This is a genomic window from Bradyrhizobium campsiandrae, from assembly GCF_014529705.1.
Lineage (GTDB): Bacteria > Pseudomonadota > Alphaproteobacteria > Rhizobiales > Xanthobacteraceae > Bradyrhizobium > Bradyrhizobium campsiandrae.
Window position 1 is genome coordinate 57,672 of record NZ_JAANIH010000030.1, and the last position, 40,905, is coordinate 98,576.

The 40,905-nt window shown below is 65.0% G+C and carries 41 protein-coding genes and 1 other RNA gene (1 of these 42 cut by a window edge); 26 read left to right on the forward strand and 16 right to left on the reverse strand.

Features of this window, described 5'->3' with window-relative positions; all coding sequences use genetic code 11:
- From yidC to dapE, 9 genes are all read left to right on the forward strand, one after another.
- Positions 1–527: the end of a membrane protein insertase YidC gene (gene yidC / locus G8O24_RS22335; protein ID WP_188103052.1), read on the forward strand. Its footprint begins 1,318 nt before the window's first position; the window shows 527 of its 1,845 coding nt (coding positions 1,319–1,845); its start codon lies off the left edge, out of view; the stop codon is at positions 525–527.
- 92 nt (positions 528–619) lie between these two features.
- Positions 620–1,273, forward strand: a complete 654-nt coding sequence (yihA, locus tag G8O24_RS22340; protein WP_188103053.1) for a ribosome biogenesis GTP-binding protein YihA/YsxC — start codon at positions 620–622, stop codon at positions 1,271–1,273.
- Entirely contained in the window at positions 1,273–1,632 is a 360-nt protein-coding gene (locus G8O24_RS22345; RefSeq protein WP_188103055.1) for a DUF423 domain-containing protein, read from the forward strand. Before yihA ends, G8O24_RS22345 begins: the two co-directional genes overlap by 1 nt.
- A gap of 109 nt (positions 1,633–1,741) precedes the next feature.
- Entirely contained in the window at positions 1,742–2,629 is an 888-nt protein-coding gene (argB, locus tag G8O24_RS22350; protein ID WP_188103057.1) for an acetylglutamate kinase, read from the forward strand.
- A gap of 80 nt (positions 2,630–2,709) precedes the next feature.
- Positions 2,710–3,696 (forward strand): DUF1036 domain-containing protein, encoded by a 987-nt coding sequence (locus tag G8O24_RS22355; protein WP_188103135.1) that lies wholly within the window; start codon positions 2,710–2,712, stop codon positions 3,694–3,696.
- Between the two features lie 13 nt (positions 3,697–3,709).
- A complete protein-coding gene (locus G8O24_RS22360; protein WP_188103059.1) occupies positions 3,710–4,402 on the forward strand; it encodes a pyrimidine 5'-nucleotidase in 693 nt (230 codons plus the stop codon).
- Between the two features lie 128 nt (positions 4,403–4,530).
- Positions 4,531–5,376 carry a 2,3,4,5-tetrahydropyridine-2,6-dicarboxylate N-succinyltransferase gene (gene dapD / locus G8O24_RS22365; protein WP_188103061.1) on the forward strand — a complete coding sequence of 282 codons (846 nt, stop codon included), beginning with the start codon at positions 4,531–4,533 and terminating at the stop codon, positions 5,374–5,376.
- Between the two features lie 221 nt (positions 5,377–5,597).
- Positions 5,598–6,191 carry a DUF805 domain-containing protein gene (locus G8O24_RS22370; RefSeq protein WP_188103063.1) on the forward strand — a complete coding sequence of 198 codons (594 nt, stop codon included), beginning with the start codon at positions 5,598–5,600 and terminating at the stop codon, positions 6,189–6,191.
- Positions 6,188–7,354, forward strand: coding sequence for a succinyl-diaminopimelate desuccinylase (gene dapE / locus G8O24_RS22375; RefSeq protein ID WP_188103065.1), 1,167 nt, complete (start codon positions 6,188–6,190; stop codon positions 7,352–7,354). The genes G8O24_RS22370 and dapE overlap by 4 nt, the downstream gene beginning before the upstream one ends.
- 140 nt (positions 7,355–7,494) lie before the next feature.
- Here the strand turns inward: dapE and G8O24_RS22380 are convergent, their stop codons facing one another.
- The 4 genes from G8O24_RS22380 to def form a co-directional block, all read right to left on the reverse strand.
- A complete protein-coding gene (locus tag G8O24_RS22380) occupies positions 7,495–7,785 on the reverse strand; it encodes a GIY-YIG nuclease family protein (RefSeq protein ID WP_188103066.1) in 291 nt (96 codons plus the stop codon).
- Between the two features lie 67 nt (positions 7,786–7,852).
- Entirely contained in the window at positions 7,853–8,590 is a 738-nt protein-coding gene (gene truA / locus G8O24_RS22385) for a tRNA pseudouridine(38-40) synthase TruA (RefSeq protein ID WP_188103067.1), read from the reverse strand.
- 119 nt (positions 8,591–8,709) lie between these two features.
- On the reverse strand, positions 8,710–9,633 hold the full coding sequence (gene fmt, locus G8O24_RS22390; RefSeq protein ID WP_188103068.1) for a methionyl-tRNA formyltransferase: 924 nt from the start codon (positions 9,631–9,633) through the stop codon (positions 8,710–8,712).
- Between the two features lie 69 nt (positions 9,634–9,702).
- Positions 9,703–10,227: a peptide deformylase gene (def, locus tag G8O24_RS22395; RefSeq protein WP_188103069.1), complete on the reverse strand. Its 525-nt coding sequence runs from the start codon at positions 10,225–10,227 to the stop codon at positions 9,703–9,705.
- Between the two features lie 170 nt (positions 10,228–10,397).
- Here def and G8O24_RS22400 point away from each other — a divergent pair, with 170 nt between their 5' ends.
- Positions 10,398–11,597, forward strand: coding sequence for a DNA recombination protein RmuC (locus tag G8O24_RS22400; protein ID WP_188103070.1), 1,200 nt, complete (start codon positions 10,398–10,400; stop codon positions 11,595–11,597).
- A 200-nt stretch (positions 11,598–11,797) separates the two neighbouring features.
- A complete protein-coding gene (locus G8O24_RS22405) occupies positions 11,798–13,162 on the forward strand; it encodes an AmpG family muropeptide MFS transporter (protein WP_188103072.1) in 1,365 nt (454 codons plus the stop codon).
- Positions 13,163–13,275: 113 nt separating this feature from the next.
- On the opposite strand, the gene G8O24_RS22410 is transcribed toward G8O24_RS22405, so the two are convergent.
- The 5 genes from G8O24_RS22410 to ffs form a co-directional block, all read right to left on the reverse strand.
- Entirely contained in the window at positions 13,276–13,710 is a 435-nt protein-coding gene (locus G8O24_RS22410; protein ID WP_188103074.1) for a hypothetical protein, read from the reverse strand.
- Positions 13,711–13,736: 26 nt separating this feature from the next.
- Positions 13,737–14,339 carry a recombination mediator RecR gene (recR, locus tag G8O24_RS22415; RefSeq protein WP_188103076.1) on the reverse strand — a complete coding sequence of 201 codons (603 nt, stop codon included), beginning with the start codon at positions 14,337–14,339 and terminating at the stop codon, positions 13,737–13,739.
- Position 14,340: 1 nt separating this feature from the next.
- Positions 14,341–14,661, reverse strand: a complete 321-nt coding sequence (locus G8O24_RS22420) for a YbaB/EbfC family nucleoid-associated protein (RefSeq protein ID WP_188103078.1) — start codon at positions 14,659–14,661, stop codon at positions 14,341–14,343.
- Positions 14,662–14,687: 26 nt separating this feature from the next.
- On the reverse strand, positions 14,688–16,529 hold the full coding sequence (locus G8O24_RS22425; RefSeq protein ID WP_188103080.1) for a DNA polymerase III subunit gamma/tau: 1,842 nt from the start codon (positions 16,527–16,529) through the stop codon (positions 14,688–14,690).
- Positions 16,530–16,623: 94 nt separating this feature from the next.
- Positions 16,624–16,720, reverse strand: an RNA gene (gene ffs / locus G8O24_RS22430) — signal recognition particle sRNA small type.
- 183 nt (positions 16,721–16,903) lie between these two features.
- On the opposite strand from ffs, the gene G8O24_RS22435 reads away from it, so the two are divergent.
- From G8O24_RS22435 to G8O24_RS22475, 9 genes are all read left to right on the forward strand, one after another.
- On the forward strand, positions 16,904–17,770 hold the full coding sequence (locus tag G8O24_RS22435) for a transporter substrate-binding domain-containing protein (RefSeq protein WP_188103081.1): 867 nt from the start codon (positions 16,904–16,906) through the stop codon (positions 17,768–17,770).
- Positions 17,771–17,884: 114 nt separating this feature from the next.
- Positions 17,885–18,547, forward strand: coding sequence for an amino acid ABC transporter permease (locus G8O24_RS22440; RefSeq protein ID WP_188103083.1), 663 nt, complete (start codon positions 17,885–17,887; stop codon positions 18,545–18,547).
- Positions 18,544–19,338 (forward strand): amino acid ABC transporter ATP-binding protein, encoded by a 795-nt coding sequence (locus G8O24_RS22445; RefSeq protein ID WP_188103085.1) that lies wholly within the window; start codon positions 18,544–18,546, stop codon positions 19,336–19,338. Before G8O24_RS22440 ends, G8O24_RS22445 begins: the two co-directional genes overlap by 4 nt.
- Entirely contained in the window at positions 19,338–20,093 is a 756-nt protein-coding gene (locus G8O24_RS22450; RefSeq protein WP_188103087.1) for an SDR family NAD(P)-dependent oxidoreductase, read from the forward strand. The genes G8O24_RS22445 and G8O24_RS22450 overlap by 1 nt, the downstream gene beginning before the upstream one ends.
- Complete coding sequence (locus G8O24_RS22455) at positions 20,090–21,217, forward strand: muconate cycloisomerase family protein (protein ID WP_188103089.1); 1,128 nt, start codon at positions 20,090–20,092, stop codon at positions 21,215–21,217. Before G8O24_RS22450 ends, G8O24_RS22455 begins: the two co-directional genes overlap by 4 nt.
- Before the next feature lie 280 nt (positions 21,218–21,497).
- Positions 21,498–21,917 carry an HIT domain-containing protein gene (locus G8O24_RS22460; protein WP_188103091.1) on the forward strand — a complete coding sequence of 140 codons (420 nt, stop codon included), beginning with the start codon at positions 21,498–21,500 and terminating at the stop codon, positions 21,915–21,917.
- Positions 21,918–21,928: 11 nt separating this feature from the next.
- Positions 21,929–22,867 (forward strand): NAD(+) diphosphatase, encoded by a 939-nt coding sequence (gene nudC, locus G8O24_RS22465; protein ID WP_188103092.1) that lies wholly within the window; start codon positions 21,929–21,931, stop codon positions 22,865–22,867.
- Positions 22,868–22,873: 6 nt separating this feature from the next.
- Positions 22,874–23,797: a sugar kinase gene (locus G8O24_RS22470; protein WP_188103094.1), complete on the forward strand. Its 924-nt coding sequence runs from the start codon at positions 22,874–22,876 to the stop codon at positions 23,795–23,797.
- Between the two features lie 97 nt (positions 23,798–23,894).
- Positions 23,895–24,404, forward strand: coding sequence for an Lrp/AsnC family transcriptional regulator (locus G8O24_RS22475; RefSeq protein ID WP_188103096.1), 510 nt, complete (start codon positions 23,895–23,897; stop codon positions 24,402–24,404).
- A gap of 10 nt (positions 24,405–24,414) precedes the next feature.
- Here G8O24_RS22475 and G8O24_RS22480 read toward each other — a convergent pair whose 3' ends face one another.
- The 4 genes from G8O24_RS22480 to G8O24_RS22495 form a co-directional block, all read right to left on the reverse strand.
- Complete coding sequence (locus G8O24_RS22480) at positions 24,415–25,914, reverse strand: phosphomannomutase/phosphoglucomutase (RefSeq protein ID WP_188103098.1); 1,500 nt, start codon at positions 25,912–25,914, stop codon at positions 24,415–24,417.
- A gap of 185 nt (positions 25,915–26,099) precedes the next feature.
- A complete protein-coding gene (locus G8O24_RS22485) occupies positions 26,100–26,612 on the reverse strand; it encodes a TIGR02281 family clan AA aspartic protease (protein WP_188103100.1) in 513 nt (170 codons plus the stop codon).
- Positions 26,613–26,731: 119 nt separating this feature from the next.
- Positions 26,732–29,206 (reverse strand): ATP-dependent helicase HrpB, encoded by a 2,475-nt coding sequence (gene hrpB, locus G8O24_RS22490; RefSeq protein ID WP_188103101.1) that lies wholly within the window; start codon positions 29,204–29,206, stop codon positions 26,732–26,734.
- Between the two features lie 122 nt (positions 29,207–29,328).
- The gene (locus G8O24_RS22495; protein ID WP_188103106.1) at positions 29,329–30,645 is read right to left on the reverse strand and encodes a UDP-glucose dehydrogenase family protein; all 1,317 of its coding nucleotides are present in this window, start codon (positions 30,643–30,645) and stop codon (positions 29,329–29,331) included.
- A gap of 191 nt (positions 30,646–30,836) precedes the next feature.
- On the opposite strand from G8O24_RS22495, the gene G8O24_RS22500 reads away from it, so the two are divergent.
- Entirely contained in the window at positions 30,837–31,907 is a 1,071-nt protein-coding gene (locus G8O24_RS22500) for an acyltransferase family protein (RefSeq protein ID WP_188103108.1), read from the forward strand.
- Between the two features lie 6 nt (positions 31,908–31,913).
- On the opposite strand, the gene G8O24_RS22505 is transcribed toward G8O24_RS22500, so the two are convergent.
- Positions 31,914–32,885, reverse strand: a complete 972-nt coding sequence (locus tag G8O24_RS22505; RefSeq protein WP_188103109.1) for a quinone oxidoreductase family protein — start codon at positions 32,883–32,885, stop codon at positions 31,914–31,916.
- Between the two features lie 97 nt (positions 32,886–32,982).
- On the opposite strand from G8O24_RS22505, the gene G8O24_RS22510 reads away from it, so the two are divergent.
- The 3 genes from G8O24_RS22510 to G8O24_RS22520 all read left to right on the forward strand — a co-directional run bounded on the left by G8O24_RS22510 (position 32,983) and on the right by G8O24_RS22520 (position 37,715).
- Positions 32,983–33,825 (forward strand): LysR family transcriptional regulator, encoded by an 843-nt coding sequence (locus G8O24_RS22510; RefSeq protein ID WP_188103111.1) that lies wholly within the window; start codon positions 32,983–32,985, stop codon positions 33,823–33,825.
- An 81-nt stretch (positions 33,826–33,906) separates the two neighbouring features.
- Positions 33,907–36,972 (forward strand): DNA polymerase I, encoded by a 3,066-nt coding sequence (gene polA, locus G8O24_RS22515; RefSeq protein ID WP_188103113.1) that lies wholly within the window; start codon positions 33,907–33,909, stop codon positions 36,970–36,972.
- Between the two features lie 107 nt (positions 36,973–37,079).
- Positions 37,080–37,715: a LysE family translocator gene (locus G8O24_RS22520; protein WP_188103115.1), complete on the forward strand. Its 636-nt coding sequence runs from the start codon at positions 37,080–37,082 to the stop codon at positions 37,713–37,715.
- A gap of 154 nt (positions 37,716–37,869) precedes the next feature.
- Here G8O24_RS22520 and G8O24_RS22525 read toward each other — a convergent pair whose 3' ends face one another.
- Positions 37,870–38,496 carry a glutathione S-transferase family protein gene (locus G8O24_RS22525; protein WP_188103117.1) on the reverse strand — a complete coding sequence of 209 codons (627 nt, stop codon included), beginning with the start codon at positions 38,494–38,496 and terminating at the stop codon, positions 37,870–37,872.
- Positions 38,497–38,682: 186 nt separating this feature from the next.
- Here G8O24_RS22525 and pyrE point away from each other — a divergent pair, with 186 nt between their 5' ends.
- Together pyrE and G8O24_RS22535 are read left to right on the forward strand one after the other, a co-directional pair.
- Positions 38,683–39,246: an orotate phosphoribosyltransferase gene (gene pyrE / locus G8O24_RS22530; protein WP_092292810.1), complete on the forward strand. Its 564-nt coding sequence runs from the start codon at positions 38,683–38,685 to the stop codon at positions 39,244–39,246.
- Positions 39,247–39,399: 153 nt separating this feature from the next.
- The gene (locus tag G8O24_RS22535; RefSeq protein WP_188103137.1) at positions 39,400–40,173 is read left to right on the forward strand and encodes a DUF2865 domain-containing protein; all 774 of its coding nucleotides are present in this window, start codon (positions 39,400–39,402) and stop codon (positions 40,171–40,173) included.
- A gap of 59 nt (positions 40,174–40,232) precedes the next feature.
- Here G8O24_RS22535 and G8O24_RS22540 read toward each other — a convergent pair whose 3' ends face one another.
- Complete coding sequence (locus G8O24_RS22540; RefSeq protein WP_188103119.1) at positions 40,233–40,664, reverse strand: hypothetical protein; 432 nt, start codon at positions 40,662–40,664, stop codon at positions 40,233–40,235.
- Positions 40,665–40,905 lie beyond the last annotated feature (241 nt).

Below are 40,905 nucleotides of genomic sequence, written 5' to 3' on the forward strand. Positions count from 1 at the left end.
AGCAGCAGGAGATGATGGAGATCTACCGCAAGGAGAAGATCAATCCGGTCGCCGGCTGTCTTCCCGTGGTGATCCAGATCCCGGTGTTCTTCTCGCTCTACAAGGTGCTGTTCGTCACCATCGAGATGCGGCACGCACCGTTCTTCGGCTGGATCAAGGACCTCTCCGCGCCGGATCCGACCAATCTGTTCACGCTGTTCGGCCTGATCCCGTTCGACCCGACGACCATTCCGGTGTTCGGCCATTACCTCGCGCTGGGCATCTGGCCGATCATCATGGGCATCACGATGTGGTTCCAGATGAAGCTGAACCCGACGCCGCCGGATCCGACGCAGCAGATCATCTTCAACTGGATGCCGCTGATCTTCACCTTCATGCTGGCGGGCTTCCCGGCAGGCCTCGTGATCTACTGGGCCTGGAACAACACGCTCTCGGTGATCCAGCAGAGCTTCATCATGCGCCGCAACGGCGTGAAGGTGGAGCTGTTCGACAATCTCAAGGCAACGTTCGCGAAGAAGGCGACGTAATCGTCGTTGCGAGCGCTTCGCTTCCGCCTTCGCTCTTCGAGCTACGGCGGACAAGTCGCTCGCAATGACGCGGGGAAACAGCGAGCCTTCGCATGACCGACGACAAAGATGCGAAGCTGATTGAAGCCGGGCGAAAGCTGTTCGCGCGCGACTGGCGGTTCATCTGGGCCTCGCCCTCGATCCAGACGCTGCCGCCGATGGCGGCACCGGAGATCGCCTTTGCCGGCCGCTCCAATGTCGGCAAGTCGAGCCTGATCAACGCGCTGACGGGGCGGAACGCGCTGGCGCGGACCTCGCACACGCCCGGCCGCACGCAGGAGCTGATCTTCTTCGAGGTGCCCGGCAAGACGGACCTGCGCCTCGTCGACATGCCCGGCTATGGCTACGCCAAGGCACCGAAGAGCCAGGTCGCGTCCTGGACCGAGCTGATCCACACATTCCTGCTCGGACGCGCCTCGCTCGCGCGCGTCTACGTGCTGATCGATGCGCGCCATGGCCTGAAGGATGTCGACCTCGAAGTCCTGAAGACGCTCGACCGCTCCGCCGTCAGCTACCAGATCGTGCTGACCAAGGCCGACCAGGTGAAAGCCTCCGAGCTGCAATCGCGCATCACCGAGACGGAGGCCGCGCTCGCCAAGCACCCGGCCGCATTCCCCAACGTGATTGCGACCTCGTCGCGCTCATCGACCGGCATGGCCGAGCTGCGTGCCGCCATGGCAAAGCTGCTGGAAGAGCGGAGCGCGTGATGGTGCGCCTGCTGATCGCGCTTGCCGGCTTGATGGGCGCCGCCGGCGTCGCACTCGCCGCAGCCTCGGCCCACGGCGCGGATGCCAGCCGGCTTGCCTCCGCAAGCACCATGCTGCTGTTTCATGCAACTGCCATATTGGCGGTGGTAGCCTTGCTCGCCCGCGGCCTTCTGCACGGCGGAATTGGCCTGATCGCCGCATTCGGCTTCGTGATCGGCGCCGCCTTGTTCGCGGGCGATCTGACCTTGCGGCAATATGCGGGACACTCGCTGTTTCCGATGGCGGCTCCATCAGGCGGAACGCTGATGATTTTGAGCTGGCTGGCGGTGACGCTGGCGGCTGTGGTGGCGAGGAAGTGACGCTTTCCTCCTTCTCCCCTTGTGGGAGAGGGAAGAACATGACTTTGCGCCTCGCCCGCCAATCGGATAGAACGCGAACCCGCGTTAGTCCCGCCAGCGAGACCTCGACATGACCGACATCTCCCCGCTCGACCAGGCCCGCATCCTGTCCGAAGCGCTGCCGCACATGCAGCAGTACGACGAAGAAACCATCGTCATCAAATATGGCGGCCATGCCATGGGCGACGAGGAGACCGCGAAGAATTTTGCCCGCGACATCGTGCTGCTCGAGCAGACCGCGATCAATCCGGTCGTCGTGCACGGCGGCGGGCCGCAGATCGCGACCATGCTCAAGCGCCTCGGCATCGTCTCGGAATTCGCAGCTGGCCTGCGCATCACCGACGCGGCGACGATCGAGATCGTCGAGATGGTGCTGGCCGGTTCCGTCAACAAGCAGATCGTCGGCTACATCAACGAGGCCGGTGGCAAGGCCGTGGGCCTGTCCGGCAAGGACGGCAACATGGTGAAGGCGTCGAAGACGACGCGCACCATCATCGACCCGGATTCGCATATCGAAAAGGCGGTCGATCTCGGCTTCGTCGGCGATCCCGAAAAGGTCGACCTGACGCTGCTCAACCAGCTGATCGGCTACGAGCTGATCCCGGTGCTGGCGCCACTGGCGACATCCAAGGAAGGCCAGACGCTCAATGTCAACGCCGACACCTTTGCAGGTGCCGTCGCCGGCGCGCTAAAAGCAAAACGCCTCCTGCTGCTCACCGACGTGCCTGGTGTGCTCGACAAGTCGAAGAAGCTGATCCCGCAGCTCTCGGTGAAGGACGCGCGAAAGCTAATCGCCGACGGCACCATTTCCGGCGGCATGATCCCGAAGGTCGAGACCTGCATCTACGCACTCGAGCAGGGCGTCGAGGGCGTCGTCATCATCGACGGCAAGATGCAGCATGCGGTGCTGCTCGAGCTCTTCACCAACCAGGGCACGGGAACGCTGATCCACAAGTGACCGACCAGACGACAGGAGCGACGGGGATCGCCAAGCCGGGAGCGCGGCACCCCCGCCGCTCGGCTCTGACGCGTCTGCTGATGACGCTGCCGGCCGCCGCCGTGTCGTTTGTCTTCTCCTCCGCGCCCGCTTTTGCCGATCTGAAGATCTGCAACCGCATGTCCTATGTCGTGGAGGCCGCGATCGGCATCGACGACAAGGCGGCGACCGCGACGCGCGGCTGGTTCAGGATCGACCCCGCCACCTGCCGCGTGGTGGTGCAGGGCACGCTCACCGCCGACCGCATCCTGCTCAACGCCCGCGCGCTCGGCGTCTATGGCACCTCGCCGATCCCGCAGAACGGCAACGACATGCTGTGCGTGGCGCAGGAGAATTTCGTCATCGCCGCGGCGCGGCAGTGCCGCAGCGGCCAGAGCCAGGCTCCCTTCACCCAGATCACGCCGACGCAAGGCGACGACGGCAATCTCGTTGCCTATCTCGCCGAGGATTCCGAATATGACGACGAGCAGGCGCGGCTCGCCGGCATCCAACGCCTCCTGGTGATCGCGGGCTACGACATCGGCGCCATCGACGGCGTCGATGGACCGAAGACGCAAGCAGCGCTCGCTGCATTCCTGAAGAGCCGCGGACTGTCCTCCGACGTGGTCGGCTCACCGAACTTCTTCAAGACCATGGTCGAGGCGGCGCAGACGCCATCCACGAGCGGGCTGACTTGGTGCAACGACACGCCGCACAAGGTGATGGCGGCGGTCGCGACCGACGACGGCAAGTCCGTGACCAGCCGCGGCTGGTATCGCATCGATCCCAGGACCTGCCTGCATCCCGACGTATCAGGCCAGCCCAAGCAGATCTTCAGCTTCGCGGAGGCCGTCGATAGCGACAACCGGGCCATCAAGCTGAAGGACAAGCCACTGAACTGGGGCGGCGACAAGCAGCTCTGCACCCGCGAGACCAAGTTCGAGACCAACGAGCAGACCGATTGCGGCGCGCGCGGATTTACGGCGACCGGTTTTGGTGTGGTGGACATGTCGAGCGGTGGCAAGACGCTGCGCTTTGCGTTGCCGTGATTGAGAGACTGCGATGACCCAACCTCGCGCCTTCAGCCACGTCGACACCTGGGTGTTCGACCTCGACAACACGCTCTACCCGCACCACGTCAATCTGTGGCAGCAGGTCGACGCCAGGATCGGCGAGTTCGTGTGCAACTGGCTGAACGTCGGGCCGGAGCAAGCACGCAGCATCCAGAAGGACTATTACCGGCGCTTCGGCACCACCATGCGCGGCATGATGACCCTGCATGGCGTGCGCGCCGACGACTATCTCGCTTACGTCCACAGGATCGACCATTCGCCGCTGGAGCCGAACCCGGCGCTGGGCGCGGCCATCGCCAAGCTGCCGGGGCGCAAGCTGATCCTGACCAACGGCTCGGTCGACCATGTCGATGCGGTGCTGGCGCGGCTCGGCCTCGCCACGCATTTCGACGGCGTGTTCGACATCATCGCGGCCGAGTTCGAACCCAAGCCGGCGGCGCAGACCTACCGGAAATTCCTCAGCCTGCATGCGGTCGATCCGACACGGGCGGCGATGTTCGAGGACCTCGCCCGCAACCTCACCGTCCCGCACGAGCTCGGCATGACCACGGTGCTGGTGGTGCCTGACGGCACCAAGGACGTGGTGCGCGAGGATTGGGAACTGGAGGGCCGCGATGCGGCCCATGTCGATCACGTCACGGATGATCTGGCGGGATTTTTGAGCGGGCTGTCACGGCAATAGCCGCCGTCGTCCCGGGGCGCGAAGCGAGTCCGGGACGACGGTGGAGTATGCCTTGACTCTCCCGGCCCAAATCCCGAAAAAGCGCACCAATTCCCGCAAATCCTAGCCGTTCCCGAGAGGAAATCCCGATGTCCCTGTCCGCCCTGGAATCCACCATCAACAGCGCCTTCGACGCGCGCGAGACCATCTCGACCACGACCAAGGGCGAGGTCCGCGACGCTGTGAACCAGTCGCTGGAGATTCTGGACAAGGGCGAGGCGCGCGTCGCCGAGCGCGGCGCTGACGGCAAGTGGAAGGTCAATCAGTGGCTGAAGAAGGCCGTGCTGCTGTCGTTCCGCCTCAACGACATGGACGTCATTCCCGGCGGCCCGGGCCAGGCCAATTGGTGGGACAAGGTACCCTCGAAGTTCGAAGGCTGGGGCCCTAACCGCTTTCGCGACGCCGGTTTTCGCGCGGTGCCGGGCGCCGTCGTTCGCCGCTCGGCCTTCATCGCCAGGAACGTCGTGCTGATGCCGTCCTTCGTCAATCTCGGCGCTTACGTCGATGAGAGCACCATGGTCGACACCTGGGCCACCGTCGGCTCCTGCGCGCAGATCGGCAAGCGTGTGCACATCTCCGGCGGCGCCGGCATCGGCGGCGTGCTCGAGCCGCTGCAGGCCGAGCCCGTGATCATCGAGGACGATTGCTTCATCGGCGCACGGAGCGAGGTCGCCGAGGGCGTCATCGTGCGCAAGGGCGCGGTGCTGGCGATGGGCGTGTTCCTGGGCGCCTCGACCAAGATCGTCGACCGCGAGACCGGCGAGGTCTTCATGGGCGAGGTGCCTGAGTATTCTGTGGTGGTGCCCGGCGCGCTGCCCGGCAAGCCGATGAAGAACGGCCAGATCGGCCCCAGCACCGCCTGCGCCGTGATCGTCAAGCGCGTCGACGAGCGCACGCGATCGAAGACCAGCATCAACGAACTGCTGCGGGATTGATCGGGCGCACATTGCTTCGACATCGTCGTCCCGGCGGAGGCCGGGACCCACACGCCGGGTGGCATTGATGGCGTAAAGCGATCATTGCCTATCTTCGCCAAACTGAATTCGGTGGTTATGGGTTCCGGCCTTCGCCGGGACGACACCAGTACTTATCGAACCCTTCATCCCTCCATCGCGACCAATCTTCGGGCGCCTCCCCGCGCCCGGAGCGTTTTCGCATGGACTGGACCTGGTATCTCTTCCGCTTCAAGGGCCGGATCAACCGCGCCAAATATTGGCTCGCCGGGCTCATCATCGTCTGCTGGATGATCTTCCTGGCGGCAATCGTGGTGACGTTCGGCGCCCGCTCGTTCGGTTTCTCGGTCGACGACATCTTCAAGGCCGTCGATCCCGACACCTATCGCGCGCTGTCCCGCGCCGACATTCCGCTAGTCCTGGTCAAGGTGATCGGCACGCCGGTGTTCGCGTGGGTCTTCGCCGCAACGTCCATCAAGCGGCTGCATGACCGCGACAAGAGCGCCTGGTGGGCGCTACCCTTTTTCGTCCTGCCCGGCCTGATCAATCAGTTCCTGGACCGGGTCGGCAACGACTATATCAGCTTCACGCTCGCCTTGATCTCATTCGTGCTCGCGACCTGGGGCGGGATCGAGCTGCTGTTTTTCCGCGGCTCGAGAAAGACCAACCGTTTCGGCGCCGACCCGCTCCACGTCTCGCCGGCGGGCAAGCCGGGTCGAGACCAGCAGCGTGAGCTCGAAATGCCCGCGCAGAAGGCTGGCCCGCCGCCGCAATGGCGTGTTAAGCCGGAGGCATGACCGATGCCCTCTCCATTGCCCGCGACCTCATTCGCTGCCCGTCAGTAACCCCAGAAGACGCCGGCGCGCTCGGCGTGCTTGAAAAAGCACTTGATACAGCCGGTTTCACCTGTCACCGCGTGACCTTCAGCGAGGAAGGCACCGCCGACGTTGACAATCTCTATGCGCGGATCGGCACTGAAGGGCCGCACATCACCTTTGCCGGCCATACCGACGTGGTACCAGCCGGCGACGAAAGCGCCTGGAGCGTCGGCGCGTTCTCGGGCGAGGTGAAGGACGGTTTCCTGCATGGCCGCGGCGCGGTCGACATGAAGGGGGGCATTGCCTGCTCGGTCGCAGCCGTGCTCGCGCATCTCGCCGCCAACGGCGGCAAGCCGCGTGCCGATGGAAAAGGCTCGATCTCGTTCCTGATTACGGGCGACGAGGAAGACGTCTCCATCAACGGCACGATCAAGCTGTTGAAGTGGGCCGCCGAGCGCGGCGAGAGGTTCGATCACTGCGTGCTGGGCGAGCCCTCCAATGTAGAGACGCTCGGCGACACCATCAAGGTCGGCCGCCGCGGCTCGCAATCGGGCACGCTTTACGTGGACGGCGTGCAGGGCCACGTCGCCTATCCCCATCGCGCCTCCAATCCGGTGCCTGACATTTCGCGCCTGATCGTGGCGATCTCCGACGAGCCGCTCGACCATGGCAGCGCGCAGTTCCAGGCCTCCAATCTCGAATTCGTCTCGGTCGACGTCGGCAACAAGGCGTTCAACGTCATCCCCGGCGAGGCCCGCGCCAGGTTCAACATCCGCTACAATGACAATCATACGCAGGCGTCCTTGCGCGAGCTGGTGGAAACCCGCCTCGCCCAGGCCTGCGGCAACCGCATCAAGGCCCGCATCGTCTGGGAGCCGTCGAACTCCAACGTGTTCGTCACCAAGCCTGGCCCGTTCACCGATCTCGCGGTGTCGGCGATTGAGGAAGTGACGGGCCGCAAGCCGGAGCTGTCGACGAGTGGAGGCACCTCGGATGCGCGCTTCATCTCGAGCTATTGTCCGGTGATCGAGTTCGGCCTGGTCGGCCAGACCATGCACCAGGTCAACGAGCGCGTGCCGGTTGAGGATCTGGAAAAACTGACGAAGGTGTATCGCGGGATTTTGGCGCGGTATTTTGGGTAGGCCCTCATCGTCGCCAAAATCTCCGCCGTCATGCCCGGGCTTGTCCCGGGCATCCACGTTTTTTGCCGCCGCAGGCAAGAAGGTCGTGGATGGCCGGGTCAAGCCCGGCCATCACGCCTGTGCCAAGAATTCGGCCCACCTCACTGCACAATCGTGTCGTACAGATCCCTCCATTCGGGATTGTCTTTCAGGATCAGCCTCACCTTCCACGTCCGCGACCAATGCTTGATGTTGTGCTCGCGCTGGATTGCGGTCTGAATGTCTTCGTAGCGCTCAAAATAGACGAGTAGCTTGACGCCGTACTTCTTGGTGAAGCCGGGCACGAGCCCATTTCGATGCTGGTAGATTCGGCGAACAATGTCGCTGGTCACACCAACATACAGAATGCCATTTGGCGCGCTCGCCAGGATGTAGACCGAACCACCATGCATGGATACATGTTGACGCACGTGGATGGCGGGACAAGCCCGGCCATGACGCCCGAAGCGGCATCACGCTCTAATAATCCACCTTCATCAGATACAGCCCCTCCGGCGGCGCGACGATACCGCAGGCGGCACGGTTGCGCGCGGCGAGCGCTGCGGAGAGATCGTCGGCACTCCAGCGGCCTTCGCCGACCCAGACCAGCGAGCCCACCATCGAGCGCACCTGGCTGTGCAGGAACGAGCGCGCCGAGGTGACAATGATGATCTCGCGGCCGTCGCGCGAGACGTCGAGCTGGTCGAGCGTCTTCTCCGGCGATTTGGCCTGGCACTCGGTGTCGCGAAAGGTGGTGAAATCGTGCTTGCCGAGCAGGCGCTGCGCCGCCGCATGCATCGCGTCGGCATCGAGCCGGCGCGGCACGCGCCAGGCGTGGCCGACGTCGAGCGCGAGATTGGCGCGAGTATTGATGATTCGGTAGCGGTAGTGGCGCTTCACGGCCGAGAAGCGCGCTTCGAAGGCGTCAGGTACGATCTCGGCTTCCAGCACCGCGATCGGATGCGGGCGGAGATGTGCATTCAGCCCGTCGCGAAAACGGCCCGGCGGAAACTGCTTCTCGACGTCGACATGGGCGACCTGGCCGCGCGCGTGCACGCCGGCATCGGTGCGGCCGGCGCCATGCACCCGCAAATCCGCGCCGGTCATGGCCTTGACGGCTGCTTCCAGCGCGCCCTGCACCGACGGCAAAGTGTCCTGGATCTGCCAGCCGAAGAACGGTGCGCCGTCATATTCAATGGTGAGCTTGTAGCGGGGCATCTCAATCCGGGTGGTGTCATCGCCCGGCTTGACCGGGCGATCCAGTACTCCGAGACATCTCTGTTCAGCCGAGAAGCCTCGGCGTACTGGATACCCCGCCTTCGCGGGGTATGACAGCGTCAGTTGAATTTGGCTCCTGCCTTCACAGGCACGCCGCGCAAAAAGTCCGCCGCTTGCATGCGACCTTTGCCTTCGCGCTGGAGCTCGAGAATGCGGATCGCGCCCTCGCCGCAGGCGACGGTGAGCTGGTCGTCGAGCACTGCGCCCGGCTCACCCGAGCGTTTGGCTAGCTCGCAGCGCAGGATTTTGACGCGTGCATTCTCAAGCTCGGCCCAGGCGCCGGGAAACGGCGAGAGGCCGTGGATGTGGCGCAGCACCGCGTGCGCGGGCTTGTTCCAGTCGATCCGTGCTTCAGCCTTGTCGATCTTGGCGGCGTAGGTGACGCCGTCCTCGCTCTGCTTCTTGAGCTGGAGCCCGCCGCGGTCGAGCGCGGCCATGGCGCGGACCATCAGGTCGGCGCCGAGCCGCGACAGGCGATCATGCAGATCGGCCGCCGTCATGCTGTCCGTGATCGCGAGCCGCTCGGCCATGGCGACGTCGCCGGTGTCGAGGCCGACATCCATCTTCATGACCATGACGCCACTCTCGGCGTCGCCGGCCATGATCGCGCGGTTGATCGGCGCGGCGCCGCGCCAGCGCGGCAGCAGCGAAGCGTGCAGATTGTAGCAGCCGAGCTTCGGCGCATCGAGGATCGCCTGCGGCAGGATCATGCCGTAGGCGACGACGATGGCGGCATCGGCGTCGAAGGCGCGAAACTCCTCCAACGCCTCTGGCGTCTTCAACGTCTTCGGCGTCAGCACGGGCACGCCGAGTTTTCGCGCGGCCTCTTCCACCGGCGTCGGCTGCAATTGCAAACCGCGCCGCCCGCCCGGCTTCGGCGCGCGGGTATAGACGGCCGCGATCTCGTGGCCATGCGCGACCAGCTCGAGCAGCGTCGGCACGGAGAAATCGGGCGTGCCCATGAAGATCAGGCGGAGGGGCATGACAAGGACTCAGGTACGTTCCCTCCCCCACAAGGGGGAGGGAGCAGAGAGAACACGGGCAGCAGCCATTTACTCCGCGCGCTTGGCGGCTTTCTCGAACTTCTTGATGACGCGGTCGCGCTTGAGCTTGGACAGATAGTCGACGAACAGCACGCCGTTGAGATGATCGATCTCGTGCTGGATGCAGGTGGCATAGAGGCCCTCGGCATCCTCCTCGTGCAGCTTGCCGTCGAGATCGGTGAAGCGCACGCGCACTTTCGCAGGACGTTCGACCTCCTCGTAATATTCGGGGATCGAGAGGCAGCCTTCCTCGTAAACCGACAGTTCCTCGGACGAGGCGATGATCTCGGGATTGATGAAGACGCGCGGCTCCGGCTTGGTCTCGCCGTCTTGGTTGGGCTTGGCAAGGTCCATGGTGATCAGCCGCAGCGGCTGCGCGATCTGGATCGCGGCGAGGCCAATGCCGGGCGCGTCATACATGGTCTCGAACATGTCGTCGGCAAGCTTGCGGATCTCCGGCGTGACCTTTTCGATCGGCTTGGAGACCAGACGCAGCTGCTTGTCGGGCAGGATGATGATTTCTCTGAGGGCCATGGCGGGCGATTTAAGCCGCGCGCGACATGCGGTCAATGCGGCCGGGAACGCGTTAACCCTCCGCTAACCATAAAACTTAGGCTTTTGGTAACCCTAAAAATGAGGGGGCCGTTAGCCGCATCGTTCTCTCTTCGTTCGCTCCGGGTCGCGAATCGGTTAGAACGGCGGGCATGAACGAGATCATCTTCATGTTGGGCGACTGGCCGGTGCGCGGAATCGATGCGCTGATCAGCTTCGGCGCCCTCGTCCTCATCCTTCTGGTGGTGATTGCCGTCGTGATCGCCAGGTCCGGGCGGCGCGGCGCGGAACTTGCGATGGCGAGCGCGATCCGGGCCGACGAGCTCGAGGAACGGCTCGCCCAGGTGCTGCGCGCCCAAGCTGAGGCCTCCGGCCGGGTCGACGCCATGACCCAGGCGCTGGCCGGCCGCCAGGCCGAAATGGCGCGGGCCGTGAACGAGCGGCTGGATTCGGTGACCCACCGGGTCGGCCAGTCCATGGAACATTCGACCCGCAACACCATGGAGAGCCTGCGCGCGCTGCACGAGCGGCTCGGCATCATCGACAGCGCGCACAAGAATCTCACCGACCTCACCACCCAGGTGACGACCCTGCGCGACGTGCTCGCCAACAAGCAGTCGCGCGGCGCCTTCGGCCAGGCGCGGATGGAGGCGATCGTCCAGGACGGTCTGCCCAAGGGCTCCTACGAGTTCCAGTTCACGCTCTCGACCGGCAAGCGCCCGGACTGCGTCGTGTTCCTGCCCGACCAGCGCCCGCTCTGCATCGACGCGAAATTCCCGTTGGAGGCCATGACCGCGCTGCACGACGCCCGCACCGACGAGGAGAAGCGCCTCGCCACCCAGCGGCTGCGCGGCGACGTGATGAAGCATGTCAGCGACATCGCGGAAAAATACCTCGTCACCGGCGAGACCCAGGAGATGGCGCTGATGTTCGTGCCGTCGGAATCGGTCTACGCCGAAATCCATGACGGTTTCGACGACGTGATCCAGAAGGCCTATCGCGCCCGCGTCGTGCTGGTGTCGCCTTCGCTTCTGATGCTCGCGATCCAGGTGATGCAGCAGATCATGAAGGACGCGCGCATGCGCGATGCTGCCGACCAGATCCAGACCGAGGTGATCAAGCTCGGCGACGATCTCGGCCGCCTGCGCGACCGCGTGCTGAAACTGCAGAAGCATTTTGCCGACGCCAACGAGGATGTCCGCCAGATCCTGATCTCCGCCGACAAGATCGAGAAGCGGGCAGGACGGATCGAGGAACTCGATTTCAGCAAGTCCGATGCGCCGGAGGGTCCGCGGCTGGTGACGCCGGGTGCGGGCGAGCTGTTTCCGAGGAAGCTTCAGGCGGGGGAGTGAGTTCTCTTACCTCGCCCCGCTTGCGGGGAGAGGTCGGATCGCCTCGGCGATGCGAAGCATCGTCCGGTGCGATCCGGGTGAGGGGTACAGGTCTCACGGCCATCTCACGTGTGGAGAGAGGCCCCTCACCCCGCCCTCTCCCCGTAAGAACGGGGAGAGGGAGACGAGGCAGCACGCCCAGAATCTGCTAACACCCCCCCATGACCGCACCCGACGCGACCTCCTCCGCCGCGACCTCCGCCCCTGCCACCTCCTGGCGCGACAGCCTGGCTGTTTACCTGCAGCCGCGGGTGCTGATCGTGCTGTTCCTCGGCTTCTCCTCGGGGCTGCCGCTGGCGCTGTCGGGCTCGACGCTGCTGGTGTGGATGCGCGAAGCCGGCGTCGACCTCAAGACCATCGGGCTGTTTGCGCTGGTCGGCACGCCCTACACGCTGAAGTTCCTGTGGGCGCCGCTGGTGGATGCGCTGCATGTGCCGCTATTCACGCAAGCCTTCGGGCGACGCCGCGGCTGGCTGGTGTTTTCGCAGATTTTGCTGATCGTCGCGATCCTGCTGCTGGCGATGACTGATCCGGCGCGGTCACCGTTCTATGTCGCGCTCGGCGCGCTCCTGGTCGCGACGACGTCGTCGACGCAGGACATCGTGGTCGACGCCTTCCGCGTCGAGAGCCTGCCGGAGAGCGAGCAGGCCGCCGGCATGGCATCTTACGTCGCGGCCTATCGCATCGGCATGCTGGTCTCGACCGCGGGCGCGCTGTTCATCGTCTCGGGCTTCGAGAGCACCGGCATCACGCGCACCTCGGCGTGGATGTGGGGCTATGTGGTGATGGCGGCGATGGTGCTGATAGGAACGATCACGGCATTGGTCGCGACCGAGCCCGAGCAGTCGGTGCAGGCGGAAGCTGCGACGCAAACCGAGACCGCGTTCACGCGCGTGCTGCATGCGGCGATCGGCGCCTTCTCGGAATTCCTGTCGCGCAGGGATGCGCTCGCCGCGCTCGCCTTCGTCGTGCTGTTCAAGTTCACCGATGCGTTCTCCGGCACCATGACCGCGCCGTTCGTGATCGATCTCGGCTTCACCCGCAACGATTATGCGGCGATCGTGAAGGGCGTCGGCCTCGCCGCGACGCTGATCGGCGGCTTCGCCGGCGGTTTTGTCGCGCGGCGTTATTCGCTGGCGACCTCGCTGTGGATCGGCGGCGTGGTGCAGGCACTGGCCAACCTCACCTTCTCCTGGCTCGCTGTGGTCGGCACCAACCAATGGGCGCTGGCGCTGGCGATCTGCGCCGAGAATTTCACCAGCGCGATCGGCACCGTGATCTTCGTCGCGTATCTCTCGGCGCTGTGCCAGAATCCGCTGCACACGGCGACGCAATATGCGCTGCTCACCGCGCTCGCAGCGGTGGGGCGGACATATCTGTCGTCAGGCGCGGGCTTCGTTGCGAGCGCAACCGGCTGGCCGCTGTTCTTCGTGATCTGCGTGCTGGTGGCGATCCCGAGCCTGGTGCTCTTGGCCCGGCTGCAGAAGCGCGGACATTTCGAGGCGCTGGGACCTGTGAGGGTGTGACGAGTCTCGCAGGGTGGGCAAAGGCGCAACGCGCCGTGCCCACCATCTCTCTCCGTCGTCAAGTACGTGGGCACGCTTCGCTTTGCCCACCCTACGCACCTGACCTGCCGCCCCTACTTCTTCACCAAGCTCCACTTCGTCACCACGGCCTCGCTCATCTGGCCGGGATCGCTGGCGCAGGCGATCTCGTCGACCTTGACCGAGATCTCCTTGCCGACGAAGGATTTCAGCTGCGAGGCCTGCGCGTCGCTGGAGGTGACGAGCTGGAAGGTCTCAGGTCCCGTTTCGAGATCGCACAGCCCGCTCGGCGCCGGCAGGCGGCGCGGCTCGGAGGTGATCTGGTACATCGCGATCCGCTTGCCGGCGTTCTTGGTGTCGCGAATCTTCATGGCGTTCAGCTCGCCCGAGAGCACCTCGCCGGCGCTGATCGGCTTGCCGGGCTTCGAGGGCGGCGGCGCGTCGTCCTCCTGCTGCGCGGCGATGGCCGCTGTCACCAGCAGCAGCATCGTTGCGGCCAAAGCGAAGCGTGTGGCGAAAAGTTTCGTCATGTCGTCCGTTCCGTGGATCTGGATGGCTAGAACAGGGTCCGCTGCCGCATCGCGGCCGAGAGCGTGCCCTCGTCGAGATAGTCAAGCTCGCCACCGACGGGCACGCCGTGCGCGAGTCGGGTGACCTTGACGTTGGCGTCCTGAAGCAGGTCGGTGATGTAATGCGCCGTGGTCTGACCGTCGACGGTCGCGTTCAGCGCCAGAATGATCTCGTGCACCTCGGGGGCATGCGCGCGCGCGACCAGCGCGTCGATGGTGAGGTCCTGCGGGCCGACGCCGTCGAGTGGCGACAAGGTCGCGCCCAGCACGTGATAGCGGCCCTGCGTCGCATTGGCCCGCTCCAGCGCCCAGAGATCGGCGACATCGGCAACGACCACGATGATGGCGCCATCGCGCTTCGGGTCGGTGCAGACCGTGCAGGGATTTTGCGTGTCGATGTTACCGCAGGTCTTGCAGACCTGGACCTTGTCCAGCGCGACCTGCAAGGCGGACGACAGCGGCATCATCAGCGCTTCGCGCTTCTTGATCAGGTGCAGCGCCGCGCGCCGCGCGGAGCGCGGACCGAGGCCCGGCAGCCGTGCGAGAAGCTGGACCAGCCGCTCGATTTCGGGACCTGCAACCGCGCCCATTTTATTGGCCGAACAGCCCCGGCGGCAGGCCGAGGCCGCCGGTGAGCGACTGCATCTTCTCCTGCATCGCGGCCTCCGCCTTGCGGCGGGCATCGCCGAGCGCGGTGACGAGCAGGTCTTCCAGCACCTCGCGCTCTTCGGTCTTCATCAGCGAGGGATCGATCTTGATGCCCTTGACGTCCATCTTCGCGGTCATGCGCACGGCGACCAGACCACCGCCGGAGATGCCTTCGACCTCCACATTGGCCAGAGATTCCTGCATCTCCTGCATCTTGGATTGCAGCTGCGCTGCCTGCTTCATCATGCCGAGAAAATCAGCCATGGGTGTTTGTCCTTGGAAGGGTTGGCTCAGAGATCGTCGTCGGCGTCGGAACCGTCGATCGGATCGTCGCTGCCATAGTCCGTGTTAATATTGGATTCCGGCGTCTCGGGGGCAAGCCTGCGGACCTCGACGACCTTCGCGCCGGGGAAGCGCGCCAGCACCTCCTGCACGCGCGGATCGGCCTCGGCGGTACGCGCATGTTCCTGCTTGGCCGCCTGGTTGACCGAACGCAGCGTCGGCTGGCCCTGCTCGTTGGAGACGATGATGGTCCAACGGCGACCGGTCCAGAGCTCGAACTTCTTCGCAAGCTCGGAGATCATCGTCTTCGACGCGTTCGGCTCGAGTGCGACCTCCAGCCGGCCCTCCTCGAAGCGGACGAGGCGCATGTCGCCTTCGAGCGCGCTCTTGGTCATGAGGTCGCGCTTCTGGCCCGCAAGCGCCACGAGTTGGGTGAAGCTGGTGATGCGCAGCTGGGGCGCAGCCCCTTGCGGATCAGGTACGGGCGCCAGCATCTGCGGCCGGGCGCCACCGCCGAACGCAGTTGGCGACGACGTCGGCATGCGAACCGGCGCAGCTGACGTGATGGGTGCTGCAGAAGCCATCGGTGCTGCCGGCGCGCTGCTGCGCGCCGCACCGCCGCCGCCCACGACCTGCGAGCCGCCGCCGTTCTGCTCCAGCATCCGGATGGCTTCGTCCGGCGTCGGCAGATCGGCGACATAGGCGATCCGCACCAGCACCATCTCCGCGGCTATGACGGGCCGCGTCGCGCCCTGCACCTCGGTGATGCCCTTGAGCAGCATCTGAAACATCCGCGACAGCATGCGCATCGAGACCTTCGCGGCGAAATCCTTCGCGCGCACGCGCTCGGTCTCGCCATAGGCGACGTTCTCGGCGACCGCCGGAAGCACTTTGACGCGGGTGACGAAGTTGACGAACTCGGCGAGGTCGGAGAGCACGACGACCGGATCGGCGCCGACATCGTACTGATCGCGAAACTCCTTGAAGGCGCTCGCGATGTCGCCGCGCGCCAGCGATTCGAACAGATCAATGACGCGGGTGCGGTCGGCAAGGCCCAGCATCTGCCTGACCGCATCGGCCTTCACGGTGCCCGCCGCATGCGCAATCGCCTGGTCGAGCAGCGACAGCGAATCGCGCACCGAGCCTTCCGCCGCACGGGCGATGATGCCGAGCGCTTCCGGCTCGATCTCGACGCTTTCCTTCGCCGCGATATTGGCGAGGTGCTTCATCAGCACGTCGGCCTCGACGCGGCGGAGGTCAAAGCGCTGGCAGCGCGACAGCACCGTCACCGGGACCTTGCGGATCTCGGTCGTGGCGAACACGAACTTGGCGTGCTCCGGCGGCTCCTCAAGCGTCTTCAGGAAGGCGTTGAACGCCGCCGTCGACAGCATGTGGACTTCGTCGATGATGTAGACCTTGTAGCGGGCGCTGGCCGGCGCATAACGCACGCTGTCATTGATCTGGCGAACGTCGTCGACGCCGGTATGCGAGGCCGCGTCCATCTCCAGCACGTCCATGTGCCGGCTTTCCATGATCGCCTGGCAATGCACGCCCAAGGTCGGCATGTGGATCGTCGGGCCCTTCACCGAACCATCCGGCATCTCGTAGTTGAGCGCACGGGCAAGAATGCGCGCAGTGGTGGTCTTGCCGACACCGCGGACGCCGGTGAGGATCCAGGCCTGCGGAATCCGCCCGGTCTCGAACGCGTTGGAGACGGTGCGGACCACGGCCTCCTGGCCGATCAGATCGTCGAATGAAGACGGGCGGTATTTTCGCGCCAGCACGCGGTAAGGCGCATTGCCGGCCGGGCCGGCGCTGTCAGGAGGTGGAGGGGCGCCGGCGTCGGTCATCGGTCGATCCGCAATGGAATGTCTCTCGGCTGGCTTTTGCGGACAGGCGCCCGCCAGCGGGAGGCCCGCCGGCGCAATTCGCTCGAAAAAACAGGTAGGAGACTGACGAGCGACCCGATCCGGACCTCGTTAGGGCTGCTTCCTTCCGGACCTGACCCGGTTGGCGAGTGGCTCGTCCACCGCCAATCTCCCGGTCCCTATTTGGGGCCAAAGGGAGCGGAAAGCAAGCGGGTATCGGCTCGACGAGCTTGATCTTGCCCAGCATCCGGGCAATTCCTGACCTGCCCAGCCAATAGGCTGTGCTTTCGCTGACATGGCCAGCTTGATAAGAACGCTGCCGGAACTCCATCCAACCAGAAAAGCGATTGATCCCAATGGTTACACGTCGTGATGTTGCATCGATTGTCGGACTTGGCGCCGGACTTGGCGCCATCGGCGCGGTGACCGCGGCTGGGCTGGCCTCGCCGGCCGTGGCCCAGGCGGCCGATCCCAACGAATCGACCTTCGCCCGCATCCGCCGCACCAAGAAGATGCGGATCGGCGCCGTTGGCGGCGGGGCGCCCTATTATATGAAGGATCTCTCCAGCGGCCAGTGGAAGGGCTTCTACATCGACATTGCGAAGGGCCTCGCCGACGACATGGAAGCGGAGCTCGAGATTACCGAGACGACCTGGGGCAATTCGGTGCTCGATCTGCAGTCCAACAAGATCGACATCTTCTTCGGCCTCAATCCGACCCCGAAGCGCGCGCTTGTCGTCGACTTCTCGGTGCCTGTTTTCAACAATGCCTTCGGCATCCTCTGCAAGAAGGATTTCAAGCCGAAGAGCTGGGCCGAGCTCAACTCGCCCGACATCAAGATCGCCGTCGACCAGGGCTCCTCGCACGACCAGGTCGTCAGCCGCCTGACGCCGAAGGCGCAGATCACGCGGCTGAAGACCGCAGACGATGCCACGGCCGCGCTGCAGACCGGCCGCGTCGACGCGCAGTGCCTGATCACCATGCTGTCACTGACCGTCCTGAAGAAGAACCCCTCGCTCGGCCAGTTCGTGCTGCCGACGCCGATCTTCGCGACCACGTCGAACGCCGGCTTCCGCCGCGAGAACGACAAGACCTTCCGCGACTACGTCAACACCTGGATCGACTTCAACAAGGGCCTCGGCTTCATCCGCAACGCCATCATCACCAACATGGAGCTGGTGGGCGTGACCGAAGCGGACATTCCACCGGGCGTTTCGTTGTAAGTGTGATCGAGCGTCGCGGCATCCCCCCAGAGGAAAGAGCCCTCACCCGCATCACATCTTCGATCCGATGGGACCTCTCCCGCAAGCGGGAGAGGTGAAGGAAGAAAAACACGCATGTATCAGTGGGACTTCGGCATCCTCTGGAGCTATCGCTGGCTCTTTCTCAACGGGCTCGGCGTCACCGTCGGCTTCACTGTGGTGATCGTGCTGCTCGGTCTCGTGTTCGGCCTGTTCGGCGCGTTCGGCAGCCTGTCGCGTTTCAAGCCGGTGCGGCTCCTCGCCCTCAGCTTCATCGAGGCGTTCCGCTGCACGCCGATCCTGGTGCAGCTGATCTGGTTCTATTACGCGCTGCCGATCCTCGCCGGCATCGAGATGACGCCGATTACGGCCTCGGCGCTGGCGCTCTCGCTCTATGGCGGCTCGTTCTATTCGGAGATCATCCGCGGCGGCATCATCTCGATCGACAAGGGCCAGTCGGAAGCCGGCGCCGCGCTCGGCATGACCCCCGGCCAGAGCATGCGGCGCATCGTGCTGCCGCAGGCGATCAAGCGCATGATCCCGGCGCTGATGAACCAGTCGATCATCCAGTTCAAGAACACCTCGCTGGTCTCGGTGCTGGCGGTGCCTGATCTGGTCTATCAGAGCCAGGTCGCGGCGCATGACAGCTACCGGCCGCTGGAGACCTACACCGCGGTTGCGCTCGCCTATGCGGCGATCCTGATCCCGCTCACCATCATCGTCCGCCGCGGCGAGAAGCGACTGGCGGTCAGCGAATGAGCGAGACATCGAAAATCGAGATCCGCAGCCTGCGCAAAAGCTTCGGCAGCAACGAGGTCTTGAAGAACATCAATCTCGATGTCGCCAAAGGCGGCGTTGTCGCGCTGATCGGACCGTCCGGCTCAGGCAAGTCGACGCTGCTTCGCTGCATCAACCTGCTGGTCGTCCCTGACGGCGGCAGCGTCCGCGTCGGCGATACGCGCTTTGCGTTTGGCGACGGCACCAAATTGCCCGACGTGAAGACGCTGGCAAAATTCCGCGCCACCACCGGCATGGTGTTCCAGCACTTCAACCTGTTCCCGCACATGACGGCGCTTCAGAACGTGATGGAGGGGCCGGTCACGGTGCGACGCATGGCCAGGGCCGCCGCCGAGAAGCTCGCGCGCGCCCAACTCGCAAAAGTGGGCCTTGCGGAAAAGGCCGATCAATATCCGGCAACGCTCTCCGGCGGCCAGAAGCAGCGCGTCGCGATCGCACGCGCGCTCGCGATGGAGCCGGACGTCATGTTGTTCGACGAGGCGACATCGGCGCTCGACCCGGAACTGGTCGGCGAGGTGCTCAACGTCATGCAGCGGCTCGCCTCCGAGGGCATGACCATGGTGATCGTGACCCACGAGATCGCCTTCGCGCGCGAGGTCGCCGACCGCCTGATCTTCATGCGCGACGGTGTCGTGGTCGAGGAAGGCCCGGCGCGACAGGTGATCGACAATCCCAGGGAAGCCGCAACGCGCGCCTTCCTCAGCCATTTCCACCGCACCGGCGCCTTGCCGCCGGCCAACGCGGCATCGTGATGCCCGATATCAACCGCGCCTATCTCGTCACCGGAGCCGCCAGCGGCATCGGCCGCGCCACCGCGAAATTGCTCGCGGCCCCCGGCGTGGCGCTACTGCTGCACACGCGCTCGAACGCAGAAGGTCTCGACGTCACCGCAACAGAGGCCGCGGCACAAGGCGCCGCGGTCGCAACGTGCCTCGGCGATCTCGCCGAGGAAGCAGCCGTCAGAGATGCCATCGCCGCCACGCAAAGTGCTTTCGGCCGGCTCGACGGGTTGATCCTGGTCGGCGGCCACGCCCGCCGCGGCAGCGCCATCGGCACGCCGGCGGATCAGTTCCGGCAGGCCATGGATGAATCGGCGCTGGCCTTTACGCGGATGGTCGAAACGGCACTTCCGCTATTGCGGGCCGGGCAGGATGCGCGGATCGTCGCGGTATCGTCGTTCGTCGCACATGCCATCCGTCCCGAATTCGCGCCGTTCGCTGCAACGGCTGCCAGCCGCGCTGCACTGGAAGCACTGGTGCGGCTGACGGCGATCGAGCTCGCGAAAGACGGCATCACCGTCAACGCTGTGGCGCCGGGCCTGATCGTCAAGGACAAGCCGAGCGAGAGCCGGCTGTCACCCGAACAGATTGCCGCGACCGAGGCGCTGATCCCCATGCGCCGCCGCGGACGGCCGGACGAGGTCGCCGAGATCATCGCCTTCCTGGCGTCACCGAAGGCGTCCTACGTCACCGGCCAGGTCTGGCACGTCAATGGAGGCCTGACATGACCGAAGCGACCATCGAGCGCCTCAGGCTGTTCCTGATCGAAAGCCCGATCAAGATGGCGCGCCTGCAGGGCGTCGGCAACGTCAAGGGCACGGTGAAGCGCGTACTGATCGAGCTCACCTCCAGCGACGGCGTGATCGGCTGGGGCGAGGCGGCGCCGTGGGAGGTGTTCACGGGAACACCGGAAGCCGCGTTCGCCGCGCTCGACATTTATTTGCGGCCGATCCTGCTCGGCAAATCCGTGCGCCGCATCCGCGCGCTGATGGCCGAGCTCGATCGCGCGCTGGTCGGGCACGCGGAAGCAAAAGTTGCGATCGAGATGGCGCTGCTCGACATCGTCGGCAAATCGTCGGGGCTCTCGGTCGCCGACCTGCTCGGCGGCCGCGTCCGCGACAGCATTCCCCTCTCCTTCTCGATTGCCGATCCGGATTTCGCCGCCGATCTCGAACGCATGCGAAAGATGGTTCCCGAAGGCAACGTCATCTACAAGGTCAAGACCGGCGTGAAGCCGCATCGCGAGGACCTCGATCACCTCGAAACAATCCGGAAGGAGTTCGGCGACAAGGTCGATCTGCGCGTCGATTACAATCAGGCATTACAGCCGTTCGGCGCCATCAAGATCCTGCGCGATGTCGAAGCATTCGCTCCGACCTTCATCGAGCAGCCGGTGCCGCGCAAGTTTCTCGACGTGATGGCGCAGCTCACGGCCGCGCTGGAAACACCCGTGCTCGCCGACGAGAGCTGCTTCGACCGCCGCGACATGATGGAGGTGGTGCGGCGCGAGGCGGCCGATGCCGTCTCGATCAAGCTGATGAAATCAGGCGGCCTGTTCGAGGCGCAGGCGATCATGGCGATCGCCGACATCGCCGGCCTGCCCGGTTATGGCGGTACGTTGTGGGAGGGCGGCATTGGCCTTGCCGCCGGCGCGCAGCTGATCGCGGCGACGCCGGGCATCTCGCTCGGCTGCGAATTCTACATGCCTCATCACGTGCTCACCGAGGATGTGCTGGAAGAGCGCGTTGCGAACCGCGGAGGTCACGTCGTCGTGCCTGATGGCCCCGGCCTCGGCATTCGCATCAGCGAAGCCTCGGTGCGAGCCAATGCGCGGGTGCTGGCAGAGGCGTGAGCAGGTCGAGAGCTGAACTTCACCTCTCCCCGCTTGCGGGGAGAGGTCGGAATTGGCGCGAAGCGCGCATTCCGGGTGAGGGGTACAGGTCTCTCGACGATCTAACGTGCGGAGAGAGGCCCCTCACCCCGACCCTCTCCCCGTAAGAACGGGGAGAGGGAGAAGAAAGCGACGACCGTGTATGCAGTGACAGCGGAGCCGCTAACCTTCCCCTCGCCAACTGCCTATCGTATGGTCCAACCCAACACGCCCGTTCCCACCGGGCCATCCGGAAACGCCTATGCCCGAACCCGCCTGGTCGCTGCACTCCCGCCTGAAAGAGGACACCATTGACATCGGCGATCTGCCGCTGTCGAAAGTGCTTGTCATCAAGGACGCGCATTATCCCTGGCTGCTGCTGGTTCCGCGGCGCGCTGATGCGGTCGAGATCATCGATCTCGACGAGGTGCAGCAGGCGCAATTGATGACGGAGATATCCCGCGTCTCGCGCGCGCTGAAGGAGATCACCAAATGCGACAAGCTCAATGTCGCCGCGCTCGGCAATCTCGTGCCGCAGCTTCACGTCCACATCATCGCGCGCCGCACCGGCGACGCGGCCTGGCCGCGGCCAGTCTGGGGCGTGATGCCGCCGCTGGCGCATGACGCCGCCGAGGTTCAGAATTTCATCAGCGCGCTTCGCAAGAAGATCTGGTTGGGTTGAAAGAACAAGAAATGTCAGCATTCGACTCGTTTCCGCTGGGACGGCCGGCCTTCGTCACCAACATCCTCGACCGCGCCGCACATCTGCGCCGCGATGACGAAAAACTGTTCGCGATGGAGCAGAAGCCGTCCTCGCGCGCCTATGTCGTCTATCGCGACTCGCTGCTGGTGAAGCGCGAGGGCGACAAGGTGCGCGCACTGCTCTCGATCGACGAAGCGCTGAAATGCGGCGCCAATCCCGGTACCATCTTTCTGGGCCTGCGCGACGGCGCGGCGATCTTCGGCATGGGCCTCGCGCAGGCCGCCGCCGAAAAGCTGGTTGGACGCGAGGACTACACCGTCACCGAGCTGCGCGGCATGGCGATGCAGGGCGCGATCCCGCCCGAGGAGCTGTCGGCGATCGCGATGGCGAAATCGATGGTCGGCTGGCACCAGCGGCACGGCTATTGCGCCAATTGCGGCACCCGCAGCGCGATGAAGGAAGGCGGCTGGAAGCGCGACTGCCCGTCCTGCAAGGCCGAGCATTTTCCGCGCACCGATCCCGTCGTGATCATGCTGGTGGCCTCGGGCGAAAAGTGCCTGCTCGGCCGCCAGAAACAGTTTCCGCCGGGCATGTATTCCTGCCTCGCCGGCTTCGTCGAAGCCGCCGAGACCATCGAGGATGCGGTGCGCCGCGAGATCCTGGAAGAGTCCGGCATTCGCTGCACGGACGTAACGTATTACATGACCCAGCCCTGGCCCTATCCGTCGTCGCTGATGATCGGCTGCAGCGCGCGGGCGTTGAACGAGGACATCGTCGTCGACCATTCCGAGCTCGAGGATGCGCGCTGGTTCACGCGCGATGAGGCGGCGCTGATGCTGAAGCGGACGCATCCCGACGGGCTCGCCGGACCGCATCCCTTCGCCATCGCCCATCATCTGCTCGGCCGCTGGGTGCACGACAAGGGCTGACCGCGGATGGCGCAATCCTTGATCGCGCCGCGCATCCTCTGCATCGGCATTCCCGTGCGCGACCTCACCTTTCGCGTCGAGGCCGTGCCGGAGCGCGGCAGCAAGGCCAACGCCACGCATCTCGCCGAGATCTGCGGCGGCAACGCACTCAACGCTGCGATCGCGATGGCGCGGCTTGGCGGCCGTGCCGCGTTCGCCGGACCGATGGGCGATGCGAAGGAGACATCGAGCGCCTTCATCCTCGAACGGATGGCTGCCGAGGGCATCGAGGCCACGCACATCGCGCGCATCCCGGGCGCGGCCACACCCGTCTCCGCGATCATCATCGACGCATCGGGCGAACGCACGTTGACCATCTACCGCGATCCCGCGCTGTGGACGGTGAAGCTGCCCACCGCCGACGAGTTGCTCGCCGATTGCCAGGCAATCCTCGTCGAGAGCCGCTGCGGCGCCTTCTGCAGCGATCTCTGCACCGAAGCACGTCGGCGCGGCATGCCCGTGATCGTCGGCGTCGATCGCGCGATGGCGCTGACCGATGGCCTGCTGATGGCCGCCTCGCATCTATTGTTTTCCAGCGAACAGGTTCAAGAGACCGCCGGCATCGCCGACGACGGCGAAGCGTTGAAGCGCCTCGCCAAGTTGACGCCCGCCTTTCTCGCCGCAACCCGAGGCCCGCGTGGCACGATCTGGCTGAACGAAGCCGGTACGCTGGAGCAGACGCCGGCCTTCCCGGTCGAGCCGGTCGACACGCTCGGGGCCGGCGACGTCTTCCACGGCGCCTTCGCGCTTCGGCTCGCCGAGGGTGCCGGGGTGCCGGACGCGCTGCGGTTCGCCGCGGCCGCCGCAGCCCTGAAATGCACCCGCCATGGCGGCGGCACCGCCGCGCCCCAACGCATTGAAGTTGAAGAGTTTTTATGCGATCGCCGGTAGGGCCATTGCAGGGCCGCGCCGAGATTATGGGCTTGCAGTAGAAGATTTTCCTCTATATGACGGAAATCAACCCTCATATTGGAACAAAGTTCTTCAAATGACCGACGTCGCAGTCCAGCTCCCCGAGACCAGCCGCCGCCTCGATGCCATCGATCGCAAGATCCTGATGGTCCTCCAGGAGGACGCCTCCCTGTCCGTTGCCGAGATCGGCGACCGCGTCGGGCTGTCCTCGACCCCCTGCTGGAAGCGCATCCAGCGCCTCGAGGCCGACGGCGTGATCCTGAAGCGGGTCGCGCTGGTCGATCAGAACAAGATCGGGCTCGGCATCTCCGTGTTCGTGTCGGTGGAGAGCTCGGACCATTCCGACGCCTGGCTGAAGCGGTTCGCCGAGGCGGTCAGCGCCATGCCGGAGGTGATGGAGTTCTACCGCATGGCCGGTGATGTCGATTACATGCTGCGCGTCGTGGTCGCCGACATGCAGGCCTACGACGTCTTCTACAAGAAGCTGATCGCCGCCGTGCCGCTGAAGAACGTCACTTCGCGCTTCGCGATGGAGAAGATCAAGTCGGTCACGGCGCTGCCGATCCCGGCGGTGGTGGCGGCTTAGACCTCACGCCTCAGATCTTCTGGTTGTACTCGCCGACCTCGGGATGTGTGCGCAGCACGCTGTTCACCATCTCGAACATGTCGTGCATGCGCTGCTCGGAGACCGGGCTCTCGACCACGACGACGAGTTCGGGCTTGTTCGAGGAGGCGCGCACCAGGCCCCAGCTGCCGTCCTCGACCGTGACGCGCACGCCGTTGACGGTGACGAGATCGCGGATCGCCTGTCCCCCGATCCTGGCGCCCTTGGCCTGCAGGCCTTCGAAATGCTTCACCACGGCGTCGATGACGCCATACTTGGTCTCGTCGGCGCAATGCGGCGACATGGTCGGCGACGACCAGGTCTTCGGCAACGCGTCCTTCAGATCGGCCATCGACTTGCCGGGCGCGCGGTCGAGCATGTCGCAGATCGCGAGCGCCGAGACCAGGCCGTCGTCATAGCCGCGGCCATACGGCTTATTAAAAAAGAAATGGCCTGATTTCTCGAAGCCGGCGAGCGCCCCGGTCTCGTGGGTGCGGCGCTTCATGTAGGAATGGCCGGTCTTCCAATAGGCCGTCTTCGCACCCTGCTTCTGCAGCACGGGATCGGTGATGAACAGACCGGTCGACTTCACGTCGACGATGAACTGCGCATCCTTGTGGATCGCCGACATGTCGCGCGCCAGCATCACGCCGACCTTGTCGGCGAAGATCTCCTCGCCGGTGTTGTCGACGACGCCGCAGCGATCGCCGTCACCGTCGAAGCCGAGACCGACATCGGCCTTGTGATGCAGCACGGCATCGCGGATCGCGTGCAGCATCTCCATGTCCTCGGGATTCGGATTGTATTTCGGGAAGGTGTGGTCGAGCTCGGTGTCGAGCGGGATCACCTCGCAGCCGATCGCCTCCAGCACCTGCGGCGCGAACGCGCCCGCCGTGCCGTTGCCGCAGGCCGCGACCACCTTCAGCTTGCGCTTGAGCTTCGGACGATTGGTGAGGTCGGCGATGTAACGCGCCGGATAATTTTCGTGGAACTGGTAGGAGCCGCCTTCCCTGTTCCTGAACTCGGCATTGAGCACGATCTCCTTCAGCCGCGTCATCTCGTCGGGACCGAAGGTCAGCGGGCGGTTGGCGCCCATCTTGACGCCGGTCCAGCCGTTATCGTTGTGCGAGGCGGTCACCATCGCAACAGCGGGCACGTCGAGATCGAACTGCGCGAAATAGGCCATCGGCGTCACGGCAAGCCCGATGTCATGCACCTTGCAGCCCGCCGCCATCAGGCCGGAGATCAGCGCATATTTGATCGAGGCCGAATAGCCGCGGAAGTCGTGACCGGTGACGATCTCCTGGCTGACGCCGAGCTCGGCGATCAGCGCGCCGAGGCCCATGCCGAGCGCCTGCACGCCCATGAGGTTGATTTCCTTCTGGAACAACCAGCGCGCGTCGTATTCGCGGAAACCCGTGGGCTTCACCATCGGCTCGGATTCGAAGGCGTAGGTGTTGGGCAGCAGGACGGCTTTCGGCTTGGGGAACATTGAGACGGTCTCGTGAAAAGGGCAGGAATTGACGCAGCCTTAGCGAATGCCGCGCCAGAGCGGAAGGCGGGAATGAAGGCTTATGGCCGACAATTGCGGCAGTTTGGCAACAGGGCGACGTGACCGCAACGGTCGCCGGAAAAATATGATTTGAATGAATGGCTGCCGGGGACTTCAGCGGCGGCTTACTGCTCCAGCACCATCTGGCCGTTGGCGTATTCGAACCGCTTCAGGCGGGACAGGAAGGACAGGCCGAGCAGGTTCTCCGACAGCGCCGCATCAGGCAGCACCATGGCCTCGACGTCGCGCACCACGAGGCCACCGACATCGAGCATGGCGATGCGGGTGCGCGCGGCCTTGACGGTGCCGTTCGCGGTCGAGACGGCGGCGTTGTACTCGCCGCGCGAGGGACGCAGACCGAAGCGCGCAGCGGAGGTCTCGTTCAGCGCCACCACGGAAGCGCCGGTGTCGATCATGAAGCCGATGCGCTGGCCGTCGATACGGCCTTCGGTCTGGAAGTGGCCACGGCCATCGCGGGGGATGTTGAGGCTGCGGCTGCTGGCCGGAGTCATGGTCGCAGCCGCGACACTCTCGCGCGGCGCCGACGTGGCGGAGGCGGAGCTCATCCTGTCCGCCATCTCCGCCATGAATGTACCAAGGCCGATCATGACGGCCGCGAAGATCATAATGTTACGCATCACACCACTTTCGAGCCGGAAAGCTCGATTTCACCACGCGGCACGCCCGGCCGCGAGCGAGGCCGCGGCAGAGCCGATGCTATTTTGACGAAAAGGATGAGCGGACGGTTAATGCAGCCTCACGTCCCGCGCGGTTTCGCCCGGCGGGTCGGCACCGCGCTCGCCGGATCGTCCGGCCAGGGATGCCGCGGATAGCGGCCGCGCAGGTCGGAACGGACGGCGGCGTAGCTGCCGCGCCAGAAGCCGGGAAGGTCGCGCGTCAGCTGGACCGGGCGCTGCGCCGGCGACAGCAATTCCAGCACCAGCGGCACCTTGCCTGCCGCGATCGACGGATGGGTGTTGAGGCCGAACAATTCCTGCAGCCTGACGGCGATGGTCGGCCCCTGCTCGGCCTCGTAGTCGATCGCGAGCACGCTTCCCGTCGGCGCCTCGAAATGCGTCGGTGCCTCGCGATCCAGTCGTGCGCGCATATCCCAGGGCAGCAGCGCCATCAGCGCATCGGAGAGATCGCCGGCGGAAACGTCCTTCAGCGCGATCTTGTCATACAGCGCCGGGACCAGCCAATCATCGCGCCGCGCGATCAGCCCGCCGTCGGACAGATCAGGCCAGGTCTCGCCCTCGGCCTTGCGCAGGAACATCACGCGATCGCGCCATTGCTTCGCGGCTTTCGACCAGGGCAGCCGGTCGAGGCCCGCGGCGATCAGCCCGTCGGCAAAGATGCGCGCGGTTTCCTCCGAGGGTGACACGGCAAGCGTCGCCTCGGAGAGCGTGATCGCGTGCAACACGCGCTTGCGCCGCGCACGCAACGCCATCGCGCCGCGATCGAAGGAGATTTCGTCGATGCTCTCGATATGCTCGGCGAAGTGCCGCTCGATGTCGTCCTCGGCGATTTGCGCCGCCAGCAGAATGCGACCGCTCGCAGCCGTACCGGTCATCTCGCCGATCGCGATATAGGGCGCGCGGGCCAGCGAAGAGGTCTGCTCGACCGCAGCGCCGCGGCCGTTGGCGAGCACGAAACTGCCGTTGCCGCGATTGCGCGCGACGCGGTCCGGGAAGGCATAGGCGAGCATCAGGCCGGTCGAGAGATCCTCCTGTTGCGCCACCTTCTCGGACGCTGCAACTTGGCTGGCCCAGCGGCGCGCCAGGTCGCGTGCGCTCGCCGCCCTCGGCGAACGGTCGCGGCGGAACTGGTCACGCCTGTGCTCGAGATCGGCGCTGTCGCCGCCGAGCCCGCGCTCGGTGATGATGGCTGCGATTTCGGCGGCCTCTTCGCCGCAGCCGGCGCGGTGCGAATCCACGATCATGCGCGCCAGCCGCGGCGGCAGCGCCAGCGCGCGCAGGCTCTTGCCCTCGGCGGTGATGCGGCCGTCGCCATCGAGCGCGTTGAGCTCGGAGAGCAGGCTCTTGGCCTCCTTCCAGGCCGGCTGCGGCGGCGGATCAAGGAACGACAGCGCGGCGGGATCGGCGACGCCCCATTGTGCGAGATCGAGCACCAGCGATGAGAGATCGGCGCTCAGAATCTCGGGCTGCGTATAGGGCGCAAGCGAGGCCGTCTGCGGTTCGTCCCAGAGCCGGTAACAGACGCCGGGCTCTGTGCGGCCGGCGCGGCCGCGTCGCTGGTCGACGGCGGCACGCGCAGCGCGCACGGTCTCGAGCCGCGTCAGGCCGATGTCGGGCTCGTAGCGCGGCACGCGGGCGAGCCCTGAATCGACGACGATGCGGACGCCTTCGATCGTCAGCGAGGTCTCCGCGATCGAGGTCGCGAGCACGACCTTGCGCATGCCCTTCGGGGCGGGAGAAATGGCGCGATCCTGCACGGCGGCATCGAGCGCGCCGAACAGCGGCACGATCTCGATGGAGGCGTCCTGCACGCGTTCGCCAAGGAAATTCTGGGTGCGGCGGATTTCGGCGGCGCCCGGCAGAAAGGCCAGCACCGAACCGCTGTCGGCGCGCAGCGCGGACGCGATCGCATCCGCCATCTGCCGCTCGATCGGTGCGTCGGCCTTGCGGCCGAGATAGCGGGTCTCGACCGGAAAAGCGCGACCCTCGCTCTCGACGACGGGAGCATCGCCCAGCAGCTTGGCGACGCGAGCGCCGTCCAGCGTTGCCGACATCACGAGGATGCGCAAATCCTCACGCAGACCGAGTTGCGCATCGCGCGCCAGCGCCAGCCCCAGATCGGCATCGAGCGAACGCTCGTGGAATTCGTCGAACAGGATGGCGGCAACGCCTGACATTTCGGGGTCATCGAGGATCTGGCGGGTGAAGATGCCTTCGGTCACGACCTCGACGCGCGTGGCGCGCGAGACTTTCGAGCCGAAGCGGACGCGATAGCCGACGGTCTCGCCCGCGCGCTCGCCGAGCGATTTGGCCATACGGTCGGCGCTGGCCCGTGCCGCGATGCGACGCGGCTCGAGCATGATGATCTTCTTGCCTTTGGCCCAGGGCGCGTCGAGCAGCGCCAGCGGCACCCGCGTGGTCTTGCCGGCGCCGGGAGGGGCGACCAGCACGGCGGCATTGTGTACCTCCAGCGTGCGCGCGAGGTCATCGAGCACGGCATCGATCGGGAGGGGCGTGTCGAAGTTGCGGGGCAAAATCTCGCATCCGTCATCACCCGCGCGCGTGCGGGTGATCCAGTAAACTTAGATCCCGTTGTGACGAAGATCGGAGTGACTGGATACCCCGCCTCCGCGGGGTATGACAATCGTGTAACCGATCAGCTTTGCGCTGACGACCGCCCGACACTCTCATAGACGAATCCGGCCGCCAGCATCTCTTCGGGGCGGTAGATGTTGCGGAGGTCGACGACGACAGGCTGCGCCATGATCGTCTTCAGCCGATCGAGATCGAGCGCGCGGAACTGGGTCCATTCGGTGACGACGACGAGCGCGTCGGCGCCTTGCGCGCAGGAATAGGCATCCTCGCAATAAATGATGTTGGGCAGCTCGCCCTTGGCCTGCTCCATGCCGACCGGATCGAACGCCTTCACTTTCCCCCCCATGTCGAGGAGGCCGGTGACGAGCGGGATCGACGGCGCATCGCGCATGTCGTCGGTGTCGGGCTTGAAGGTGAGGCCGAGCACCGCGATGGTCTTGCCGCGCAGGGAGCCGCCGAGCGCCTGGCTGACTTTCCGTGCCATCGCGCGCTTGCGGTTCTCGTTCACGGCCAGCACGGATTCGACGATGCGCAAGGACACGTCGTAATCCTGCGCGATCTTGATCAGCGCCTTGGTGTCTTTCGGAAAACACGAGCCGCCGAAGCCGGGACCGGCATGCAGGAACTTGGTGCCAATGCGGTTGTCCAGGCCAATGCCGCGCGCGACCTCCTGCACGTTGGCGCCGACCTTTTCCGACAGATCGGCGATCTCGTTGATGAAGGTGATCTTGGTCGCCAGGAAGGCGTTGGCGGCGTATTTGATCATCTCGGCGGTGCGGCGCGCGGTGAACATCAGCGGCGCCTGGTTCAGCGACAGCGGGCGATAGATGTCGCCCATCACCTTGCGGCCGCGCTCGTCGGCGGTGCCGACCACGACGCGGTCGGGAAACTTGAAATCGCGGATCGCCGCGCCCTCGCGCAGGAACTCCGGATTGGAGGCGACGACGACGTCGGCGTTCGGATTGGTCTCGCGGATGATGCGCTCGACCTCGTCGCCGGTGCCGACGGGCACGGTCGACTTCGTTACCACCACGGTGAAGCCGGTCAGCGCCTGCGCGATCTCCTTCGCGGCGGCGTAGACATAGGAGAGATCGGCATGGCCGTCGCCGCGGCGCGAGGGCGTGCCGACCGCGATGAATACGGCGTCGGCATCGGCCACCGGCTGCGACAAATCAGTGGTGAAGCTGAGGCGCTTGGCCTTGACGTTGGTCGCGACCAATTCGTCGAGGCCCGGCTCGTAGATCGGGATTTCACCGCGATGCAGGCTAGCGATCTTCTTCGCGTCCTTATCGACACAAACCACGTCGTGGCCGAAATCGGCAAAGCAGGCTCCGGACACCAGTCCCACGTAACCCGTGCCGATCATCGTGATGCGCATGAAAATCCCTGTTTGGCTTGGTTAACGAAGCCCCAATCCGGGGCGGTTTAGCATTTTCCCGTCGGGAAGGAAGAGCCCGCGGCCGGAAACCGGCACGCGATTTGTACCGGTAAAGAAGTCGGAAACCACTGGGCGCCACACTGCCCCACGCCCACACAGGACCCGCGCGAACGCGCCTCGAAATGAGACACATGGCACCATCAGCCACATCAGCTGCCCGCGCGAGGCTTCCCAAAGCCTCCGCGCCCGCGCGCGTCGATTGGGTCGACTACGCCAAGGGTATCTGCATCATCATGGTGGTGATGATGCATTCGGTTCTGGGCGTCGAGCTCGCTGCCGGCAAGACCGGTTTCATGCATGCGCTGGTGGCCTTCGCAAAACCGTTCCGGATGCCGGACTTCTTCCTGATTTCCGGCCTGTTCCTGCCGCTGGTGATCGATCGGGACTGGCGAACCTATCTCGACCGCAAGGTGGTGCATTTCGCTTATTTTTATGTCGTCTGGGTGACAATCCAGTTCGGCTTCAAGGCCCCCGCGTTTGCCGCCGAAACCGGCTGGCGCGACGTCGGTCTGCTCTATCTCGAATCCTTCATCGAACCCTTCGGCACGCTCTGGTTCATCTACCTGCTGCCGGTCTTCTTCGTCGTCACAAAACTGACACGACGCATCCCCGCGCCGGCGATCTGGCTCGTGGCGGCCGCGCTGGAGACCGCCCGCATCACGACCGGCTGGACCGCGATCGACGAGTTCTGCGCGCGCTTCGTCTATTTCTATTCGGGCTATCTGTTCGCGCCTTACGTGTTCGCGCTGTCCGATCGCGCCCGCAATCATCCCGCGCTTGCGCTCGCCGCGCTCGCGGCCTGGGCGATGGTCAATGCCGGCCTCGTCGTATCAGGCGCCAGCGAGTGGAAGATTGTATCGCTCGCGCTTGGCTTCGCCGGCGCCTGCGCCATCATCACATCAGGAACGCTGCTCGCGCGGGCGGGATGGTGCAATTTCCTGCGCTTCTGCGGCGAGCATTCGATCGTGATCTATCTCGCCTTCTTCCTGCCGATGGCGGCGACGCGGACGCTGCTGCTGCGCACCGGCATCATTCCCGACATCGGCACGGTCTCGCTGATCGTCACTGTCGTCGGCGTCCTCGGATCGCTCGCGATCTGGCGGGCTGCGCTGGGGCTCAATGCACACTTCCTGTTCGAGCGGCCCGATGCGTTCTGGATCGCGCCGAAGAAGGCGGCGCCGATGTTGCAGGCGGCTGAATAGACCGCTTCAGGGGCGCAGGAACAAAGCTCCCGTCGTGCGCCCGGATTCAAGGTCCGTCTGTGCCCTCGCCGCGTCCCGCAAGCCGTAGGCTGTGCCGCTCACCTGCAATATGCCATCGGCCATCGCGGCTAGCACCCGCTTGGCAGAGCCGTGATATGCATCGGCATCGTTCGTGTGGGCCATGACGCTCGGCCGTGCCAGCATGAGGCTGCGCCGCGGCCCGAGATCGTGAACATCAACCGGTGGGATCGATCCGGCCGACTGGCCGATGCTCGCAACGACGCCGAAGGGCCGCACGCAGCCAAGCGTCTTCTGCAACGTCAGCCCACCGACGCCGTCATAGGCGATATCGACGCCACGACCGGCGGTGAAATCGGCGACGGCCGCGGCAAAATCGGCGTCGCGCCCCACGATCACCTGAGAAGCGCCGGCCGCGCGGGCGATCTCGGCCTTGGCCGATGAGCCGACGGTCCCGATCACGGTCGCACCTGTTACGCTGGCCCAGCGCGTCAGGAGCTGTCCGAGCCCTCCCGCAGCGCTGTGGACGAGAATTGTCGTCCCCTGGCCGACCGGGAAGACACGATTGAGCAGCATGTCGGCCGTGATGCCCTTGACGAACGCCGCGGCGACCGCCTCATCCGTCAGGCTGGCTGGCAGCTTGACGCAGCGCCATCCGGGCAAATTGCGCTCGGACGCGTAGGCGCCGACCGGCGCACCCGCATAAGCGATACGGTCCCCAATCTCCAGGCCGGTGACTTCAGCGCCCAGCGCCGCAACGACGCCCACCGCCTCGACTCCAGGAATTCGCTCGGGCGGGAGCGCGTAGAGTCCCATGCGCTGATAGATGTCGATGGAATTCACGCCGATCGCGGTCTGCCGCAACCGGACCTCGGCACGGTCTGGCGGTGGCAAATCGGTATCCATCACTTCGAGCTGGTCTGCGCCACCGGGCGTCTTCAATCTCACGATCACGGCCATATCGGGTCCTTCCTGTCGATGACGGAAGGACTATGGAACGGCCTAAAAATCTGCGAAATTGCTCAAATTCGAAACTCTATTGTGAGAATTCGCACAGATGGACTGGACCGACCTGCAGCATTTCCTGGCGCTTGCACGCGAGGGCACCCTGTCCGCCGCGGCGAGGAACCTCAATGTCGACCACGTCACCGTGGCGCGCCGCGTCGCCGCCCTGGAAGCATCCCTGTTGCTCAAGCTCGTCGACCGCAGGCCGCGCAGCTACGAGCTGACCGAGGACGGCAAGCGCATCGCCAAGATCGGAGCTCCGATGGCCGAGACGGCATTCGCGATCGAGCGCGCCGTGCAGGCCTCGAAATCCGGGATCGGCGGCGAAATCACGATCAGCGCGCCGCCGTCGCTGGCCAACGTCCTGATTGCACCGAAGCTGATCCGGCTGCGACGTCTGCATCCCGGCATCAGGATTAAGCTGATCGGCGAGAAACGCACGGCCTCGCTGAATCGTCGCGAGGCCGATCTGGCGCTTCGGCTGTCGCGCCCGACGGAGCCCGGGCTGATTGCGCGCAAGATCGGTTATTTCGAGTTCGCCCTCTACGGCTCGCCCAACTATTTGAAGACGACGCCGCCGCACGCTTTCACATTCGTCGCCTACGATTCCAGCATGGACGAAGCGCCCCAGCAGCGTTGGCTGATGCGCTTCGCCGCCTCGCGCGAAATCGTGCTTCGCACCAACGATCTGGAGAACCAGGCAGCAGCCGCGCGGACCGGCATCGGGCTGGCGGTCCTGCCAAAATTCCTCGGCGAGGCCGACCCCTTGCTGCAACGCCATGATATCGGCGGCCGTCCCGTGGGGCGCGAGGTCTGGCTGGTCGTCCATCGCGACCTGCGCCGCACGCCCACGATACGCGCTGTTGCGGGTTTCATCGAGGACTGCCTGGCCTGACGCCATGATTTGCTGTGCGAGTCGGCAAAATAGCGATCCGCCGAGGCTGTCTTTTGCCGCAAAAATTCATACATTGCGGCCATGCCCAAGAGCTCCCAAAAGACCTCCGCCAAAGTCGACGCCAAGCCCGCTGCTGCGACAGCTGCTGCCAAACCGGTCGCGGCCAAACCGGTAGCAGCCAAGGCCGCTGGAAAAGGCGACCACATCTTCCTGGTCGACGGTTCCGGCTACATTTTCCGTGCCTATCACGCGCTGCCGCCGCTGAACCGCAAGTCCGATGGCTTGCAGGTCAATGCCGTGCTCGGCTTCTGCAACATGCTGTGGAAGCTCTTGCGCGATATGCCCGCCGACAACCGGCCGACGCATCTGGCCATCGTCTTCGACAAGTCGGAAGTCACGTTCCGCAACAGGATCTATCCTGATTACAAGGCGCACCGGCCGCCGGCGCCCGATGATCTGATCCCGCAATTCGCATTGATCCGCGAAGCCGTGCGCGCCTTCGACCTGCCCTGTCTGGAACAGGCCGGCTTCGAGGCCGACGATCTCATTGCCACCTATGCGCGGCAGGCATCCGAGCGCGGCGCCACCACGACCATCGTGTCCTCCGACAAGGATTTGATGCAGCTCGTGAACGACAAGATCGTCATGTACGACACCATGAAGGATCGTCGTATCGGCATCCCCGAAGTGATCGAGAAGTTCGGCGTGCCGCCGGAGAAGGTGGTCGAGGTGCAGGCGCTGGCCGGCGATTCCACCGACAACGTTCCCGGCGTGCCGGGCATCGGAATCAAGACCGCGGCGCAGCTGATCGTCGAATATGGCGACCTCGAACAGCTCCTGTTCCGCGCCCCCGAGATCAAGCAGCCGAAGCGGCGCGAGGCGCTGATCGAGAACGCCGAGAAGGCGCGGATCTCGCGCCAGCTCGTGCTGCTCGACGACAAGGTCGACCTCGAAGTACCGCTCGACGACCTCGCCGTCCACGAGCCCGATGCGCGCAAGCTGATCGCCTTCCTCAAGGCGATGGAATTTTCGACGCTCACGCGCCGTGTCGCCGATTATTCGCAGATCGATCCCTCCAATGTGGACGCCGATCCGGGCTATGCCAGCGGCGCCAGCGTGTTCACGACGCTGCCAGCCTCGGACGTCGTGCCTGCACCAGGCACGGGCGATCAGGTGCAAGCCCGGCCGAACCAGCCCAACAAATCGGCTGGCAAGGAGGACAAGGCCGCAAGCCCGAAGGGTGCGCCGGTCTCGCTCGCCGCCGCACGCGAAGAGGCGCTGCGCAAGCTTCCGGTCGATCGCGCCAAGTACGAAACGATCAAGTCGCTGAAAGAACTCAACGCCTTCATCGCGCGTATCCACGATGCCGGCCATGTCGCGATCGAGATCAAGGCGAACTCCATCGATCCGATGCAGGCCGATCTCTGCGGCCTGGCGCTGGCGCTGGCACCGAACGAAGCTTGTTACGTGCCACTGGCGCACAAGCAAGCCGGTGGCGGCGCCGGCTTGTTTGACGCCGGCCTCGCGCCTGACCAGGTCAAGCACACCGATGCAATCGACGCGCTACGACCGGTGCTGGAATCACCGGGCATCCTCAAGATCGGCTTCGACGTCAAATTCGCTGCCGTCATGCTGGCGCAGCACGGCATCACCTTGCGCAACACCGACGATGCGCAGCTGATCTCCTATGTGCTCGATGCCGGCCGCGGCTCGCATGCGCTGGAATCATTGTCCGAGCGCTGGTTCGGCCACGCCATGCTGAAGGAGAGCGAGCTGCTCGGCAGCGGCAAGGGCAAGATCACCTTCGACCAGGTTCCGATCGACAAGGCGGCGCCGCTGTCGGCCGAAGGCGCCGACATCGCCTTGCGCGTCTGGCGCGTGCTGAAGCCGCGCCTCACGGCAGAACACATGACCACGGTCTACGAAACGCTGGAGCGGCCGCTGGTCTCGGTGCTCGCGCGCATGGAGCGGCGCGGCATCTCGATCGACCGCCAGGTGCTGTCGCGACTCTCGGGCGATTTTGCCCAGACCGCGGCCCGCGTCGAAGCGGAAATCCAGGAACTCGCCGGCGAGCCCGTCAATGTCGGCAGTCCAAAACAGATCGGCGACATCCTGTTCGGCAAGATGGGATTGCCGGGCGGTACCAAGACCAAGACCGGCGCGTGGTCGACCACCGCTCAGGTGCTCGACGAACTCGCCGAGCAGGGCCACGATTTTCCGCGCAAGATCCTGGAGTGGCGCCAGGTCTCGAAGCTGAAATCAACCTACACCGACGCGCTGCCGACCTACGTCAATCCGCAAACCCATCGCGTGCACACGACCTACGCGCTGGCGGCGACCACGACGGGCCGGCTGTCGTCGAACGAGCCGAACCTGCAGAACATTCCCGTTCGTACCGAGGACGGCCGGAAAATCCGCCGCGCTTTCATCGCGACGCCCGGCCACAAGCTGGTCTCCGCCGACTATTCGCAAATCGAGCTGCGGCTATTGGCTGAGATCGCCGACATCCCCGTGCTGAAACAGGCGTTCCGCGACGGCCTCGACATTCACGCGATGACCGCATCGGAAATGTTCGGCGTGCCGATCAAGGGCATGCCGAGCGAGATCCGCCGCCGCGCCAAGGCGATCAATTTCGGCATCATCTACGGCATCTCGGCGTTCGGCCTCGCCAACCAGCTCGGCATCGCCCGCGAGGAGGCGTCGGCCTATATCAAGAAATATTTCGAGCGTTTCCCCGGCATCCGGGCCTATATGGACGAGACGCGGGACTTCTGCCGGAACCATGGCTACGTCACCACGCTGTTCGGCCGCAAGTGCCACTACCCTGATATCAAGGCCTCCAACGCCTCGGTGCGCGCGTTCAACGAGCGCGCCGCCATCAACGCGCGGCTTCAGGGCACCGCCGCCGACATCATCCGCCGCGCCATGACGCGGGTGGAGGATGCGCTCACGGAGAAGAAGCTGTCGGCGCAGATGCTGCTCCAGGTGCATGACGAGTTAATCTTCGAGGTACCCGACGCCGAGGTCGAGGCCACGCTGCCCGTCGTGCAGCACGTGATGCAGGATGCGCCGTTCCCGGCCGTGCTGCTGTCGGTGCCGCTGCATGTCGACGCGCGCGCGGCCACGAACTGGGACGAGGCGCATTGACGGCCGTGGGGTGAGCATGGGGGCCTAATTGTCATCCGAGCAATTGCGCTATGGCCCCATCGCACCGCGCCTATTAAAACCAGTGCATCTCCCGCACCGGTTCAGCCATGCCCCACACCTCCGCCCTGCTCGGCTTCGCCCTCGTCTGCCTCGGTCTCGTGCTCACGCCGGGACCGAACATGATCTACCTGATCTCGCGCTCGATCACGCAGGGACCGGCCGCGGGCCTGGTCTCGCTCGGCGGTGTCGCGCTGGGCTTCGTGTTCTACATGCTGTGCGCGGCGTTCGGCATCACGGCACTGTTGCTTGCGATTCCCTTTGCCTATGACGCGTTGCGCTTTGCCGGCGCGGGCTATCTGCTCTGGCTCGCCTGGCAGGCCGTGAAGCCGGGCGGGCGCTCGCCGTTCCAGGTCAAGCAGCTCGCCATCGACAGCCCGCGCAAATTGTTCGCGATGGGCTTCGTCACCAACCTGCTCAATCCCAAGATCGCGATGCTGTATCTGGCGCTGCTGCCGCAGTTCATCGATCCCTCCGCCGGCAGCGTGCTGACGCAGTCGGTGGCGCTGGGGACGATCCAGATCGCGGTCAGCGTCAGTGTCAATGCGATGATCGCGCTCGCAGCCGGATCGATCGCGCTGTTCCTGGCGAGCCGGCCGAGCTGGATGCTGGTGCAGCGCTGGCTGATGGGCACCGTGCTGGCCGGGCTTGCCGTGCGAATGGCGGTGGAAGCGAAGAAGGTTTAGTTCTGGTCTCGTGTCCCGGACGCGCTGCAGCGCTCTTGCGCTGCTGCGCAGAGCCGGGACCCAAGGCGGCACATACGAAATCGCAGAGGCATGGACCCCGGCTCTGCAGCGCACCGCTTACGCATTGCGCTGCGTCCGGGGCACGATGCGCCGACTAGTCCAGCTTCGCTTCCATGCCGCGTTTCACCGCCGGGCGGGCCATCAGTGCGTCGTACCAGCGCTTGACGTTGGGGAAGTCGGCGAGATCAACCTTGTGGCGAGGATGGCGCCAGGCCCAACCGAGAATGGCGAAATCGGCGATCGAGAGATCGCCGGCGACGAAATCGTGGTCGGCGAGCCGGCGGTCGAGCACGCCATAGAGACGACGGGTCTCGGCCATGTAGCGGTTCAACCCATAGGCGCGGTCCTGCTCGTTCTCGAGCGCGATGAAATGGTGGACCTGGCCGGGCATCGGCCCGAAGCCGCCCATCTGCCACATCAGCCATTCATAGACGGGAATGCGTCCGCCAAGCGATTTCGGCAGGAATTTGCCGGTCTTTTCACCGAGATAGAGCAGGATGGCGCCGGACTCGAAGACGCTGACCGGCTTGCCGTCCGGGCCATCAGGATCGAGGATCGCAGGGATCTTGTTGTTGGGAGAGAGCTTGAGAAACGCGGGCGCCATCTGCTCGCCCTTGGTGATGTTCACCGGGACCACCTTGTAAGGCAGCTCCATTTCCTCCAGCGCGACCGAGATTTTGCGGCCGTTCGGCGTGTTCCAGGTGTGCAGTTCGATGGTCATTCGCCGGTTTCCTTGCCCAGTTTCTTGCCCGAAATAGAGGGCCTCCACCTACTCCAGAAGGTCGCCTCCCCACAACAAGCGGGCCGGGATGGCCGATCCCTGTTGACGGGGGAGGCCCCCTCTGGAATGTCGCGGCCGTCGCGGATAAATTCCGCCACCTCACAAGAACGCCCCCGAGGGACCGCCGTGTCGAAATCTGCCTCCCGCGCCCGCCTGTTCGAAATCATCCGCCGCCGCTCCTTCGGCCGCGGCGAGGTGACGCTCGCGTCGGGCCGCAAGAGCGATTTCTACTTCAACCTCAAGCCGACCATGCTGGATCCCGAGGGCGCGACGCTGCTGGCCGAGCTGACCTATGAGGCGCTGAAGGACGACAATCTCGATTTCATCGGCGGGCTCGAGATGGGCGCGGTGCCGCTGGCGGGCGCACTGGCGCAGATCTCCTGGATCAAGGGCCATCCGATCGCGGCCTTCTTCGTGCGCAAGAAGCCGAAGGAGCATGGCGCAAGACTCGCGATCGAAGGCCTGCCGAAAGGCGAGACGCTGGCCGGCAAGCGGGTCGTGATCGTCGAGGATGTCACCACGACGGGTGGCTCGGCGATGAAGGCCGTGGAATCCGTGCGCGAGACCGGCGCCGAGGTGGTGCTGGTGCTGACCATGGTCGATCGCGAGGAAGGCGCCACCGATACGTTCGGCGCGGCCGGGCTGCCGTTCCGCTCGCTGTACAAGGCCTCCGAATTCCTGAAGGCGTAGCGGGGACGAGGCCTCCTCAACCGCTCATTTACCATCCCGATCTATGGTGAATCATGTGCTGAGACCCCTTGAGAGTTTCGGCCGGGTCGGTAGCGTCGGGTGGAGTAAGCGTTGCGTACGATTGTGTCCTATGCGCGCCGGCGGCGTCGCGCGATGCTTGTGGCCGCCACTCTGGCAAGCCCGCTGCTTGCAGCCCCGGCCCCGGTTTCAGCCGAAGGCCTGTTCGATTTCTTCTTCGGCGGAGCGCAACAGCGGCCACAGCGCGACGTGCCGCAGGCCAACTCCTACGCCGATCCTTTCACCGGTCAGCAGAACCCGGCCGTACAGCCGCAATATGTGCCGCCGACGCGTTCGGCGGCGGCCGGCGGCTCCGGCCCGGCATTCTGCGTGCGCAGCTGTGACGGCAAATATTTTCCGCTGATGCGCGGCCTCGCCTCGCCGGCGCAGATGTGTCAGGCCTTCTGTCCTGCCAGTGCGACCAAAGTGTATTTCGGCTCCTCGATCGACGGCGCCTATAGCCAGACCGGCGAACGCTACGCCGACAGCGAGAACGCGTTCGCCTATCGCAAGGCGCTCCGCGCGGATTGCACCTGCAACGGCCGCGAGCCGGCCGGCCTCGCCCCGGTCGATCTGACGCTGGACGGTTCGCTGAAGGCCGGCGACGTCATCGCCACCACCGACGGCCTGGTCGCCTATACCGGCATTCGCCTCGGCCAAGAGCAGACCGCGGAGTTCACGCCGGTCGCCTCCTATCCCGGCCTGACCGCGCAGGTTCGCGCCCGGCTCGGCGAGATGAAGGTCGCGCCGGTTCGCGCGGACACGGTGGCGGCCGATGCCCCGGCCGCCGAGATCGTGCGCGAGGCGCTGCCGGATGTGACGGCGCCGAAGTCGCCGGCGAAATCGGCGAAGCGTGCGGGGTTGGATTAACTCCGTCTCGTGTCCCGGACGCGGCGCGGCACGCGTTGCGCTTTGTCCGGGGCACAAAACTATCTCCCGATGATCACCCCGATCACATTCGGCGCGGCCAGATATTTCTCCTCGATCGCCGCGCGCGCGGCAGCGCGATTCTCGGCCGTCAGCAGGCCGCGCTTCTCGGCCAAAATCATCCAGCAGAAACCCCACCAGTCGGTCAGCATGCCGGTCTCGCCGACGAGGTCGTAACCCTGCTCCGCCGCAAAGATGCGCGCATGCGCTTCGTCCAGCGTGTCCAGAAAGTGATGATCCGCGGCCGTGAACAGATCGTCGCTGATGTCGTCGATGGTGTAGCCCCAGATCGACTGGCACACCGCGTTGAACTCGCGGTCGAACTGGTCGTCGTCGATCCTCTGGCGCCGCGCCGCCTGGTGCAGCCGCGACAGCGACCGCGCGAAATCAGCGATCCGGGTGAGGGCAAATTGATCGAAGGCAATGGTGGACATGTAGTCCTCGCAAGGTCTGACAGACCCTAGATGTTGTGTCGGCAATGCGCCGAATCACAATGATATATCAAAGACTTGCTAAAGTGTTCTTAATTTGTTCTAATAACTATACAATGTCGTCCCGGCGAAGGCCGGGACCCATAACCACCACTGTCAGAGAAGATGCGAGAGATCGCGCCAATCCGGATTTTCCTGCTCAATCAAGCGAATCTTCCAGTCACGTTGCCATTCCTTCAGTGCC

Bases quoted from the DNA above. Each gene is read 5' to 3' on its own strand.
- G8O24_RS22370 (WP_188103063.1), top strand. From the start codon at position 5,598: ATGGACTGGACCTGGTATCTCTTCCGCTTCAAGGGCCGGATCAACCGC.
- G8O24_RS22425 (WP_188103080.1), bottom strand. From the start codon at position 16,529: ATGACCGACGCCGGCGCCCCTCCACCTCCTGACAGCGCCGGCCCGGCC.
- dapE (WP_188103065.1), top strand. From the start codon at position 6,188: ATGACCGATGCCCTCTCCATTGCCCGCGACCTCATTCGCTGCCCGTCA.
- G8O24_RS22450 (WP_188103087.1), top strand. From the start codon at position 19,338: ATGCCCGATATCAACCGCGCCTATCTCGTCACCGGAGCCGCCAGCGGC.
- G8O24_RS22440 (WP_188103083.1), top strand. From the start codon at position 17,885: ATGTATCAGTGGGACTTCGGCATCCTCTGGAGCTATCGCTGGCTCTTT.
- dapD (WP_188103061.1), top strand. From the start codon at position 4,531: ATGTCCCTGTCCGCCCTGGAATCCACCATCAACAGCGCCTTCGACGCG.
- G8O24_RS22525 (WP_188103117.1), bottom strand. From the start codon at position 38,496: ATGACCATCGAACTGCACACCTGGAACACGCCGAACGGCCGCAAAATC.
- argB (WP_188103057.1), top strand. From the start codon at position 1,742: ATGACCGACATCTCCCCGCTCGACCAGGCCCGCATCCTGTCCGAAGCG.
- G8O24_RS22535 (WP_188103137.1), top strand. From the start codon at position 39,400: ATGCTTGTGGCCGCCACTCTGGCAAGCCCGCTGCTTGCAGCCCCGGCC.
- G8O24_RS22470 (WP_188103094.1), top strand. From the start codon at position 22,874: ATGGCGCAATCCTTGATCGCGCCGCGCATCCTCTGCATCGGCATTCCC.
- G8O24_RS22495 (WP_188103106.1), bottom strand. From the start codon at position 30,645: ATGCGCATCACGATGATCGGCACGGGTTACGTGGGACTGGTGTCCGGA.
- G8O24_RS22405 (WP_188103072.1), top strand. From the start codon at position 11,798: ATGACCGCACCCGACGCGACCTCCTCCGCCGCGACCTCCGCCCCTGCC.
- G8O24_RS22420 (WP_188103078.1), bottom strand. From the start codon at position 14,661: ATGGCTGATTTTCTCGGCATGATGAAGCAGGCAGCGCAGCTGCAATCC.
- G8O24_RS22460 (WP_188103091.1), top strand. From the start codon at position 21,498: ATGCCCGAACCCGCCTGGTCGCTGCACTCCCGCCTGAAAGAGGACACC.
- G8O24_RS22475 (WP_188103096.1), top strand. From the start codon at position 23,895: ATGACCGACGTCGCAGTCCAGCTCCCCGAGACCAGCCGCCGCCTCGAT.
- G8O24_RS22445 (WP_188103085.1), top strand. From the start codon at position 18,544: ATGAGCGAGACATCGAAAATCGAGATCCGCAGCCTGCGCAAAAGCTTC.
- G8O24_RS22360 (WP_188103059.1), top strand. From the start codon at position 3,710: ATGACCCAACCTCGCGCCTTCAGCCACGTCGACACCTGGGTGTTCGAC.
- G8O24_RS22510 (WP_188103111.1), top strand. From the start codon at position 32,983: ATGGACTGGACCGACCTGCAGCATTTCCTGGCGCTTGCACGCGAGGGC.
- G8O24_RS22410 (WP_188103074.1), bottom strand. From the start codon at position 13,710: ATGACGAAACTTTTCGCCACACGCTTCGCTTTGGCCGCAACGATGCTG.
- truA (WP_188103067.1), bottom strand. From the start codon at position 8,590: ATGCCCCGCTACAAGCTCACCATTGAATATGACGGCGCACCGTTCTTC.
- G8O24_RS22380 (WP_188103066.1), bottom strand. From the start codon at position 7,785: ATGCATGGTGGTTCGGTCTACATCCTGGCGAGCGCGCCAAATGGCATT.
- nudC (WP_188103092.1), top strand. From the start codon at position 21,929: ATGTCAGCATTCGACTCGTTTCCGCTGGGACGGCCGGCCTTCGTCACC.
- yihA (WP_188103053.1), top strand. From the start codon at position 620: ATGACCGACGACAAAGATGCGAAGCTGATTGAAGCCGGGCGAAAGCTG.
- G8O24_RS22500 (WP_188103108.1), top strand. From the start codon at position 30,837: ATGGCACCATCAGCCACATCAGCTGCCCGCGCGAGGCTTCCCAAAGCC.
- G8O24_RS22480 (WP_188103098.1), bottom strand. From the start codon at position 25,914: ATGTTCCCCAAGCCGAAAGCCGTCCTGCTGCCCAACACCTACGCCTTC.
- G8O24_RS22400 (WP_188103070.1), top strand. From the start codon at position 10,398: ATGAACGAGATCATCTTCATGTTGGGCGACTGGCCGGTGCGCGGAATC.
- G8O24_RS22520 (WP_188103115.1), top strand. From the start codon at position 37,080: ATGCCCCACACCTCCGCCCTGCTCGGCTTCGCCCTCGTCTGCCTCGGT.
- fmt (WP_188103068.1), bottom strand. From the start codon at position 9,633: ATGCCCCTCCGCCTGATCTTCATGGGCACGCCCGATTTCTCCGTGCCG.
- G8O24_RS22355 (WP_188103135.1), top strand. From the start codon at position 2,710: ATGACGCTGCCGGCCGCCGCCGTGTCGTTTGTCTTCTCCTCCGCGCCC.
- recR (WP_188103076.1), bottom strand. From the start codon at position 14,339: ATGGGCGCGGTTGCAGGTCCCGAAATCGAGCGGCTGGTCCAGCTTCTC.
- G8O24_RS22435 (WP_188103081.1), top strand. From the start codon at position 16,904: ATGGTTACACGTCGTGATGTTGCATCGATTGTCGGACTTGGCGCCGGA.
- G8O24_RS22505 (WP_188103109.1), bottom strand. From the start codon at position 32,885: ATGGCCGTGATCGTGAGATTGAAGACGCCCGGTGGCGCAGACCAGCTC.
- G8O24_RS22455 (WP_188103089.1), top strand. From the start codon at position 20,090: ATGACCGAAGCGACCATCGAGCGCCTCAGGCTGTTCCTGATCGAAAGC.
- def (WP_188103069.1), bottom strand. From the start codon at position 10,227: ATGGCCCTCAGAGAAATCATCATCCTGCCCGACAAGCAGCTGCGTCTG.
- G8O24_RS22485 (WP_188103100.1), bottom strand. From the start codon at position 26,612: ATGCGTAACATTATGATCTTCGCGGCCGTCATGATCGGCCTTGGTACA.
- polA (WP_188103113.1), top strand. From the start codon at position 33,907: ATGCCCAAGAGCTCCCAAAAGACCTCCGCCAAAGTCGACGCCAAGCCC.
- G8O24_RS22345 (WP_188103055.1), top strand. From the start codon at position 1,273: ATGGTGCGCCTGCTGATCGCGCTTGCCGGCTTGATGGGCGCCGCCGGC.
- G8O24_RS22540 (WP_188103119.1), bottom strand. From the start codon at position 40,664: ATGTCCACCATTGCCTTCGATCAATTTGCCCTCACCCGGATCGCTGAT.